43 protein-coding genes and 1 pseudogene (1 of these 44 running past the window's edge) are annotated in these 57,671 nt (G+C 36.0%); 26 read left to right on the forward strand and 18 right to left on the reverse strand.

Translation table 11 applies throughout. The annotated features are described in order from the left end of the window. Positions 1–120: 120 nt before the first annotated feature. The 3 genes from J0871_RS09930 to J0871_RS09940 form a co-directional block, all read right to left on the reverse strand. On the reverse strand, positions 121–1,152 hold the full coding sequence (locus tag J0871_RS09930; RefSeq protein WP_208225080.1) for a formylglycine-generating enzyme family protein: 1,032 nt from the start codon (positions 1,150–1,152) through the stop codon (positions 121–123). Between the two features lie 76 nt (positions 1,153–1,228). After that, complete coding sequence (locus J0871_RS09935) at positions 1,229–1,852, reverse strand: CPBP family glutamic-type intramembrane protease (RefSeq protein ID WP_208225081.1); 624 nt, start codon at positions 1,850–1,852, stop codon at positions 1,229–1,231. Positions 1,853–2,152: 300 nt separating this feature from the next. Then, positions 2,153–3,586 carry an L-serine ammonia-lyase gene (locus J0871_RS09940; protein ID WP_208225082.1) on the reverse strand — a complete coding sequence of 478 codons (1,434 nt, stop codon included), beginning with the start codon at positions 3,584–3,586 and terminating at the stop codon, positions 2,153–2,155. Positions 3,587–3,805: 219 nt separating this feature from the next. On the opposite strand from J0871_RS09940, the gene dnaK reads away from it, so the two are divergent. Then, on the forward strand, positions 3,806–5,734 hold the full coding sequence (gene dnaK, locus J0871_RS09945; protein ID WP_208225083.1) for a molecular chaperone DnaK: 1,929 nt from the start codon (positions 3,806–3,808) through the stop codon (positions 5,732–5,734). Positions 5,735–5,936: 202 nt separating this feature from the next. Then, entirely contained in the window at positions 5,937–6,326 is a 390-nt protein-coding gene (locus J0871_RS09950; RefSeq protein ID WP_208225084.1) for a hypothetical protein, read from the forward strand. A 42-nt stretch (positions 6,327–6,368) separates the two neighbouring features. On the opposite strand, the gene J0871_RS09955 is transcribed toward J0871_RS09950, so the two are convergent. Next, positions 6,369–7,640: a divalent metal cation transporter gene (locus J0871_RS09955; protein ID WP_208225085.1), complete on the reverse strand. Its 1,272-nt coding sequence runs from the start codon at positions 7,638–7,640 to the stop codon at positions 6,369–6,371. A 53-nt stretch (positions 7,641–7,693) separates the two neighbouring features. Beyond that, on the reverse strand, positions 7,694–8,329 hold the full coding sequence (locus J0871_RS09960) for an esterase (protein ID WP_208225086.1): 636 nt from the start codon (positions 8,327–8,329) through the stop codon (positions 7,694–7,696). 1,130 nt (positions 8,330–9,459) lie between these two features. Here J0871_RS09960 and J0871_RS17310 point away from each other — a divergent pair. From J0871_RS17310 to J0871_RS09990, 6 genes and pseudogenes are all read left to right on the forward strand, one after another. Then, a pseudogene (locus J0871_RS17310) lies at positions 9,460–9,618 on the forward strand (thrombospondin type 3 repeat-containing protein); the annotation flags it as partial. A gap of 957 nt (positions 9,619–10,575) precedes the next feature. Further along, positions 10,576–10,998, forward strand: coding sequence for a hotdog fold thioesterase (locus J0871_RS09970; protein WP_208225088.1), 423 nt, complete (start codon positions 10,576–10,578; stop codon positions 10,996–10,998). 3 nt (positions 10,999–11,001) lie between these two features. Further along, positions 11,002–12,147 (forward strand): chorismate-binding protein, encoded by a 1,146-nt coding sequence (locus J0871_RS09975; RefSeq protein ID WP_208225089.1) that lies wholly within the window; start codon positions 11,002–11,004, stop codon positions 12,145–12,147. A gap of 209 nt (positions 12,148–12,356) precedes the next feature. Continuing rightward, positions 12,357–14,090 (forward strand): 2-succinyl-5-enolpyruvyl-6-hydroxy-3-cyclohexene-1-carboxylic-acid synthase, encoded by a 1,734-nt coding sequence (menD, locus tag J0871_RS09980; protein WP_208225090.1) that lies wholly within the window; start codon positions 12,357–12,359, stop codon positions 14,088–14,090. A 68-nt stretch (positions 14,091–14,158) separates the two neighbouring features. Beyond that, entirely contained in the window at positions 14,159–14,503 is a 345-nt protein-coding gene (locus J0871_RS09985) for a DUF2853 family protein (protein ID WP_075326466.1), read from the forward strand. A gap of 113 nt (positions 14,504–14,616) precedes the next feature. Further along, complete coding sequence (locus J0871_RS09990; protein WP_075326468.1) at positions 14,617–15,453, forward strand: S1-like domain-containing RNA-binding protein; 837 nt, start codon at positions 14,617–14,619, stop codon at positions 15,451–15,453. Here the strand turns inward: J0871_RS09990 and J0871_RS09995 are convergent. Then, positions 15,450–15,941 (reverse strand): hypothetical protein, encoded by a 492-nt coding sequence (locus J0871_RS09995; RefSeq protein WP_075326470.1) that lies wholly within the window; start codon positions 15,939–15,941, stop codon positions 15,450–15,452. The genes J0871_RS09990 and J0871_RS09995 overlap by 4 nt on opposite strands. A gap of 106 nt (positions 15,942–16,047) precedes the next feature. On the opposite strand from J0871_RS09995, the gene J0871_RS10000 reads away from it, so the two are divergent. The 4 genes from J0871_RS10000 (at position 16,048) to J0871_RS10015 (ending at position 19,561) form a co-directional block, all read left to right on the forward strand. Next, a complete protein-coding gene (locus tag J0871_RS10000) occupies positions 16,048–16,887 on the forward strand; it encodes a 1,4-dihydroxy-2-naphthoyl-CoA synthase (RefSeq protein WP_093302224.1) in 840 nt (279 codons plus the stop codon). After that, positions 16,875–17,402, forward strand: a complete 528-nt coding sequence (locus J0871_RS10005; RefSeq protein ID WP_208225091.1) for a PH domain-containing protein — start codon at positions 16,875–16,877, stop codon at positions 17,400–17,402. The genes J0871_RS10000 and J0871_RS10005 overlap by 13 nt, the downstream gene beginning before the upstream one ends. Then, positions 17,389–18,915: a PH domain-containing protein gene (locus J0871_RS10010; RefSeq protein WP_208225092.1), complete on the forward strand. Its 1,527-nt coding sequence runs from the start codon at positions 17,389–17,391 to the stop codon at positions 18,913–18,915. Before J0871_RS10005 ends, J0871_RS10010 begins: the two co-directional genes overlap by 14 nt. 97 nt (positions 18,916–19,012) lie before the next feature. Then, entirely contained in the window at positions 19,013–19,561 is a 549-nt protein-coding gene (locus J0871_RS10015; RefSeq protein WP_208225093.1) for a hypothetical protein, read from the forward strand. A 98-nt stretch (positions 19,562–19,659) separates the two neighbouring features. Here J0871_RS10015 and J0871_RS10020 read toward each other — a convergent pair whose 3' ends face one another. From J0871_RS10020 to uvrA, 4 genes are all read right to left on the reverse strand, one after another. Continuing rightward, positions 19,660–22,062 (reverse strand): alpha-ketoacid dehydrogenase subunit alpha/beta, encoded by a 2,403-nt coding sequence (locus J0871_RS10020; protein ID WP_208225094.1) that lies wholly within the window; start codon positions 22,060–22,062, stop codon positions 19,660–19,662. A 204-nt stretch (positions 22,063–22,266) separates the two neighbouring features. After that, entirely contained in the window at positions 22,267–25,080 is a 2,814-nt protein-coding gene (locus tag J0871_RS10025) for a metalloprotease (RefSeq protein ID WP_243870456.1), read from the reverse strand. Positions 25,081–25,153: 73 nt separating this feature from the next. Beyond that, positions 25,154–25,843: a TIGR00730 family Rossman fold protein gene (locus J0871_RS10030; RefSeq protein WP_075326482.1), complete on the reverse strand. Its 690-nt coding sequence runs from the start codon at positions 25,841–25,843 to the stop codon at positions 25,154–25,156. A gap of 16 nt (positions 25,844–25,859) precedes the next feature. Beyond that, positions 25,860–28,691 (reverse strand): excinuclease ABC subunit UvrA, encoded by a 2,832-nt coding sequence (uvrA, locus tag J0871_RS10035; RefSeq protein ID WP_208225095.1) that lies wholly within the window; start codon positions 28,689–28,691, stop codon positions 25,860–25,862. Positions 28,692–29,187: 496 nt separating this feature from the next. On the opposite strand from uvrA, the gene J0871_RS10040 reads away from it, so the two are divergent. From J0871_RS10040 to J0871_RS10070, 7 genes are all read left to right on the forward strand, one after another. Then, positions 29,188–30,204, forward strand: a complete 1,017-nt coding sequence (locus tag J0871_RS10040) for a LuxR C-terminal-related transcriptional regulator (protein ID WP_208225096.1) — start codon at positions 29,188–29,190, stop codon at positions 30,202–30,204. 235 nt (positions 30,205–30,439) lie between these two features. Further along, positions 30,440–31,789, forward strand: coding sequence for a hypothetical protein (locus J0871_RS10045; RefSeq protein ID WP_208225097.1), 1,350 nt, complete (start codon positions 30,440–30,442; stop codon positions 31,787–31,789). A gap of 64 nt (positions 31,790–31,853) precedes the next feature. Continuing rightward, positions 31,854–33,527, forward strand: coding sequence for a hypothetical protein (locus J0871_RS10050; RefSeq protein ID WP_208225098.1), 1,674 nt, complete (start codon positions 31,854–31,856; stop codon positions 33,525–33,527). Positions 33,528–33,611: 84 nt separating this feature from the next. Beyond that, on the forward strand, positions 33,612–35,246 hold the full coding sequence (locus tag J0871_RS10055) for a thrombospondin type 3 repeat-containing protein (protein WP_208225099.1): 1,635 nt from the start codon (positions 33,612–33,614) through the stop codon (positions 35,244–35,246). Positions 35,247–35,671: 425 nt separating this feature from the next. Next, complete coding sequence (locus J0871_RS10060) at positions 35,672–36,700, forward strand: M12 family metallopeptidase (protein ID WP_208225100.1); 1,029 nt, start codon at positions 35,672–35,674, stop codon at positions 36,698–36,700. Between the two features lie 594 nt (positions 36,701–37,294). Continuing rightward, complete coding sequence (locus tag J0871_RS10065) at positions 37,295–38,749, forward strand: hypothetical protein (RefSeq protein ID WP_208225101.1); 1,455 nt, start codon at positions 37,295–37,297, stop codon at positions 38,747–38,749. 93 nt (positions 38,750–38,842) lie between these two features. Continuing rightward, on the forward strand, positions 38,843–40,552 hold the full coding sequence (locus J0871_RS10070; RefSeq protein ID WP_208225102.1) for a hypothetical protein: 1,710 nt from the start codon (positions 38,843–38,845) through the stop codon (positions 40,550–40,552). A gap of 52 nt (positions 40,553–40,604) precedes the next feature. Here the strand turns inward: J0871_RS10070 and J0871_RS10075 are convergent, their stop codons facing one another. Further along, positions 40,605–41,186, reverse strand: a complete 582-nt coding sequence (locus J0871_RS10075; RefSeq protein WP_208225103.1) for an acyl carrier protein phosphodiesterase — start codon at positions 41,184–41,186, stop codon at positions 40,605–40,607. Between the two features lie 186 nt (positions 41,187–41,372). On the opposite strand from J0871_RS10075, the gene glmM reads away from it, so the two are divergent. Beyond that, positions 41,373–42,758 (forward strand): phosphoglucosamine mutase, encoded by a 1,386-nt coding sequence (glmM, locus tag J0871_RS10080; RefSeq protein WP_208225104.1) that lies wholly within the window; start codon positions 41,373–41,375, stop codon positions 42,756–42,758. On the opposite strand, the gene J0871_RS10085 is transcribed toward glmM, so the two are convergent. Beyond that, positions 42,755–43,657 carry a lysophospholipid acyltransferase family protein gene (locus tag J0871_RS10085; RefSeq protein ID WP_208225105.1) on the reverse strand — a complete coding sequence of 301 codons (903 nt, stop codon included), beginning with the start codon at positions 43,655–43,657 and terminating at the stop codon, positions 42,755–42,757. The genes glmM and J0871_RS10085 overlap by 4 nt on opposite strands. Before the next feature lie 52 nt (positions 43,658–43,709). Here J0871_RS10085 and J0871_RS10090 point away from each other — a divergent pair, with 52 nt between their 5' ends. Both J0871_RS10090 and J0871_RS10095 read left to right on the forward strand, forming a co-directional pair. After that, complete coding sequence (locus tag J0871_RS10090) at positions 43,710–44,357, forward strand: rhomboid family intramembrane serine protease (protein WP_208225106.1); 648 nt, start codon at positions 43,710–43,712, stop codon at positions 44,355–44,357. 48 nt (positions 44,358–44,405) lie between these two features. After that, positions 44,406–45,095 carry an SIMPL domain-containing protein gene (locus J0871_RS10095; protein WP_208225107.1) on the forward strand — a complete coding sequence of 230 codons (690 nt, stop codon included), beginning with the start codon at positions 44,406–44,408 and terminating at the stop codon, positions 45,093–45,095. Between the two features lie 70 nt (positions 45,096–45,165). On the opposite strand, the gene J0871_RS10100 is transcribed toward J0871_RS10095, so the two are convergent. Next, entirely contained in the window at positions 45,166–46,287 is a 1,122-nt protein-coding gene (locus J0871_RS10100; RefSeq protein WP_208225108.1) for a TlpA disulfide reductase family protein, read from the reverse strand. A gap of 138 nt (positions 46,288–46,425) precedes the next feature. Between J0871_RS10100 and J0871_RS10105 the strand changes: the two genes are divergently transcribed. Continuing rightward, complete coding sequence (locus tag J0871_RS10105) at positions 46,426–48,795, forward strand: GAF domain-containing protein (RefSeq protein ID WP_208225109.1); 2,370 nt, start codon at positions 46,426–46,428, stop codon at positions 48,793–48,795. On the opposite strand, the gene J0871_RS10110 is transcribed toward J0871_RS10105, so the two are convergent. Next, on the reverse strand, positions 48,787–49,971 hold the full coding sequence (locus tag J0871_RS10110; protein ID WP_208225110.1) for a Pycsar system effector family protein: 1,185 nt from the start codon (positions 49,969–49,971) through the stop codon (positions 48,787–48,789). The genes J0871_RS10105 and J0871_RS10110 overlap by 9 nt on opposite strands. 54 nt (positions 49,972–50,025) lie before the next feature. Here J0871_RS10110 and J0871_RS10115 point away from each other — a divergent pair, with 54 nt between their 5' ends. Further along, on the forward strand, positions 50,026–53,745 hold the full coding sequence (locus J0871_RS10115) for a metallophosphoesterase (RefSeq protein WP_208225111.1): 3,720 nt from the start codon (positions 50,026–50,028) through the stop codon (positions 53,743–53,745). Positions 53,746–54,050: 305 nt separating this feature from the next. On the opposite strand, the gene J0871_RS10120 is transcribed toward J0871_RS10115, so the two are convergent. The 4 genes from J0871_RS10120 to J0871_RS10135 all read right to left on the reverse strand — a co-directional run bounded on the left by J0871_RS10120 (position 54,051) and on the right by J0871_RS10135 (position 56,162). Next, on the reverse strand, positions 54,051–54,932 hold the full coding sequence (locus tag J0871_RS10120) for a mechanosensitive ion channel family protein (RefSeq protein ID WP_208225112.1): 882 nt from the start codon (positions 54,930–54,932) through the stop codon (positions 54,051–54,053). Positions 54,933–54,939: 7 nt separating this feature from the next. Continuing rightward, complete coding sequence (locus J0871_RS10125) at positions 54,940–55,434, reverse strand: Dps family protein (RefSeq protein WP_208225113.1); 495 nt, start codon at positions 55,432–55,434, stop codon at positions 54,940–54,942. Positions 55,435–55,532: 98 nt separating this feature from the next. Further along, complete coding sequence (locus tag J0871_RS10130; protein ID WP_075326524.1) at positions 55,533–55,853, reverse strand: phosphoribosylpyrophosphate synthetase; 321 nt, start codon at positions 55,851–55,853, stop codon at positions 55,533–55,535. 159 nt (positions 55,854–56,012) lie between these two features. Next, on the reverse strand, positions 56,013–56,162 hold the full coding sequence (locus J0871_RS10135) for a hypothetical protein (RefSeq protein WP_208225114.1): 150 nt from the start codon (positions 56,160–56,162) through the stop codon (positions 56,013–56,015). 229 nt (positions 56,163–56,391) lie between these two features. Here J0871_RS10135 and J0871_RS10140 point away from each other — a divergent pair, with 229 nt between their 5' ends. After that, the gene (locus J0871_RS10140) at positions 56,392–57,399 is read left to right on the forward strand and encodes a LacI family DNA-binding transcriptional regulator (RefSeq protein WP_208225115.1); all 1,008 of its coding nucleotides are present in this window, start codon (positions 56,392–56,394) and stop codon (positions 57,397–57,399) included. A 128-nt stretch (positions 57,400–57,527) separates the two neighbouring features. Next, positions 57,528–57,671: the start of a dTDP-glucose 4,6-dehydratase gene (gene rfbB, locus J0871_RS10145; protein ID WP_243870457.1), read on the forward strand. The gene runs 906 nt beyond the window's last position; only the first 144 of its 1,050 coding nucleotides appear in the window; the start codon lies at positions 57,528–57,530; its stop codon lies off the right edge, out of view.

A 57,671-nucleotide genomic window follows, 5' to 3' on the forward strand; every position in this document is an offset into this window, starting at 1 on the left:
ATAAATATTCTCCCCACTATAATTTAATACTTTGCTTGTACTTTCCATAACTTGAGTCTTTTAAGTTTTGATCAGGTAATTTAATAACTGTTCTTGACTTATGGATTACAAACATAAGGGCTATTCAACATCTTTTACACACCTAAAACCTAAATGTTCCAATCCGCTCTCGGGAGTAGAGCTCATTCTTGCCGCATTCCGGTAACCGGTGCAATAAGATTCGCTGCATAAAAAAGAACCTCCCCGAATAACTTTTTGTTGTTCGGGATTAAAATATTCTTTAAAGAAGCCATCTGTGCGCTGTTCTAATTTTGAATACGCATTTGGATAATAGGTATCCAAAACCCATTCCCAGGCATTTCCAGAAATTTCGTAGAGCCCGAAAGAATTGGGAGGAAAACTCTTTACCGGGGCGGTTTTTTCAAAACTGTCCTTTATCTCATTAGAAACCGGAAAATCTCCCTGGTGGAAATTCACATAATCGATAGCTTTTTCAAAGTCATTTCCCCAGTGGTAGATCTCATTTTCTTTCCCGCCCCTGGCCAGGTATTCAAATTCTGCTTCGGTAGGTAAACGTTTTCCGGCCCATTTTGCATACGCCATAGCATCATACCAGGAAACCTGTACTACGGGATGATTTTCTTTGTTTTCAATAGAACTTTCTGAACCTTGCGGATGTTTCCAGTTGGCACCTTCTTTAAACTTCCACCAGGCCTGCGGATTTTTAGCATCAAAAACCATGGCACCGGGAGGAAAAGTTTTACCGTTAATTTCAAAACTACGTTCGGCGGTAGTAACGTAACCCGTTTCTTCTACAAATTCTCTGAATTCAGCATTAGTAACCTCAGTTTCATCTACCCACAATGCTTTAATAGTTTCTTTATGCTGCGGAAATTCATCTCGCCGGGCTTGTGGCGAATTTCCACCCATCATATATTCCCCTCCTTCAATCTTTAGCATTCCAGAGGTTGAAACCGAATCGCGTTTTTTTATTTCGGCAATTTCTTCCAGATATTTTTCATGGTAGGATTTTTCGGTTTTCTGAATATTTTCTTTAGAAGATTCAGCAGGTTCATTTTCTTCATTTTTACAACTAAAAAATGAACAGAAAAGACAAAGGAGAACGAAGTATTTTAGAAAGGAGAAACGCATTAACTGATTTTCGGCTAAAGATAAACAAGTGTGGTAAATACTTAAAATTAATTGAAGCTGCTAAGGCTGGTTTTATTTATTGTAAAAGCTTTGGAAGCAAAAAGAATACTACAATCCCGTTGTTCATGGCGTGCATGGTTATGGGCCAGAGCAGGCTTCCGTTTTCGACTTTTATTTTTCCGAAGAAATACCCGGCGATAATTCTTGGGAAAATTAAAAGGAATAAAATCAGGTCAAATTGCCAACCTTCAACGTAATTCCAGATATGAACCAAACCGAAAAGAGCAGCGGTTAGTAGCCATATAAACTTATAATTTCGGTAAAGAATTATACGAAATATTCTAAGAAATCTTGAAGGTTTTAGAGATTGTAAGAACAGAAAAATGATAATAGCCGATAATATTACCAGGCCATATTTAAGTAAAGAATGCGCTTCCTGCGGAATAAAACCCAGGCCTACAAAAGCAAGCACCGCACAAATAAAAATATAGATTTCTGTAAAAGACGGTTTAATGAGGGTTCTAAACATACTTTCTTCCAAAAGGGGCGCTATAATAACCGCCATAAGAATAAATGCCAGCGGACTCTCATCCATTAGATTGAAAAGTTCAGTTTGCTGGTATTTCTCGAGGTCTAATTCTGGTAAAAATGTATTTAAAAATCCCAATAAAAAGAAAAACAGAAAATAAGTCCCAATCATGAACCAGTAATTGCGAAAAAGATTGCTGACTTTTGGTGGGATGTTTAGGAACTGCAAAGTCTTAGATTTGATTATTGCTGCAATTTAATACTGTATGATATTTTAAGCCACGAATTCATGAATTTTTTCTTTTTGAATTACAGGCAATCCAAAACGGAGAACTAAAACCGAGAACCGATTAAGAAAAGATTACCACGTCGGCTATCGCCTCCTCGTAATGACGTTAGTTTTTTTTCAAAAGTTTCAACCATAAACTACAAGCTGAAAACCAACAACCGATAACCCATAACTGACAACAGTTTAGCAATCGCTTAAATTCACTTTAACTGCAAGTCCGCCTTCTGAGGTTTCTTTGTATTTTGAATTCATATCTTTTGCGGTGTCCCACATTGTTTCAATCACTTTATCCAATGGAACTTTTGCCTTGGTAGCGTCGCTTTCCAGGGCTATTTCAGCTGCGTTAATGGCTTTTATGGCGCCCATTGCGTTTCTTTCAATACAAGGTACCTGAACTAAACCTGCAATAGGATCGCAGGTCAATCCAAGATGATGTTCCATTGCGATTTCTGCGGCCATAAGCACCTGTTCCGGAGTTCCGCCAAGTAATTCTGTTAATCCGCCGGCAGCCATTGCCGAGGATACGCCAATTTCTGCCTGGCAACCACCCATCGCGGCAGAAATCGTGGCGCCTTTTTTAAAAAGACTGCCAATTTCACCGGCAACTAGCATAAAGCGTTTCATATCTTCAAAAGTGGCTTCGTGATTTTCTATCACCATATAATACATCATTACTGAAGGTACGGTGCCGGCACTGCCATTAGTTGGCGCGGTTACTACACGACCCAAAGATGCATTTACTTCGTTTACGCTAATGGCAAAACAACTTACCCATTTAAGGATTTGTCTGAATTTTACCTCAGTTCTTCTAATAGCGGTTATCCAATCTTCGGGAGAATCATATTTTTCTTCACCAATAAGGCGCTGGTGCATTTCAAAAGAACGGCGTTTTACGTTGAGTCCGCCGGGAAGTGTTCCTTCGGTATGGCAGCCAATGAACATCGATTCCAGCATCACATCCCAAATTTGTTTTAAGCCGGCATTTATTTCTTCTTCAGTTCTAAGGGATTTTTCATTTTCCAGAACTATTTCAGAAATAGGTTTGTTTTCAGCTTTGCAATAGGCTAGGAGTTCTGTAGCTTTTTCAATAGGAAAAGGAAATTTTAAAAAGCTTTTCATCTTATTACTAGCGTTTTTACGCTCTTTCTTTACAACGAAACCACCGCCGATAGAATAAAAAGAAGAAGAGGTTTTTTTACCGTTTTTCAGTTTAGCCCGAAATGTCATTCCGTTGGGATGAAACTCAAGGAATTTCTTGTTAAACTTTACATCCTCTGCAATGCTAAAATCGATCTCTTTTTCGCCGTTAAATTGAAGTTTTTTTGTTTCTCTAATCTTTTGAATTTCAGTATCAATTATAGAAATATCCATAGTTACAGGATCGTGACCACAAAGTCCTAGAACAGTGGCAATATCTGTAGCGTGACCTATTCCGGTAAGGGATAGAGAGCCATAGAGATCTATATGTATATGTTCTACGTCATCAAAAGTGTCTTTTTGCTTTAATTCTGCAATCCAGCGTTGTGATGCCCGCCAGGGACCTAAAGTATGAGAACTGGAAGGGCCTACGCCCACCTTCAACATATCAAAAACACTAATACATTCAATTTTTCGCATTGTATAACTCCTATTTTACTGCAAAAATAAGGATTTGTTAGTATGAAGTAGAATGAATTGAAGAAATATTAAAACGATTTCGTAATCTTCGAAGCGCAGATTTGGCAAGTACTTTTAGGAAAAAATGACAACCTGTCATAAGTTTTCTGCTGGCATAATGATTGACTTTAACACCTCGAAGAATTGAAATCAATAATATAAAATTCAACCTATAAAGTTATGAGTAAAATAATTGGAATTGACTTAGGTACTACCAACTCTTGCGTTGCCGTAATGGAAGGTAACGAGCCTACGGTAATACCTAATGCCGAAGGAAAAAGAACTACACCTTCTGTAATCGCATTTGTAGAAGGTGGCGAAATAAAAGTTGGTGACCCGGCTAAGCGTCAGGCAGTAACTAACCCAGAAAAAACTATTTCGTCTATTAAACGTTTTATGGGGAACAAATATTCTGAATCTTCTAGAGAAGCAGGAAGGGTTCCTTATAAAGTAGTAAAAGGTGATAATGATACTCCACGTGTAGATGTGGATGGAAGAAAATATACTCCGCAGGAACTTTCTGCAATGGTACTTCAAAAAATGAAGAAAACCGCAGAAGATTATCTTGGACAGGATGTAACAGAGGCGGTAATTACCGTACCTGCATACTTTAACGATTCTCAGCGTCAGGCTACAAAAGAAGCTGGTGAGATCGCAGGATTGAAAGTAAGTCGTATTATAAACGAGCCTACTGCAGCTGCATTGGCTTACGGACTTGATAAAAAATCTCAGGATCAAAAAATCGCTGTATATGACCTTGGTGGTGGTACATTTGATATCTCTATCCTTGAATTAGGTGATGGTGTATTTGAAGTATTATCAACAAATGGTGACACGCACTTAGGTGGTGACGATTTTGATGAAGTTCTAATCGATTATCTTGCAGATACTTTCCAGAAAGCTGAAGATATTGATCTAAGAAAAGACCCAATGGCACTTCAGCGTTTAAAAGAAGCTGCTGAGAAAGCTAAAATTGAGTTGTCTTCTTCAAGTCAAACTGAAATTAATTTACCTTATGTAACGGCAACTTCAAGCGGACCAAAACACCTTGTAGAAACTATTAGCCGTTCTAAATTTGAGCAGTTAGCTTCAGAATTAGTTACTCGTTCTATGGAGCCTGTTAAAAAAGCACTTAGCGATGCAGGTCTTTCAAAAAGTGATATCGATGAGGTAATTCTTGTTGGTGGTTCTACCCGTATTCCTAAAATTCAGGAAGAAGTAGAGGCATTCTTTGGTAAGAAACCTTCTAAAGGTGTAAACCCAGATGAGGTTGTAGCAATTGGTGCTGCTATCCAGGGTGGTGTATTAACAGGAGATGTAAAAGATGTATTGTTACTTGATGTTACTCCACTTTCTTTAGGTATTGAAACTATGGGAGGAGTTAACACTAAATTAATTGAATCTAACACTACGATTCCAACCAAGAAATCACAAACATTCTCTACCGCGGCCGATAATCAGCCTTCTGTAGAAATTCACGTGTTGCAGGGTGAGCGTCCAATGGCGGCAGATAACAAAACAATTGGTAGATTCCACTTAGACGGAATTCCACCAGCGCCAAGAGGAACTCCTCAAATTGAAGTGACTTTTGATATTGATGCCAATGGTATCATTAAAGTAAGCGCTACCGATAAAGCAACCGGAAAATCTCAGGATATCCGTATCGAAGCTTCTTCAGGATTAACAGAAGAAGAAATCGAAAAAATGAAGAAAGAAGCTGAAGCAAATGCTGATGCCGATAAGCAAGCCAAAGAAAAAGTAGATAAGCTTAATGAAGCTGATGCTATGATTTTCCAAACTGAAAAGCAGTTAAAAGAATTTGGCGATAAGATTTCTGAAGATAAGAAAAAGCCAGTAGAAGAAGCTTTAGAAGAATTGAAGAAAGCTTACGAAACTAAAGAGCTGGATAAAATTACTCCTGCTTTAGACAAATTGAACGAAGCCTGGAAAACAGCTTCTGAAGAAATGTATAAAGCACAAGCTGAAGCACAAGGCGGACAAGGTGGACCACAACAAGGTGCTACCGGAGCCGAAGGCGGCCAGCAAGCTGGAGGAGACTCTAAAAGCGGAGACGACGTAGAAGATGTAGATTTTGAGGAAGTGAAGTAAGAAGAGAGCCATTTTTCATAGCGCTTTGCGCTAGAGAAAAATGTGCGAATCGCTTATCCCGAACTCGCTTCGGGATCTTAAAAACTCAAACTCACATCTGAGCAATAAAAAAAAGCGCAATCATTAATTTGATTGCGCTTTTTTCTTTTTTGCACGCAACCATTTGGTAATTTTTGCATCTACTATATAAATACTAATAATTATGAAGAAATTGATTCTATTAACATTATTCTTTTCAGCAACGATAATTTCTTGTACCAATAATGATGATGAAGTAATTGCAGATTCACAACTAGAAGTTCAAAACGCTTGCACTGCAGAAAACCCATTAGATTTAGAATGGATGCAGGATTTAATTACCGAGTTAAATTGTGGAGAATATGCCTGTAAGGTTGCTATTTTAAAAAGTGAATATGAAGGTGAAACAGTTTTTTATACTCTAGTAAACGACCCGAGGTGTAATTCTGTAGGCGTTAGGCACCTTTATAACTGTTTTGGCAAAAAGGTAAAAGAGTTTACAGACGAAGAAAGCCGGGCGTTTTCAAATAACGTAGAACGCGAAGTTGAGGAAATCTTTAGTTGTAATGGATAGATGATTAAATCTTAAGAAACCCAAATTTGCAAGAATTGTGTTTTAACTCAAAAATGTATAATACAAATACACGAAATTAAACACCACTAAAAGAGCAAAACAAATCAAGCTGAAAACTCTATAATTCTTTCCCGGGCAGTGTTTTTCAGGCATTTGCTTTCCTGTAACTAATTTATAATTAAACCAGGCTAGAAATGGTGCAGATAGAAATGAAAGTCCGGCGGCGAAATCTACCAAAATGGTAAAAGAACCAGAAAGAAAATACAAAATAGAAAGCGAAAGAACCGGGATAATGAAAATGGAAATTCGGTAAATTTTCCATTTCTCTTTTTTGTCTTCAGGTTTTTCTTTTTCTGGGTTTTTTAATTCAGAAATTACTCTCGGGTAAGCATCAGTAACTGTTAGAACGGTACTTAACATGGTAACAAAAGCTGCTACAGAGATCAAAGGCTTGCTCCATTCCCCAAGGGTTTTTCCATAAAGTTCTACCAACTGGCTCGAGAATTCCACGCTGTTGCTGGAAAACGAAGTACCACTGCCAAACATGACTAAAACGCCTAGCAAAAAGAATAATAATCCAATAAAAGCAGCCGAAAGGTAGCCCACATTAAAATCGGCGAACGCACCTTTTACAGAAATTTTCTGTTTATTCTGCACCGCCTTTTCTTTGGTCCAGATGGAGTGCCAAACCGAAGCATCTAATGGAATAGGCATCCAGCCCATAAAAGCAATCATAAAGCCCAAACTGGCAATAGTCCATAGCGAAGGCGGTTCGGTATTAACTGCATCATTCACTGTACCGGCGCCAAAAGCCATAATTACAGCAGCAAGAGTGGCAAAGGTCAATAAGGTGACGATCACCTTCATACTTTTATCCAGGCCGGGATATTTTCCTATTAAAAGTAAAGCGATACACGCAATAAGAATAATACCACTCCAAAGAAAAGGCGACCAGCCAAAATTGAACAGTCGCTCGGCTAAACCTGCGGTAACAATAGTCACCGCAGCCTGTATAATAAACATACTGCCTGCGGTGATCAAAATATAGATCCAGTAAGGAAATTTACCGAGTTTTTTATAGCCGGTAATTAAATGCTGTCCTGTACCTGCGGCAAACCTGGGGCCAAATTCAAGAAACGGATATTTTGAAATGCAGGCTATAATCAACACCCAAATTAAAATAAACCCATAATCTGCACCTGCTCGAGTGGCTTGTACTAAATGAGAAACTCCAATAGCCGCTCCCGCCAATAAAAAGCCGGGACCAATACTTTTTAAAATAGATGTTTTGGAATAATTAGTTTTTTGCTTCATTAAATAGCTTTATTGGTCCTTAATATACTATTTAAGGTAATCGAGAAGTGAATTTAAGCAAATTCCGCAATAAGTTCTGTATTTACTTCGTGTCCGCCTTTATAGGTTTTGATCTCAAGGTTTCCAGGGAATAGTTCTTTCAATCGTGTTTCTTCAACTTTAATAATACCTTCCTTTAGGTATTCATCTTCAATCCCGTAAATAAAAGTAAAGTCTGTGTTTTTTAGAAACTGAAAATCCTCAGTCTTTAATTCCGTAGGAACTTTTCCGGAATGCATAATTAATTCGTCGCAATTTATCTTTCGTTTCGCAATCCAACGTGTTGCCACCGATACCCCCTGGGAATAGCCTAAAATTATCAACCTTGGCGCATCTTTAAGATCTTCAGCCTTATAAACTTCGTCCAGATAGTTAAGCACATTTTCTGTTTCGGCTTCAGTACGCTCTTTGGTTAGCCAGGAGGCACCCACATGTTTGTACTCGTTTTTGAGGTAATATTTAGATTGCGCCTGCGGAGCGATAATATAATTTTCTTCTGAATTTAAATGCTGAAAATGCCTTAAGAAATACCTACTCAAATAACCAATTCCGTGGCAAACGATCCAAACCGTTTTCGTGTTTTCAGTAAAATCATTTAGAACACTGTAAGTATTGGTGATTTGATAAGAAAGCTGCTTTTCGGTACTCATTATTTTATGTGATTTTTAATGGGAAACCCTCAGTGGAATAGCGAGATTTTCTCATTAAATTTGAAATATCTTCGAAGATAATATTCTTAACCCCCTGTGACCTTTTCTTATTGCAATACACCCTCATGTAATGCAATAAATTTCACCCCGGCAATTTGTATTCACAAAACTAATTAATACTAATTATTATGGAAATTTTTATAAGAAGATTATTCTTATCGTTCCTCCTATGCGTTATTTGTTTTTCGTGTAGTGAAGAGGAAGGTGTCCAGGAAGTTTCAGAAAAAGCTACGCTATCTTTTAGTCCTATTCTTAATGATCTGCTACGAAACCAGCAAAATAAACAGGAAGCTACCGAGCTTCCAGCGTGTTCTGATGATACCCCTTCCTATGTAGAAATTATTTTATTGCGAGGTGAAGAAGAAGTCGTAGGTACTTCTGGAGATCCTTTTGCAATTGATTTGGTTTCTGATGAAAATTATACTGAATATAGTCCTGAGCTTGAACTTGAACCGGGAACGTATACTTTAGATCATTTTGCCGTGTATAATTCTGAAGGAGGTCTTATTTGGCTTGCTCCAAAAGGAGGTGCAATTGGAGATTTATTACAGAACACTTTACCTTTAGACATTAATCTTCGTAGTGGAGTTAAAAAATATGTAGATGTAACGGTGGTTTGTTTTGATGATAGAATTGTGAATGAATATGGTTATTTATTTTTTGATCTTATTCCCACCGAAATATTTGAATTCTGCTTCTTCGCAAATTACTGCAATGAAGCCGGAAGACATTATACCGCAGCTTATAGCGTAGATATCTGGTTAGGAACAGACGATAGTGGAACTCCGCTTTATACCGATGTAGAAAATGCAAAATCTGCTGAAGATGAAGATCCCTGGGCCGATCCATTATGTTTCGATTTACCTAATTTACAGGATTACGACGATGAGGAACCATATCTATATTATGAGGTTACTCTTAAGGGATGGCCAGATGTATATGGCGAAGTTTCAGAGATAATTATTGATGGTACGTTGAGTAGAGCCAATATTCAGGCCAATTTTGACGGGGATGATAATGTAGAATACGAGCATTTATTTTTTGGTTGTGGAGATGATGACGAACCATTAGACTCCGATCAGGATGGAATTCCCAATAGTGAAGATAATTGTCCAAATGTACCAAACCCAGACCAGGCAGACGAAGATGAAAATGGTGTAGGTGATGCCTGTGAAAGTGGATCAGATGATGATGGCGATGGTATCCCTAATGATATTGATCAATGTCCAGATACAGATCCCGGAGTAGAAGTAGATGAAGTTGGATGTGAAAGTATCCGGGTTCCCGGCAGAGATGTGGTTGTATTAAACGATATAAATATATTTGATAATACCGCTCTGGAAGATCCCGATAATGTGAGATTTGTTCAAAACCTCGTTAATTATACCACTACGGGAGTAAGGAACGGTGGAGATGTAGTTTGGATAGATCGCGGGCGCAATGCAAGATGCTACAGCAATGGCGAATGTACTGAAACCGGATGGGCTACCACCGAATCTGTTATTGAAGATGAAGGTTTTACCGTAGAGAGTATTTTCTCAACGGTAGGCTCTTTAACAAGCATTCCTTCAGATGTTAAAATAGTGATGCTGGTCATGCCAACTTCTCAATATACGGTAGACGAAATCAATACTTTAAAGCAATTCGCGGCCGATGGTGGAAGAATAATTTTTGTTGGTGAGTATGATTCCTTTTATGCAAATATTGAAGTCGAAAATCAATTCCTTGCAAATATGGGCGCCGTTTTATTCAATAGTGGAGGACGAGTTGATTGTGATTATACCATATTACCTTCAACATCCAATAGAGATCACCCTATTATGGCAGGTATAGAAGACCTAACCATTGCTTGCGCTTCTGTAATAGAACCTGGAGATGGAGACTTCGCCCTGTTCTATGACACTACAAATACTTTAGTTCTTGGGGGAGTAGCAAAAATTGATACAACACCAATAACTGAACTTAAGCAGGTAGCAAGATCGAAACTTAGAGCAAAAACCACACGTATATCTAATCAATCTTCGTCTACAGGATATTAATAACTAAAATTTTAAACAAATAAAAAGCCGCTCTATAGCGGCTTTTTTTTATGTAAGATTAAAAATTTGTTTTAGCATCTTAGGTCTTTCTCAATGCTTATTTTTATTTCAGGGTTTCGTACTTTTACGATATAATCAATAATTTGAATGATGACTAATGAAGAAATTCTGGAGCTTTCCAAAAAGGTGTGTAAAAATACGCTTATGGAAACCCTGGAAATTGAATTTACTGAAGTTGGGGAAGATTATTTAATTGCAAAAATGCCGGTTAACTCAAAAGTGCACCAGCCCGATGGCGTGCTGCACGGTGGTGCCAGTGTAGCTTTGGCTGAAAGCGTTGGCAGTATGGCCAGTTATGTTTTTTTAGATACTGAGGAGTTTTTTATTCGCGGTATTGAAATTTCTGCCAATCATTTAAAAAGTATTGCTGAAGGTTTTGTGTTTGCCAGGGCTTCTTTTATCCATAAAGGCCGAACAACGCAGTTGTGCGAAATAAAAATTACTGACGAAGCCGATAACCTGATTTCTATCGTAAAACTTACTACCATAGCATTGCCAAAAAAGAAATAGAAAATGAACAACGAAGAGTTTTTTATAAAATTGGAAGAACAAATTCAAAGCGGAAATCCTTTTGTAGCCTATAGAAACCCCGGATCTAAAAACGAATTGACCAAAGCTTTGCTTCAGGATTCAGCTGAAACATATAAAACCGACGATTTTACCGAAAATGGATTTGTTTTTGCTCGCTTTGAAAATACTGAAAACGCATTTCTAATCCCTTCAGAAAATGCCGAAATAATCACTACAGAATATTCGGCTGAAAGCTCTGAAGAAGTAGAAAAAGAAAATCAGGAATTTCCCCCTGCTTATACTAATTCCGAAGCCAGAATTAAACACGAAGAATTGGTGGAAAAGGGAATTGAAGCCATAAAAAAAGGAGAAATGAAAAAGGTGGTTTTGTCACGTAAGGAAGACGTGCAAACCCAACTTAAAGCGATGGAGATTTTTAAGAATTTGCTTAAAAAATATAAAACTGCTTTTGTGTATTTCTGGTTTCATCCTCAAACCGGGATTTGGTTGGGTGCCACGCCAGAAACTCTTTTAAACGTAGAACGAGAAAAATTTAAAACTATGGCCCTGGCCGGAACCCAGGCCTTTGAAGGAACTTCATCTGTAAACTGGGAAGAAAAGGAAATTGAGGAACAACAAATTGTTACCGATTCGATTTTGGAGAATCTGGAACATAAAGTTTCGGGGAGTATTCATAAATCTGAGCCCTATACTTCCAAAGCTGGGAATTTGCTGCATTTACAGACCGATATTACAGGAATGTTAGATCCTGAAAAATCCAGTCTTAAAAGCTTGATTTTTGCTTTACACCCAACTCCGGCTGTATGCGGACTTCCGAAGAAAAAAGCCCAACAATTTATTTTAGAGCATGAAGCTTATGATCGCGAATTTTATTCAGGCTTTTTGGGAGAATTGAATATGAAAAAGGAGGTAAAGCGAAATAACAATCGCAGAAACCAGGAAAATCAAGCTTATGGAAGCATCCTAAAACAAACTTCCCTTTTTGTGAATTTACGTTGCATGAAATTGGAAGGCGGAAAAGCCAGGTTATTTATTGGTGGTGGGATTACCAAAGATTCCAGTCCTGCAGATGAATGGCAGGAAACCGTAAATAAATCGCATACCATAAAATCTGTACTTGTTAAATAAGGTCAAAACCTGCTCCCAAAATGTTTTTGAAATTGTAATTTTGGGTGAAATTAAATTGCCTGTCGTCATTCTGAACTGGTTTCAGAATATAGGTTTTTAATTAGCTTAGAACCTGAAACAAGTTCAGGTTGACCTTATATCAAAATTATAGACTTCACAGGTTTTTAAAACCTGTGAAGTCTGGGATTCAACTCTACAAAATAAACTTTGTGAAATACTCCAAAATACCAGTTGCCAGATCTATTGTAGCCCTTTGTGTGGCTAAAAATATAAATCACGTGGTGATTTCTCCAGGTTCAAGAAATGCGCCTCTAACCATAGGTTTTACCCACCATCCCGAAATTAAACCTTACAGTATTGTAGATGAACGCTGTGCGGCTTTTTATGCGTTAGGAATGGCGCAGCAATTACAAAAACCGGTGGCGCTGGTTTGTACCTCTGGCTCTGCATTGTTAAATTATTATCCTGCGATTGCCGAAGCTTTTTATAGTGATATTCCTTTAGTGATTATTTCTGCAGATAGACCTATTGAACGTATAGATATTGGCGACGGACAAACAATTAGACAAAAAAACGTATTTGAAAACCATATTTTATATTCCGCAAATTTACATTCAGAATTAGTTTTAGATTCTGAAGCAACCGATAAAAAGCTTCAGCAAAAACAATTTGAATCGCAGAAACATAATGAGCGGGAAGTCAATTTGGCGCTAAATAAAGCGATAGAAGAGAAGGGGCCGGTTCATATAAATGTGCCATTTTACGAGCCTTTGTACGATTTGGTAGAAAATGTTGAGGTAAATCCTATCCAGATTTTGCCAGAAATTAAAGAACGAACCTATACCGAAAGTCAATTAGGCGGTTATGCCGAACTTTGGAACAAAGCAAAGCGAAAAATGGTGATTGTTGGCGTTGCGCAGCCCAATATTGTTGAACAGCAATATTTGGAAAAACTGGCCAAAGACGATTCCGTTATTGTATTGACGGAAACTACTTCTAATTTAAATCATCCCGAATTTTTTACTAGAATTGATACCCTTATTGGTCCTATTGAGAAAGATGAAAACAGGGAAGAATTATTCAAAACGCTTCAGCCGGAAATTTTACTCACTTTTGGCGGAATGATCGTTTCTAAAAAAATAAAAGCATTTTTAAGAAATAACCAGCCACAGCAACACTGGCATATTGATCCCAAAAAAGCTTATAACACATTTTTTTGCTTAAATAAACATTTTGAAACCACTGTAAACTCATTTTTCACCCATTTCTTTCCGCTAACTAAACAGGTTGAAAGTGATTATGGTAGATTTTGGAAACAAGTAAAGAGCAAACGCCAGGTTCGGCACGAGGAGTATATGGATGAGATTCCGTATTCAGATCTTAAAGCGATGCAGGAAATTGTGCCAACTATTCCCGAAAATTATATTGTTCATCTTGGCAATAGCTCTACGATTCGTTATGCGCAATTATTTAAATGGAAAGAAAGCTTGCGTATTTTTTGCAATCGAGGTACCAGCGGGATAGACGGCAGTATTTCTACCGCGGTTGGGGCTGCTTGTTTAAATGCTGAGCCCACCTTAATGATTGCAGGCGATTTGAGTTTTTTCTACGATAGCAATGCGCTGTGGAATAATTATATACCGAAGAATTTTAGGATAATTATTCTAAATAATAACGGCGGCGGAATTTTTAGGATACTCCCCGGAAATAAGAATACAGAGAATTTTGAGACTTATTTTGAAACCACCCACCAGCTTCAGGCAAAATCTCTAAGTGAAATGTATGGTTTTGAATATGCTGTTGCTAAAACTTCCGAAGAAATAAATAAGCAATTGACTGGATTTTTCAGCAATTCAGATAAGCCAAAAATCCTGGAAATTTTTACGCCAAGAAAAATTAACGATGAAGTACTGCTGGAATACTTCAATTTTATGAAATCTTAAGAATATAAATTGGTAGATAAACACTCATTTAAGTAACTTGTTGAAAAATAAACCAAAAATTCTTAATTATGAGTACAAAAACCGATGAAAAAGTAGGTAAATACATCCAGGATGTAAAAGACAAAACGGGCGATGAACCCGATGTTGGTTTGCTTAGAAAAGTTACCGAATCTTGTGGCCCCAGTATTTTTAGAAGTGATGCAGAAACTGTTTCCAGTTCTTCAGAATCTGAAATGGAAACCGTAAAACGCAACTTCCTTATTAAAAAATTAGGACTTAAAGATGACGAAAAACTGGATGTAGGTTTAAATGCCGTAATGGAAAAATATGGGAAATCTAACAGAAATAAATATCGTGCAGTAGTCTATTATTTACTTACAAAACACTTTAAAAAAGAAAGCGTTTTTAAATAAAATAAATGGTCTAAAACTTATAAAATCCGTTTTTCAAAGGGGAAAAACGGATTTTCCTGTTTTATAGAAAAGCCGTAAAATATAAAGTATCTTTGCACTTCAAAATATAGATTATGCTTAGAATTGGCGAAAATCATACGCTTAATATTGTAAGAGAAACCGAACCGGGACTTTTCTTAACAGATGCTGAAGGAAATGAAGTTTTACTTCCAAATAAATATATACCCGAAACCTTTGAAATAGGTGAAGAGATAGAGGTTTTTGTTTACCTGGATCACGAAGAAAGACCAGTTGCCACTACGATAGAGCCATTGGTAAAGCTTGATGAGTTCGCATTTTTAAAATGTGTAGAAACCACCGAATTTGGAGCTTTTTTAGACTGGGGACTGGAAAAACACTTATTTGTTCCGTTTAAAGAACAGGCATATCCAATGAAAAAAGGTGGCCGGTATCTTATTTTTTGCTATTTAGATGAAGAAACCGATCGTTTGGTAGCTTCAAGTAAAGTACATGCTTTTTTAGATAATTCAGAATTAACCATAGAGCCTTTTGAAGAGGTAGATCTTATAATTAGTAATAAAAGTGATTTAGGCTATAATGTAATTATTAATCAGTTGCATTTAGGTTTGATCTATCACGACGATGTTTTCCAGGAAATAAATGTTGGTGATGAAATGCGCGGATTTATCACTAAAACCCGTCCCGATGGGAAAATTGATGTGAGTTTACAAAGACCGGGTTATAGAAGTATTGAACCAAATGCTGAGTTAATCCTTGATAAATTAAAGAAAAATGAAGGTTATCTAAACCTTACCGATAAATCTTCTCCTGAAGCTATTCACAGTCAGTTAGGCATTAGCAAAAAGAGTTTTAAACGTGCTGCCGGAAACCTTTATAAACAAAGAAAAATAGATATTAAAGACGACGGCCTTTACTTAAAACAAGATTAGTAAAAGTAGCGGCCCCTGGGTGAGTAATATGGAGAACCATAAAACATTCTTCGCTGGGTTTGTCTGTGAAGTGCGTTTTGATAAATTCGCTGATTTTGGTAATAAGGATTCGAATTCAGTGCATCATTGTAAACTTCGTCATTATCCCTAATTCGGTAATTATTAGAAATTTCAAAAGCTTTTTTCTTTTGATTTGTTGTAGGTAAGGGAGTGCCAATATCTACAGTACGTTTTTTCATATTTCGTTGGCTTTCAAGAATACCAACCATATCTACACTGGCGCGTTTTCCATCATCTACATTTAAAAATTCGCCGCTGGGAAGATCAAAATCTCCTTTAAAGAATTGTTGTCCAAAACTAAGGTCACTCCAGGAAGGTTCTATACTGTAATTGCTAATTTCAAAATCGGCAACATCCCAATATTCCTGGGCGGAAACCGAAGTTATGTTGAATAAAAATAGACTAAGAAATAGCAAGCGAAATTTCATTTTTAGGGCTTTTGTCTTTAATATAGCAAAAACAATGCAAATCTATTTGCAGCGCAAATATATTAAGATAAATTGAAAAGCTTATTTTTGAATAAAATAAAGACCTATGAGTGAAATCAACTGGAAAACTGTAAAAGAATACGAAGATATAACTTATAAAAAATCGGGTGGCGTGGCGCGAATAGCCTTTAACCGACCTGATGTTCGCAATGCGTTTAGACCTAAAACTACCTCAGAACTTTTAGATGCCTTTCACAATGCACACGAAGATACTGAAATTGGCTGCGTTTTACTTTCGGCCGAAGGTCCTTCTACTAAAGATGGGAAATGGGCATTTTGTAGCGGTGGCGATCAAAAAGCCCGTGGGCACCAGGGTTATGTAGGTGAAGATGGCTACCATAGATTGAATATTTTGGAAGTACAACGTCTAATCCGGTTTATGCCAAAGGCTGTAATTTGTGTAGTTCCCGGCTGGGCAGTAGGTGGCGGGCATAGTTTGCACGTAGTTTGCGATTTAACGCTTGCAAGTAAAGAACACGCTATTTTTAAACAAACCGATGCCGATGTAACGAGTTTTGATGCCGGTTATGGTTCAGCTTATTTAGCAAAAATGGTAGGGCAGAAGAAGGCACGGGAAATCTTTTTCCTCGGAAGAAATTATTCGGCACAGGAAGCTTACGAAATGGGAATGGTGAATGCGGTTATTCCGCACGATGAGCTGGAAGATACTGCTTACGAATGGGCGCAGGAAATTATGGCAAAATCACCAACTTCCATTAAAATGCTGAAATTCGCCATGAACATGACCGATGACGGAATGGTGGGCCAACAGGTTTTTGCAGGAGAAGTTACCAGACTTGCCTATATGACAGATGAAGCTAAAGAAGGCCGTGATGCTTTTCTGGAAAAAAGAAAACCAAATTTTGACAAAAAATGGATCCCGTAATCAAAGACTTTAGTAACGAACAAATAGATTTAGCTTCCCTGCCCAAATATGAGCAGGTAGCTTTTTCTTCAGTTTCGTCTAAATATCTTATAAAAATGAATATTCAGACGGGCATTTTTATGCTCGTTCTAACTATTGCGCTAGGAGTTTTTTGGTTTTTTCAGCTAAATTATATGCAATCGGGGATTATATTTGGCTTTGTATTGGTAGCATTTATCTTTAGATTTTGGAATAATTATAAGTTGCTTCAGAGTTTGGGATATGCTGTTAGGGAAAAAGATATTATTTATAAAAGAGGATTCATTTTTAATAAAACCACGGTAATTCCATTTAACAGGGTGCAGCACGCATCGATTTCACGAGGAATTTGGGATAAGCTTTTAGGAATTTCCAGCCTTAATATTTTTACTGCAGGTGGAGGCGCAAGTGATATTTCTATTCCCGGTTTAGAACCCGAAATGGCTGTGCAATTAAAAGAAGCTATTGCGGTAAAGATTTCTCATGATGAATCCTGAAGCCTACAGCAATCCTCAGCGCCAATCTATAGCCGGTATTCTTCTTATTTTTATTTCCAGCATTTATAAATTATTTAGATCTTTCTGGGCGGTGGGTGCGTATTTGTTGGTTAGTGGCCCCAGTAGAACGACTTTAATTTATATTGGTCTTGCATTGCTTTTAATTGGGTTCTTAGCCCTTATCTATAGCTACCTGTACTATCGCAAATTTATTTTTTATATAGATTATAAGCAGGAGGAATTTGTATTAGAAAAAGGGATTTTTTCTACCGAAAATACTGCGATTCCTTTTGATAAAATCCAGCAGGTTTATTTTAAACGTTCTATCCTGCAACGTATAATCAAGGTTTACAGCCTGGTAATAGAAACCGCCGGGAGTAATCTTAAAGAAGTTGAAATAAAAGCGGTTTCTGAAGAAGATGCCAATAAACTTTCCAAAATCTTATTAAAAGCGAAAGCTGAAAAAACCGAAGAGACTTCATTAGAAGAAGAATCTGAAAAAACAGAGGAAAACAAAGAGGTTTTTTGGACTCACAAAGTAGGATTTTTCACGCTCCTTAAAATTGGGATTAGTACTAATTATTTACGCGGGCTTTCGTTAGTTTTTGCCTTTGTAATGACTATTTATAATAGGGTAAATACCTATTTTAAAGATCAGGTAGAAGATGTAGAGGTTTATTTTGATCAGTTTTCTGGTGTTTTACAATCTATTGGATTTTTAACAATTCTTTTTGTGTTACTTCTGCTTTTAAGTATAAGTATTACGATCATTGAAGTATTTATTAAATATTATGGCTTAACAATTCAGCAGAATAAGGATAAAATGGAGGTGGAGATGGGCTTAAAAACCAATACCAAAGTTTCCCTTCAACCAAGACGGCTTCAGTTAATGCGAATTAAAACAAACCCGGTCCAAGAGTGTTTAAATCTTTATGAAGCCCAAATTTCTTTATCAAGCAGTGAAAATGAACTTCAGAAGAATAAAATAAAGATTCCAGGTCTTGGAAAAGAAATCGTAGAAAAGATAAAATATTTTTTATATCCGGAATCTTCTAAATCCAGTTTCAGCACAACCTTTAGACCAGATAAATTATTATTATTTAGAAAAATTTCCCTGGCAATGTTACCGGTAGTTATTTTTCTTGCCTTCTGGTATTTTTTAGACTTTATAAACCTTAAATTAGGAGCTATACTAAGCATTTCGAGCTTATATATTATTGCTGCTTTAATTTTACAAGTACTTGCCTTTAAAGCCCGAAAACTAATTTTTACCGAAGAATTTCTTCAGAAAAAAACTGGCTTCTGGAATAAAACCGATGAAACCCTGGAATTATTTAAAATCCAATCTATAAGCGTAAAACAGCCTATTTGGTATCGCAGAAAAAACCTGGTAAATGTAGTTTTTCATACCGCGGGAGGTGATCTTAAATTTTATGCGGTGAATACTGGTATAATTCAGTACGTAAATTATGTATTATATAAGGCAGAGGTTAGTTCGAAACATTGGATGTAAAAGTCGAATTAAAACTTAATTCTCAAAAAGGTTGTAAATGGCACGCAACCAAATGTAATTTTCTGCATCTTACATATAGTGATTCAAAACTGATACTATGAAAATTTCAAATTGTTTTATCCTCTTTTTATTTTTTATTACTCTTTTATCCTGCTCCACGAACGATAATGATAGAGGCGAAATCACCGGAGAAAGTGGTATTAGTTACAACGATAGTAAAACAATATGGGAGGAGCTAAAAGTACAGAATATTGAAACCTACAGCTACACTGTGAGTTTTATTTCCTGGACGGGGGTTGGCAGTAGAACTACTATTACTGTAAAGGATGGTGTGGTTAGCAAAAGAGAATATCTTTATTTTGAACAGATACTTAACGAGGAGAGCCAACTGGTAGAAAAAGAAATTGAATCTTATACAGAAACCGGGGTGGAAATTGGTAGTCACTCTGAAGGTTTTGATCCTTTGCTTATAGATGAATTATATCAAACCTGTTTATCTGATTATTTAAATATTAATAAAGCAGATAACGAGATTTACTTTAATACAGATGAAGCTGGAATAATCTCCAATTGCGGTTTTGTTGAAAAAGGCTGTGTAGATGATTGTTTCAGTGGCTTTAGAATTAGCGAATTTAATTGGATATAAACTTAAAGGCTTCTGCTTTAATTAGAAATAACTGCAAATAAAAAATCCCCGGGCTAATTTTTAGACCGGGGATTTCCACTTTAAACAATTAACAAGATTTATCTTATCGCCGGATATTTTTCGGGGTTTACTTCATTAAAAATCGAATAAACCTTTTCAAAAATATCTTCTGCTGAAGGTTTACTAAAATAATCCCCATCGGTGCCATAAGCCGGGCGGTGTTCCTTAGCGGTTAGGGTTTGCGGTTTACTGTCCAGGTATCTCCAGGCGTTTTGTTCATTTAAAACCTTATCTAAAATAAATGCTGAAGCTCCTCCCGGAACATCCTCGTCTATAACCAGAAGTCTATTGGTTTTTTCTACACTTTTTACAATGTCGTGATCTAAATCAAAAGGTAGAAGAGACTGGGCATCTATAACTTCTGCATTAATTCCATATTCGCTTAATTCTTCAGCAGTTTGGCAAACTATTCTTAATGTAGAGCCATAAGAAATTAAAGTGATATCACTACCTTCTCTTACCGTTTCAACTTTTCCAATTGGCGTTCTAAGTTCAGGCAGGTTACTTGGCTTTTTCTCTTTTAAACGATAACCGTTTAAACATTCTACTAATAATGCAGGGGTATCCTGTTCCAGTAAAGTATTATAAAAACCTGCAGCCTTAGTCATATTTCTTGGTACTAAAACATACATACCGCGAACCAGGTTTAAAATTCCACCCATTTGTGAACCACTGTGCCAAATTCCTTCTAAACGGTGACCACGGGTTCTTATAATTAGTGGAGCTTTTTGTTTTCCTTTGGTACGATATTGTAGGGTTGCCAGATCATCACTCATTCCCTGTAAGGCGTACATAACGTAGTCCAGGTATTGAATTTCGGCAATTGGTCTTAGACCTCTCATTGCCATTCCTATGCCCTGGCCAAGAATAGTGGCTTCGCGAATACCAACATCGGCAACGCGTAGTTTTCCATATTTTTTTTGAAGACCTTCCAGTCCCTGGTTTACATCGCCAATTTCACCCGCATCTTCCCCAAAAATTAATGTTTCAGGAATATTACCAAAAATCTGGTCGAAGTTATCTCTTAAAATAATTCTTCCATCAACTTCAGCTGAATCCTCATCATATTCCGGTAAAACTTCAGAAAGAACTCCTTTATTTTCGATATATAAATGACTGTTATAATCATTTGCCATATCTTTCTCAAAATCTGTGAACCAATCTATTAATTGGGATTTCTCTTCTGAATTTTCTTTTCTAACAGCTCTTAAAGTTTTTCTTGCAGCAACCGCAAGATCTTTTTTAAGCGGTTCTTTATTTGAGTTAAGCTCTTTTGCCAGTTTAACTACACTCTCTTTTTCTTCGGTATTCTTTGCTAGTTTAGATAGTACTGCGAGTAACTCTTTTTGCTTTTCTTTTGTAGGCTGTAAATAGTTATTCCAGGCTTTTTTCTTGCCTTCTCTTACCTTGCGCTTAATTTCTTTCTCAATATTTTGCAGTTCTTCATCTGTGCTAATATTGTTTTCAAGAATCCATTCTCTAAACTTAACATTACAATCGTATTCACGTTCCCAGGAAAGGCGTTGTTCATTTTTGTAACGCTCGTGAGAACCAGAGGTAGAATGCCCTTGCGGCTGTGTAAGTTCTACCACGTGAATAAGCACCGGGCAGTGTTCTTTTCTGGCTATTTTTTCGGCTTTTTCGTAGGCTTCAATAAGCGCTACATAATCCCAGCCATTAACTACGATTATTTCGTAGCCTTTTTCATCTTCATTTCTTTGGAAACCTTTTACGATTTCAGAAATATTTTCTTTTGTTGTTTGATGTTTCGCGTGTACCGAAATTCCATATTCGTCGTCCCATACGCTTAAAACCATAGGCACCTGCATAACGCCGGCTGCGTTTAAGGTTTCCCAAAAATGACCTTCACTGGTACTGGCGTTTCCAATAGTACCCCAGGCAATTTCATTTCCATTTTCTGAAAATTTTTCAGATGGAATACCTGCTACGTTTCTATATATTTTTGAAGCCTGTGCGAGTCCCAAAAGTCTTGGCATTTGACCGGCGGTAGGAGAAATATCTGCACTGGAGTTTTTTTGTTCCATCAGGTTTTTCCAGCTACCGTCTTCATTAAGGCTGTGGGTGGTAAAGTGTCCTCCCATTTGTCTTCCGCCAGACATTGGTTCATTCTCCAGGTTAGAATCGGCATACAAACCGGAAAAGAATTGTTCTATGCTAAATTGATTAATGGCCATCATAAAAGTTTGATCACGATAGTAACCAGACCTAAAATCACCATTTTTAAAAGCCTTTGCCATAGCAAGCTGTGGCACTTCTTTTCCATCGCCAAAGATCCCGAATTTAGCCTTTCCGGTAAGCACTTCACGTCTTCCCAAAAGGCTGCATTCCCGGCTGGTAACGGCTATGTTGTAATCTGCCAGCACCTCGGCCTTGAAATCTTCAAATGAAATTGAATCTTTAGTTTTTGTTTCGCTTTGCATGAACGTAATTTATGAATAATAACAAATGTAACGAAAACTTAGATTGTACACAATTCATTAAAATCAAAATATTTTAAGAAAAGTGTATTTTAAAGGATTTTTATTGTGTTTACTGAAATGAAATATCAGTTTTAATAGTAAATACTGATTAATATGTAATTGAATTGAAGAATGCTAAGAATTACCTAAGCATTTAAATATTTGTTAATACCAGCGCCGGGTAAATAATCTAATTAATGTATTTATATCTAAGGAAACAATAAATCTTATTTTTTGATCATAATTTTCCTGGGCCACTTCCCAGCCTAAATTGGAATAAACAGGAAAGAAAACTTCAAAATAATCGTCTACTAAACTCAAGCGTACCCCAGAGTCGTATAAAAACCGCGCATTTTGGTGCTGATTTTTAACCAAACCTACATCGCCATATATAAAAAACCACTTGTATAGGTTAGTGCTGGCATTTAAAGTAGTTAGCCATTGGTTAGCATATTCGGGCTGTAGTTGAGATTTGAACCCGCCTTCTGCAACAATAATTTGCTGACTGAAGAGACCGGAGCCCTGACTTCTTCCGTAGTAATTGTAATCGAAAAGATAATCTGTAGGGCGATCTAAAGCAAAACTAAAATAATCGGTTTCCATATTATCGCTGTACAAAAATGTTCCGGTAAATAAGCGAAGATTTATTTGCCTGTTATTTCTAAACAATTTTCGATACTCCAGGCTCATAGAAATTTTACTGAACTTTTCTGCCAGTTGAAAATCAAAAGAAGCACTGTAATAATCTACTAAATGAGGCTTACTGTACCTGTAATTAATGTTGAAAACATTGTAATTGGGTTCGTCTAAAGTTTTATCAGGATCGCTATCCCGTCTTACATTTACATTTCTAATCAACAGATTTTGACGCTCATTATCCCGTAAATATTTATCTCTAAAAGAAAAACTTAAAAATGGAGTATATTTTTCATAAAAGAGATCGTAGCCATACGAATAGCGCGTCCCTCCAATACCGTAAGAAATTTTGTAGAGTTCTTTATTTTCAAACTGGTGGGTATTGCTAAAAGAAGCCGAGCCAACTATGGTTTCACTATTAAAACCATATTTAGGTGAAATATTAAAATTAAAGGTTTTTGAAAGTACTGTTTTATTATACAATTTGGGCCCAATAGAAATACCATCGTAAAGGTTATAATTAAATTCTGGCATAAAAAACAACTGGTTATACCGGGGATCTTCTATATCCTGGAGTAATCTAAACTGAAGCGGTTTATTAAAAAGTTTAGTCACCGCTTTATAATTATCCCGTTGGTTAAATTCCGGAATGTTTTGTTCGTAATTTAATGCGAGCCGGTCTACACCCTGCCGTGGGATTTCAACTGTTTTGGTTTTATCTATATTATCTACCCATTTTTTAAAGATTACTTCTCCATCTTTTAAACCATATAAAGAAATAGGAAAATTGGTGTTTCTTTTATTTTTAATGGTTACCCGCAGCGAATCTTTTGTTTTATTTAGTCTTTGAATGGTAAAATCTATTTTTTTATTAGAGTCTACATAATCCTGAAAAAACCACGAAATATCTTTTGTTGCATGGCTTTTTAAGCTCTGCTCAAAATCTTTTGCAGTAGTGGGGCGCATATTATTTTCCTGGTAGAAATCTTTAACTGCATCTTTAACTTTATCGTTTTCCAGGTAATCTTCAAGATATTTTAAGCCGACTCCGGCTTTATAGGCATTGGCAATATTTTTATTGAATTTAACCAGGGAATCCTGCGCGGTTCTAAGCGGTTGGTCTAAATTCATTCTTGCCATATTCATATAAAGAAACTGGTACTGGTCGTTAAATTCAAGGTCTGCTGCGTGAAACCATCGTATACCAATAATATTACTGAGGTTTCCTAAAAGTTTCATATTAGGATAATACTCATTTACATAATCTATCATTAAAGAAACCAGGATGGCATCATGAACCCATTGTTCTTTTCGCGGATTAATGTGCACCGAATTTTTCAGCAAATAATTGGTAATGGTTTTAAACTGCTTAATATCGTACTGAAAACCATCTGGAAAAGGACGAATAAAGCCCGGTAATTGGTTTAAACCATAAATAGGGCTTATTAAATAATCGTCCCGTGTTACAAAAATGTTTTGATGAGGATATTCCCCAAGTCTTTTATTATAGTATTTTAAAATACGATTTAATAAAATTCTTTTTATTTCAGGCTGAAGTTCATCATCATCTACATTTGTAAATATTTCGTGATCTTCGGTTCTAATAGACTCAAAAATGAAAGAGTTGGTTAGGTATAATTTAGTGTCTAATTGATCTTTCCCTGAAAGTTTTACGGTTTTTGAGCCATTAGTAGTACTAACACTTTCAAAGTCCAGCGCCGAACCTACATAGTATTTAGGTGGAGTAGTAAGGGTAATTTCAACATCATGCATTGCATTATATTGATCGCCTAAATCTTTATGGCTATAAACTTCCCAATTCCCGTTTTTATAAATGCCGGGAGTAATATACCAATACCGCAGTTTATAATTATTATTTGAATCTACCCCGTAACGCGTAAATTTATCTATAGGAATCTTTACCTGGTAATCTAAATTAATGGTGATGCTATTACCGGGTAGTAAAGGTTTATAAAGTTTAACTCTAATAAGGTCCTGGGCCAGGAATGGGCGTTCCCAAATTAAGGCTTCATTTTCGGTATTGGTAAGTTTATTAATATAGGTAGAACCTCGCTCTTCATTTTTAGCAAACCTGAAGCGTCTCGCAAATTCTTCGGCAAAACGTTTGGCAAGGGGAGTGTCTTTTGCACTAAAGGCATTTGCCCAATCGTTTAGATAAATTTGGGTAAGAGTATCGTTACTGGAGTTGGTATACACCAATTCCTGCTCTATAGTAAAAGTATGTGTACTATCGTTTAAGTGAGCTTGTAAGGAGATGGAGTTTTGTGCAAAACTCCATCCAATTCCCACAAAAAAAAATAAATAAAACAGATAAAATCTCAATGGGAATATATTTAACGTAACACTGAATTCGAGCTAAATATAATCAAAGTTTTTTTTCCTTCTTAAGATTTGATTAAAAGTTAGGGCTAAGATTATATTCCCCGTAGAATTCGTTTAGAATTTCAATAACCTCATCTTCGGTATCTACAACCTGAACTAGATCCATATCTGGAGCGCTAATGTTTTGAAAGGTATCTAAAAGTGTTTTTTGAACCCAGTCTACAAGACCTCCCCAAAAATCTCTTCCCACTAAAATAATAGGGAATTTATCAATTTTATGGGTTTGAATAAGGGTAATGGCTTCAAAAAGTTCGTCTAAAGTTCCAAAACCGCCTGGCATAACTACAAATCCTTGCGAATATTTTACAAACATTACTTTTCTAACAAAAAAGTAATCAAAATCCAGGCTTTTATCATTATCAATATATGGGTTGTCGTGTTGCTCGAAAGGTAAATCTATATTTAATCCTACAGAGGTTCCGCCGCCAAGATGGGCACCTTTGTTACCGGCCTCCATTATTCCAGGCCCACCGCCGGTAATTACGCCGTAGCCGTTTTCAACAATTTTTTTAGAGATTTTTTCAGCTAGTTTATAATATTTTTGATCTGGTTTGGTTCTGGCTGAACCAAAAATTGAAACACAGGGGCCAATTTGACTTAGCTTTTCGTAGCCATTTACAAATTCGCCCATTATTTTAAATATGGCCCATGAATCGTTTGTTTTAATTTCGTTCCAGGCTTTATTTTTAAGATTTTTATTCATATTATAATTAGTATAGTTAGTGTAATTCTTTTTTAAGGAAACTGGCAGTATAACTCTTCTTTGATTTGGCCACTTCTTCTGGGGTGCCTTTAGTGATAACTTTTCCGCCATTTTTACCCCCTTCGGGACCAATATCAATTATATAATCGGCCATTTTTATTACATCCATATTATGTTCTATAATAAGAACCGTGTTTCCTTTATTTGTTAATTCGTTTAAAACATCCATTAATACCCGAATATCTTCGAAATGCAAACCGGTGGTTGGCTCGTCTAAAATATAAAAAGTATTTCCCGTATCACGTTTTGAAAGTTCTGTAGCAAGTTTAATTCGCTGGGCTTCCCCTCCAGATAGCGTGGTACTTTGTTGGCCAAGCGTGATATACCCTAAACCAACATCTTTTATGGTTTTTAGTTTTCTATATATCTTCGGAATAGCTTCGAAAAAAGTTGTTGCTTCATTAATTGTCATTTCCAGAACATCAGCAATAGACTTTCCTTTATATCTAATTTCAAGAGTTTCACGGTTGAAGCGTTTTCCCTGGCAGGTTTCACATTCTACGTAAACATCTGGGAGAAAATTCATTTCTATAACTCTAAGTCCGCCCCCTCTACAGGTTTCACATCTCCCGCCTTTTACGTTAAAGCTGAATCTTCCGGGTTTATAACCACGAATTAGCGACTCAGGGGTTTTAGCAAAAAGACTCCTAATTTCTGAAAATACGCCGGTATACGTAGCCGGGTTAGATCTTGGAGTTCTACCAATTGGTGTCTGGTTAATATCAATTACCTTATCGGCATTATCCAGTCCTTTAATTGTTTTGTACGGTTTTGGCTCTTTTACGCCATTAAAATAATGGGCATTCATAATAGGATAAAGCGTCTCGTTGATCAGCGTGGATTTTCCACTTCCGGAAACACCCGTAACCGCAATCATTTGTCCTAAAGGAATTTTAATAGAAACATTTTTAAGGTTGTTTCCGGTTGCTCCTTTTAGTTCTATATGCTTTCCATTTCCCTTTCTTCTTTCTTTAGGAATTGAAATTTCTTTAGTTCCGTTTAAATAGGAAGCAGTAAGCGTATCGTGTTTTAATAATTCTGAAGGCGGGCCTTCACTTATAATTTCACCACCGTGTTTTCCGGCTCTCGGACCAATATCAATCACATAATCGGCGCGTTCTATCATATCCTTATCGTGTTCTACCACAATCACAGAATTGCCAATATCCCTTAGAGAAATAAGTGAATTAATAAGTTTTTCGTTATCACGCTGATGTAAACCAATACTTGGTTCATCTAAAATATAAAGAACCCCTACTAATTGGGAACCAATTTGTGTAGCCAATCTAATTCTTTGTGCTTCACCACCAGAAAGCGATTTAGAACCCCGGTTAAGGGAAAGATAGGTAAGCCCAACGTCTACCAGGAAACCAATTCTTGTTCTAATTTCTTTAATAACTTCAGCAGCAATTTGGTTTTGTTTTTCGCTTAGCTTTTTCTCTAACCCAACAAACCATTTAGCCAAATCTTCAATATCCATTAAAGAAAGTTCGGCTATATTTTTATCGTTAATTCTAAAATAAAGCGATTCTTTTTTAAGTCGGCTGCCTTCACAAACGGGACATTCAACCTTATCCATATATTCTTTGGCCCAGCGTCTTAAAGAAGTAGAATCGTTATTATTAAAAGTAGTTTCAATAAAAGTTGCTACGCCTTCAAAATTAATCTTAAACTCGCGGTTTACACCAAGGCTTTTAGATTCTTTGGTAAAAGTTTCTTTGCCTCCGTAAAGTATAAACTTCATGGCAGCATCTGGTATTTTAGAAACAGGATCTGTAAGTTTAAAGTCCCAGCGTTCAGCAATTAATTCCAGCTGAGAAAAAACCCAGTTCTTTTTTTGCGGACCGTGAGGAGCCAGTGCTCCATTTTTGATCGACTTAGAATTATCTGGAATAATTTTATCAATATTCACCTGGTATAAAGTGCCAATCCCGTTACAGCTTGGACAGGCACCTTTAGGCGAATTAAAAGAAAAAGTATTGGGCTCAGGATTAGGATAAGAAATTCCCGTGGTGGGGCACATTAAATTCCTGCTAAAATACCGAACATTTTCAGTTTCCTGGTCTAAAATAATTAGCGTATCACTACCATGATACATTGCGGTTTTTATACTTTCATCCAGGCGCTTTTGCGCATCGGTCTTATCATCAATTTTTAAGCGATCTATTACAATCTCTATATCGTGGGTTTTGTACCGGTCCAGTTTCATTCCTTTTACAAGGTCCCTAACTTCCCCATTTACCCTTGCTTTAAGAAATCCCTGCTTGGCTATTTGCTCAAATAATTCACGGTAATGCCCTTTTCTGGATTTTACCACGGGAGCCAAAACACTTACTTTTTTTCCTTTAAAATCTTTTAAAATGAGGTCTTTTATTTGGCTATCGGTATAGCTAACCATTTTCTCCCCGGTCTTATAACTATAAGCTTCACCGGCACGTGCATAAAGTAGGCGTAAGAAATCGTAAATCTCTGTAATAGTCCCAACCGTACTTCGCGGATTTTTACTGGTGGTTTTTTGCTCTATGGCAATAACAGGAGAGAGACCTTCAATTTTATCTACATCTGGTCTCTCCAGGCCTCCTAAAAACTGCCTTGCATAGGCCGAAAATGTTTCTATATAACGGCGCTGTCCTTCGGCATAAATAGTATCAAATGCCAGGGATGATTTTCCTGAACCTGAGAGACCGGTAATTACCACCAGTTTTTCTCTTGGAATATTAACATCTATATTTTTAAGATTATGGACGCGAGCCCCTAATACTTCTATAAATTCTTCGGTTTTAGCCATATTTTTTATCAAGGGGGCAAAGGTACTTAAAGTGTTGCTAACTAAAAAGAAAGGAAGTTTCTGGTAGTGTTAATTATGGTTTAAAGTTTTTGAAAGAGGAATTAGCAATAAAATTTTAGAGTAGTTAAGGTGGTGAAAAAACAAATTTTTAAAAACATAGAATTTATCGGCTATAATGTTCCTTTTATCCTTTGTTTATTCTGTTGATTGTCAGTATAATATTACTTTATTTTTTTGCATAAAATAAGGTTAATCCCCTATATTTGAGATACCAAATCTTCATGAAATTTTTTTCATCCCCCCAGAAAAGTATTAAACCTACAAGTAGGTAGTTTTTAGCCCCATCAGTTTTGCCCCTTTATTTTTAACCCCCCACGTAAGATTTAAAACATCCAGACCCTTCTATTGTTATGTTTTAAATCTATCAATTTAATTTTTTGTGGACCTACTCCACAGTTTTTACTAACTGGCTAAATAGCCGCAAAATTGATGTATTATGATAACAGAAAAAAAGCAGTTGTTGCTTATTACCAACAAACAAAGTATGGTAGACTGTGTTCAGGAGGGTGTTAGTATGCAATTTGAAGTAGCTCACGCAAACTCTTTGCATACTGGCTTTAACATGGCACTTAATTTATTACCCGATATAATCTTATTAGATTATTCTTCTTTTAGATCGGGTAGGAATTTTAAGAATATCGCCAATTTTAAATCAAATCATTTTCTTACTAAAGCCTGGCTGGTTGTTTATGCCGAAGAACGATATAGGGCCGAAGCTGAAAGTAGATTTAGAAAAGTAGTAGACGAGTTTATATACTCTCCTACTATAAAGGCACTTTGCGGGAAGATTGTAAAACTGGTATATAGCAACCGTTCACTTTCCAATTATTGGAAAGACGCTTTTATGGGAATGTTTAATATTATTTCCCAACCGGTAGTGCTACTGGATCAAAATGAAATTGTAGCCATGAACGATGCTTTTAAGCAAAGTTTTGATGTGAAAGAGAAAAAGGGTTTAAAACTTACCGATTTCGTGAAATGCGAAAATGTACAAAAGGTTAAAGATAGTTTAAGAAATTTTGCCCGCGGTAAACATATAAAAGCAGCCACTAAGACGGCCTTACTATTAAGGAATGATAAGGTGAGAAATGCCCGTATTAATTTTTCTAAGTTAAACAGGAATTTTGGGCATCAATTTGTCATGTTTATTGATCTTATGGAAGAAAGCGAAGTGATTAATGACCGAATAGGCACTGCTTCTGAAGAAGTAGAAAATTGCTTCAAACAAAATAGCCAGCTAACCGATTTTAAATTCACTAATAGAGAGAAGGAAATTATTGAATTACTTATAAAAGGCTATAAAACCAAAGATATATCTGAAGCGCTGTTTATCTCCCCAAAAACAATAGAGAAACATCGTTCTAATATTATAAAAAGAACTAACTCTGATACTATCCTGGAGAGCATCATATATGCGATAAATCATAAGCTTATAGATTATCAAAAAGTCTAAAAATTAGACTTTTTGGTAAAATAGGGGAGAAAACCCCTATAGCATGATAGGAAAGAATTAGACTACATTTATCATATGAATTACTAGTCACCCCACTTCACTAGTATTTACCTCAGCCTATTTATTTTAAGCCCCCAACAAGTAGTATTGATATATCAAGATGCTCTTTACAGAGTCATATTTATATATATTGTTTTAACCATTCTAAATATTTATTAACCAAAACTTTAGTGTTATGAAAAACCTAAAAAATTACCTTTCAAGCGTCGTGATTATCGCGATGTTATTTGCATCTTGTAGTAAAGATGAACCCACAAACAATGTGGGAACCGATGGAGAAATGGCGAGCATTTCCCTGGGAGCAGTTTTAAACGACCTGGATAGACAGGGATTATTAAAACAGTCTATTCCTGAATGTTCCGATGATGCTCCCATGTATGTAAGAGTTATTCTAACCCATGATTTGGGGGAAGAAGACGTAGTTGTTCCTGTAAATTTTGATGGAACCACTTATTTTACAGATTATGATGAAGATCTGGCAATTCCAATCCCTGCCGGGGAAACTACTACTTCTGTTAGTGTAACAGATTTCTGGGTGTACTCCGAAGAACCGGGTGAAAGTACATTGCCAATTTGGGTTACTCCAAAAGAAGGTAGTGAGTATGAAAACTTTGTAAACGATCCGCTTCCAATTAATTTTGAACTTAGAGCCGGCTCAAAGAAATATGTTGATGTAGAAGTTTTATGTTTCGATGATAGAGAAGTAAACTTATACGGATATCAATTCTTTGACCTTGTACCAATTCCGCTGATTAAATTCTGTTTATTCGGAAACTTCTGTCCTTCAGAAGATGGTAGACACTACGTAGCCGGTTATACAGTTAATGTATGGATGGGCTCAGAAGCAGTTGGAGATCCAATTTACACTGAATCTAATACTGTAGATGAAGATGACACTACTGGTGACTATTATTCAGATCCATTATGTTTCTGGTTACCTGATACAGCTGAAACTGATACTTACTACTTTGAAATTACATTAGATAATACCGATGAGTATAGTTCAGACGATGCAGGAGAAGTAATTCTTGCTGGTCCTATCACTGATGAAGAAATTAGAATGTTCTATAGTGAAGACGACGATTCAACAATGGATTATTACCACTTTAATTATGGATGTGGTGGCGATAACCCTCCACCATTTGATGACCCAAGAACAGAAGCTAAACGTTACAAAGCCTGTTTAAAGAATTTAGGTGATTCAAATGCTGTAGGATTTGCATACCTGAAGTTACAGGGGAATCAATTAACTGCTACTACAGCAGCTACTGAACTTACTCCAGGAGATGTACCACAACATATCCATGAAAATGCAAGTTGTGATGCTTTTGGTTCGCCAATTTGGGATCTTGATTATACAGGAGATGTATGGCCTGTAGCTGACGGAGCTGGAAACTTATTCTACACCAGGACTTTTACTTTAACTCCTGCTCAGGTAGCAGCTGCTAATCTAGCTAATAGAACAGCTGTGTTACATGAGTCTGATATGACACCACTGGCTTGTGGAGAATTTGAAGAGTACTAAAAACTCTTAAAAGGTGTCCCAGTTTTTGGGACACCTTTTTAATTCCTTTTAAAACATAGAAACAATGAAGAATTTAAAATTAATGCTGGCCATTTTCGTGGCTACGGGGATGCTATTTTCGTCCTGTAGTAAAGAAGAGACCAATGAGCCCTCTGTAAACGAGGAAATGGGTAGTATCTCTATAGGTGCTATTTTGAATGATCTTGTGAATGATAATCGTCAGACTATTTCAGATGAAATCCCGGAATGTTCTGATGATACACCAATGTATGCCTGGATAGTACTTACCCACGAATTGGGAACTGAAGATGTAGTTGTACCTATTCTCTTTGATGGTGACACTTATTTCACTGATTACGAAGAAGATCTGGAAATTCCAATTCCGGCTAACGAAACTACAACCGCAGTAAGCCTTACCACTTTTATGGTGTATGCTGAAGAACCAGGAGAAGGTGTTTCACCCATATGGGTAGCACCAACTGACGAAGGTGAATATAAGAACTTTGTGAATGATGCTTTACCTATCAATTTTGATTTAAGAGCAGGATCTAAAAAATATTTGGATGTTGAAGTCTTATGTTTTGACGATAGAGATGTAAATCTATATGGATACCAATTCTTTGATCTTATTCCAATAGAATTATACGAGTTCTGTGTATTTGCTAACTACTGTACCGATAATGGTAAACATTATACTGCAAATTATAATATTGATATAGATTATATAAGAGAAGGAGAGGATGATATTAACTTATATACCAATAGATCTCCTGAAACCGGAAATACCGAAGATGATAATTCGGGTGACTGGTATGCTGAACCACTATGTTTAGCAATTCCGGCTCCTATGTATGACGAGTTAGACACTGAGGCATACTTAAGAGTAACCGTTACTTTGGCTAGTTGGGCTGACAATTACGGAACACCTGGTGCTGAAGACCCTGAAATCATCTATTTAAGCTGGAACGATGTACAATCATATTTTGGTGATAATGACACTATAGATTATGAACATATTTTCTTTAACTGTGGAGATGACCCTATACTTGATTGTCCAATAACTGAAGAGGATACCGATGGTGACTGCGTACCTAATGAAGATGATTTATGTGAAGGCTATGATGATGATGAAGACATGGATGAAGATGGTATTCCAGATGGGTGTGATCAATGTCCAGAAGAAGCCGGTGATCCATTAGATGGTGGTTGTCCTATTGATGATTGTGCTGGAGATGCTGATAGTGATGGATTAAATGATTGTGAAGATGAATGTCCTTACCAGGCAGGTCCAGAATCTAATAATGGATGTCCTGAAGAAGGTGGGGATACCTGCGAAACCGCCTATATGGAAGGGGATACTGCTCTTAATACCTTAGCAAATGCTAATCGATGGGGTTGGGCAGAACACTACCAAACAGGTATAGATGGAAGTAGTAATACTTTCGATATTTGGGCAGGTGCTGCACAGAATAATACTTCTAAAGGCGAACATATAGCTACAGCTGAGATTTCTGTAAATGGTGATGATATTACTTTGGAAATCACACTGGAACCCGGAGTGAGCTTAAGTGAACTTCATATTAATTTAAGTGAAGTTGCACCATCAGGAAATGATGTTTTTGCACCTGGACAGTATAACCTTAATGATGAAGTTGATGCAAATACTCTTACCTATACCTGGACAAGAGACTATAGTAATGACTTCTATATTATTGTTCATGCCGTAGCTTGCTATTAAAATGAAAAGCTAACTACCAGGAGGATATGAAACCTTCTGGTAGTTTATTAACCATTCTAAATATTTAATCCAAAAACTTTAATTATGATACTTCTAAGAAAATATCTGGCCATTGTGGCCGTTTTTTCCCTCTTTTTTACCTCGTGTACAAAAGATGAGGAAGGAACCTTAAACAACGATCCAGGTTCAGAGAGTTTTGCTGAATTAAGTCTGGGGGCAACCCTTAATGACTTTGTAAACCGTGCAGCGGTCAAGCAAAGTATTCCCGACTGTTCATCTGACGCTCCAGCCTATGCGCATATAGAATTAACACATAATGCAGGTACAGACCTGGAAGGTGTTATTAATGTAAATGTTCCTATTTTAAGCGAAGATGGAAGCTTTTTCACTGATTATGACGAAGATTTAAAAATTCCTGTAGCAAATGCTGATGATAAAACAGCTACGGTTTCAGTCACTACCTTCCTGGTATATGATGGTGATCCAGATGATGCAGGATCTACCGTCATTTGGGCTGCACCGGCAACTACCAGTGAATATGGAGCTTTTGTGAATCAGGGTCTTCCATATAACTTTCCAATAAGAGCAGGTTCAAAAAAATATGTGGATATTGAAGTACTGTGCTTTGATGACCGTGAGGTAAATTTATATGGTTACCAATTCTTTGATCTGGTACCTGAGGTACTTCACGAAGTGTGTATTTTTGCAAACTATTGTGATGATGATGGAAGACACTATACTGCCAATTACAGCCTTGAGGTTATATATACCGGTGGAGACGAAGATAGAACTTTGTATACAAGCATGGATCTACCAGAAGATAGCTATGGATTTGATGAAGATACCGGTGATTATTATGCTGATCCTTTCTGCTTCGCAGTTCCAGCGCCTATGTTTGATGAAACCAGTACTACAGAATATATAAGAATAATTGCAACTTTATCAAATTGGGAAGGAAATTATCCAACTCCTGCTGAGGAAGAAATTGTTCTTAATCTTACCTGGTCACAAATAATGGAGAGTGTTCGTGAAGATGGCACTATTGATTATTTCCATATCCTATTCTGTGATGAGGATGATGATCCAGGAAATGGGAATGGAGAAGAGTGTGATCCTCAGGATCCTGCTGCTGATTGTGATAACGATACAATACCTAACGGACAGGATAATTGTCCAGCTACTCCCAATACAGATCAAGCCGATCTGGATGAAGATGGAATAGGAGACGTTTGTGACTCAGACATTGATGGAGACGAAATCTTAAATGAAAATGAGAATCCTGGGTGTGTAAGAGATCCCGATCCAACATGTGGTGATTCAGTTGCAGAGTGTCCTACTTTACCATCAGCTGGCGACTGTGAAAGAGTTTACGTGGCCGGAACTGATGTAACTGATCTTACCGAGTGGATAGCAATAACAGATTCAGAACCATTACCAATTTTCATAGGTAATAATACAACCGTAGCATTAGGCTTGATTTCTTTTGATGCTGACGGAGATATGTTACTTATAAATACAAATACCAGTTTTTATCTGAAAGATTATAGGTTGGAAATTGTAGATGAATTGGGTGATGCAATTACATGTGTATACGAAGATGATCTAACGGCACCAGAGGATACGAATGAAGCTGATGTGGATGTAGAAGTTGCAGGAGATTTCTCTGGAACTGTCTATGTTCGTTTTTCTGCTAACGTTTGTTCAAGATCTGATACCTAGAATAAAATTACCCAGTAAATTTATAACCGGGGGGTGACTAATTCACTGGGTTTTTGTAATCCTCACTCTTGAAGATTACAAAAGAGGCTGTGCGAAAATTTCGCACAGCTTTTTTGTTAAAAAAATTAACAGAGTGGAAATAAGTCTGTATGTTGGCCAAAAGTTTCTGAGAATTTGCAGTTCACTTTTAATTAAAAACTGACTGAAATAATAGCAAAAACAGTCCTTTAGGAAGAGGTGGAAAAGTATTTTTATTAAGTTTTATAAATTCCCAAATTGTTTTAAAACTGAAAAACACTCATCCTTGTAGGAATCTGACTATTAAAATTTTAGAGTTGTAAAAGCCGGTTTTTTTTTGGAATGACCTTTGTAAATCCAGAATGAAATTTATATTAATTAAATCATAAAAAAAGTAAACCCTACTTATGAAAAAAAGCAAATTTTTGTTACTACCTGTTCTAGCGATTCTGGCATGTAGTAAAGATCCAATTTCAGAAAATCAAGAAGCAGAAACGCAACTCAAACCAGAAGAAATCTCAGATCAACAATCAGAAATGGCCTTTCCTAACGATCTGGGCCCTGTTTCCCAAATTTATTATGCCGGTCAAAAAATGCCCGTAGAAGATCATGGTGATGATTATGTTTACCAGGGTGATATTTTGATTCCTAAAGGTCAATCAAGTAAATCCCCACAATCTATTGTTTATAAAAACAAAGAGGCTATTCCGCAGGAAAAGAGTACAGGACGTACTTCGGGAATGTGGCCAGATAATACCGTTTATTATTCTATAAATTCCAGTCTACCCGATAAAAACAGGGTTCACGATGCAATACGTCACTGGGAGAATAATACCCCGTTAAAGTTTGTTGAAAGGTCAGGACAATCTAACTACATATACTTTACTACCGGCTCCGGCTGTTCTTCCTATGTAGGGATGATTGGCGGTAGACAGAATATAACACTATCAGATTACTGTAGCACCGGGAATACCATTCACGAAATTGGTCATGCCGTAGGACTTTGGCACGAACAAAGCCGTGTAGATAGGAATAATTATATTACGGTACACCTGGATAATGTGAGAAGCGGTACAGAGCATAATTTTCATACTTACGAAGCCAGTGGTTTGGATGGTGATGAATATACCACAAGCCTGGATTTTGAATCTATAATGATGTATGGCGCTTATTCTTTTTCTAAGAATGGTGAGCCCACTATAACCAGGACAAATGGTAACACCTACCAGGTGCAACGTTCCGCACTTTCTTCAGGAGATATTTCTGGCATTAAAAGTATGTATACAGATGATGGGTCAGAACCCAAATATGTAAATGGAGAATATTATACTCTTAACGGATTAACGGTACTCAGAAATTATGGCAGATGGTATTATAATTCTAAATGGGGCTGGAAAGAAGTAGAAATTAAATATGGTTACTGGTTTTTTGTATAATTAGAAAGAAAACAGCCATCAATAAAAACCCGGGGGAAAACCTCCGGGTTTTTTATTTCTAAAATTTTATGGCCTCTAAACTGTAGATTTAATTTCCACACCCTTTGTGGTTAAATTCCACAATTATTAGAATCAATGTAAATCAAATTGAAAGCCTACAAATTTATTTATTTTATTTTTATAAATTAAGTCGTGCACAATTTCCTGTTGTTTCAAATGTTCGATGAGCATTTTAAGAATGTTTATTTAATGTTTTGATTTTCTGCGTTTTCCGGGAGAATATAAATAATTTAAGTTTATCGAGATTAATGGTATTTCATCTGGATTTTCTTTTAGATTTTGCAAAAAAGTTAGTTGATCTTTTATGTTTTTTATATCTCTGTAAGAAAAAGACTAATAATTATATAAAATGAATTTGGTTAATCTTACAGGGTTTTCCCCATACACTAGTTGCATTCCTCATCATAAATTAGTGTTAAGATTTAAAGGCAATATCCTACCAGCCTGAAAATTCCCCCCACTCAATTTACCCCTACACTGTGTATTGAAATACACCTGATTTAGTTCAGGTTAAATAATTAAACTATTTAGGCAATGAAAAAAATTATACGTTTTAGCCTGGGAATAATTCTAATATTGTTTTGTGTTGTTTCCTGTACAAAGGAAGAAGTAGGTAAGGAATTAGAAGAATCTCATGCTGTAGGAAAACTTTCTTTTGGAAGTGTACTAAGCGACCTGGCCAACCGTAACCAGTTAAATAAGCAAACTTCCTCTGATTCTTATGATATTCCACAATGTTCAAATGAGAATCCTCTGTTTGTTAGAGTTGCTATTAAGGTAAAAGATGAAAGTGATAATTGGGTTTGGTATAAAAATTCTCATCAGGATAAGATTGAAATTCAAGTTAATCCAAACGGAACCGATTTGGATAATGATGGGAATTCGGATGCCTGGTTCACCCAGGAGTCAGCAGATCTGGAACTTGAAGAAGGAGAGTATAGCATAGAGTATTTTGCGGTAGCCACTGCAGCCGGCAATGATGAGGCTGACATTATTTATATGGCTCCCAGGATTCCTGATGGAGATTTAGATTATACCCAAAGTATTCAATATCACAATTTCGTAGATAATCCATTACCAATACAAGTTAAGATACGTCCCGGGGTAAAATATTACCAACCGGTAGAAGTATTATGTTATGAAGAGCACTATGCTTTTGCCTTTGGTTATCTATTCTTCGATTTTAATACAACTAATTTAATTTACCTATGTACTTACGGCAATGTATGTGATGAAGATCAAAAACATATGCCTGCGCAATTTAAAATGAAAGTATGGAAAGACTCTAATGAGGCTGACCTACTTGTTGTGGCCCAAAATGAAAGAAAGACCTTTAGTGATGAAAACGGCACACATTATTATACTGATGCACTCTGTTTTCCACTTCCCGAAATAGAAGAATATTATGCAAAAATATGGATCGTAGAGGATGAAACAGAAATCTTAATAAGGGAAGGAAGTTTTAATGCTGAAGATCTAGCTAATATATACCAGGAAGAACAGCAACATTATTATTACCATTTTAGGGAAGCTTGTTGCGATGAAGCAGATAATTTCGATTTATTAGATGATTTAACCGAAAACGAAGGAGAATGTGAAGAAGAACCCCAGGATCCGGAAGAACCGGAAGACTGTGTACCTTGTGATAACGATGAGGGTGGGAAAATAAAGGAGCTAACGGTTAAATATTTAGGTGACGATGCAATTAATTTGGTGGTAACTCATAACGGTCCAGACTCTCCTTACGAAATATTTAACGGAGATGTAAATAAAGATGAAGAAATACTGTTGCCAGGGGAGGCAACAAATGGAGGACATCCTATTCCTTCAATATGGACAGAATTGAAATTTACAATTTCAGATATATCATATAATCTACATACAAGTTGTTCAGAACCATTTTATCCGGGCCAGATTTTCGGAAATGGTCTTTTTGAAGTGATTTCAGCAATTAACGTAGATAATCAATCAATATGCGAAATAGAATAAATTTAAATATTAAACTCATAGGCCTGTCATTGGGTGGTTCTTTTTACAGGCTTATTAATCAAACCTTTTATTAATTAATCTAAATTTTTTATTATGAAAAACTTTAAAATTTATTTGGCTTACGTCGCTCTTTTAGCGATGGTAATGACTTCCTGTAGCAAGGAAGACAATCCAGACAGTCCCGATGGACCAGATGGAGAAGTTTCTACTCTCTCTTTTGAGGTGTTCTTAGAAGACTTCGAAGATCAGCGAGCTGCTCAAACTAAAGAACATATCTTAGAGGATGGTGTAGTGCCAAGTTGCGAAAATGATGACACTGAACCTAGTTTTATTCGGGCTGTAATTATGAATGAAACAACAAACAGCTATGTGAGTGATGACGATCTAACTAATGCTGAGGCTGTGGACATCGATATCATCCCTGTTGATGATAATGATAATGATGGGGATACTATGCCAAACTGGTTAACGTACGAGGAAAGTTTTCTTGAATTGGAAAGCGGTGAATACACAATTATTTATTTTGATGTAAGAAATGCTGCTGGAGATATACTTTATATGGCTCCATCGTCCGATGATACTTATGGTCCGGCGAACTTTGAAAATTTTGTAGACTATCCTCTTCCACAAAGCGTGCAGTTAGATAATGGTACTAAAACCTATGTAGAGTTAGAAGTACTTTGCTATGATGAAGTGTATGCAGAAGCATATGGCTATCTTTTCTTTGATTTTGAAATGTTACCCTTACAGTATATTTGCATATTTGGAAACGAATGTGATATAAATGGTCGTCACTACCCATCTAATTTTAGAGTTAAGATTTGGGAGTATCCTTCTCAAGCCGATTTATCCACATTATCTTTTGATGATGAAGATGCCTTGGTAAATAGTACAAATGATGCTGAATGGGACGGTGATATAGTAACACAGGCAGATCCATTGTGTATTCCATTACCAGATAGAGAAGGACAAAGGTTCTACGGTGAAGTTTGGACTATAGATAGTGATGGAGAGGAAACTCTTATAAGAAGAGGGGACTTTGATGCTGAACAAGTGGATGAACTATACGATGAAGTATCTGATACTTATAACTACTGGCACTTTAGAGAAGGAGATTACTGTGGTGAGGATTCAGATCCATGTCTTCTAAGTAGCTTTACTGATTCGGAAGAAGAAGCAACTGTTACATTTGGAACAGATTTAAATGATATTGTAGAACTTGAGGGGTTAGAAACTGATTATATTGATGTAGATACAGATAATGACGGTTTGTACTATCAAGATAATGATCAACCTGCAGTAGGGGCACCTGCTCCATTTGGAGGATACTTAATTACAAATAACCCTAAGAATTACTATGGTCCATTTGTGGGTGCTGAAGCAGGAGATGATGGTAACATGATAGTATTTGACGGTGCTCCTAATTCTAATGATAAAGTACTTTATACTTTGAGAACTCCACAATTATGTGAAGGTGACACCTATTACTTAAAAATGCGTGTTAAAGATATTAGTGAACCGGATGTTAATAATGCTAGACTACATGTAGTATATAGATCTGGAGATCCAGAATCTGCAACTACAGCTGGAAATTTTGCAATAGATCCTTTAGATACTGATGACGATTCTGTTTGGAAGACAGTAGGTTTTATAATGACTGCTACTGAAGATGGGTCAATGTTAATTAGAATCAGAGATCGTGAAGATGATAATTCAGGCAACGATTTCGCTATGGATGATATAATTTTATCAAACGATCCTACAATTTTAAATGGGGTAAATAATATAAATCCTTTTAACTAAATTGTGATTATTTAACAAATCTAAGAAGAGCCCAACTCGGGCTCTTCTTTTTTTATGTGTTAATTTCAGATTTCACATAAGTCCTTAGCTCTTCAAAAAACATCCTAAATTCATTTCCAAATTCTTCATAAAACTCTCTTAGTTCTTCTACTGCCAGGTGCATTTTAGCTCGATATTTAATCCTTCGGTTCATTTGAAAAAGAATTTTTTCTATTCCTTCTATTTCTCGGTAATTGTAAAGCCAGTTATCGGCCACCATATATGGAAGAAAATTTTGAACCGTTTTTGGTAAAACTTCAAAATTTTCCTCTAAAAGTTTATAAAAATCTTCGGTATATTCTTTCAGCGGAATCTCACAATATTCTTTCCAGTTTGCGGCTAGAAAATGATCATATAATATATCTACAATAACCCGACTGTAATGGCCGTAACGATCAAATAAACGCTCTACACTTTTACTTACAATAGGATGGGTATCTGTAAAAGTATCAATTGCACGGTGGAGGACGATTCCTTTTTGAATTTCCAGCGGAAAATCTAAATACTGTTTACCTTTCACCGAATCTGCAATAAAATTACCGATTTTTAGTTGTGTATTATCGCCCGAAAGATATATGTGTGCTAAGAAATTCATCTTTGAAAGTTACGTAAATCCCGTAGTTTCCTGTTTAATTTTTGTTAAGTTTTGGCGCTACCTGTCTGTGCCTTGTATATTTGTTAAAATTTTACTCGATAATAGAGATTTATTTATCTAGAAATAAAACACTTTGAGCTCGTCCCTGGCGGTTCACTATTAAAAAACATTTAATAAAATAAACTTATGAGTTTAATAAAATCAATTTCAGGAATACGTGGTACAATAGGCGGAAGAACCGGAGATAATCTAACTCCTATAGATACCGTAAAATTTGCCGCTGCTTACGGAACCTGGCTAAAGAATAATTCAGAAGATAAAAAATTAAAAGTAGTTGTAGGTCGGGACGCCAGGATCTCAGGGAAAATGGTGCAGGATTTAACAATGAATACTCTTACCGGTTTAGGAATAGACGTGATAGATATAGACCTTTCAACAACGCCAACCGTAGAAATAGCCGTGCCTTTAGAAAATGCAGACGGAGGAATTATCTTAACAGCAAGCCATAATCCCAAACAATGGAACGCCCTTAAATTATTAAATAGTAAAGGAGAATTTCTGGATGGGGCAGAGGGTGCTAAAATTCTGGAATACGCCGAGCAGGATAATTTTAATTTTTCTGAAGTTGATGATCTTGGTTCCATCACCCGGAAAGATAATTATATGGATATCCATATAGAAGAGGTGTTGAAACTTAAACTTGTGGATGCCGAAAAAATTAAAAAAGCCGATTTTAAAGTGGTAGTTGATGGAGTGAATTCTAGTGGAGGAATCGTTATCCCACAGCTTTTAAAGAAAATGGGTGTTGAGGTAGTAGAACTTTATTGTGAGCCAAACGGGCATTTTCCGCATAATCCAGAGCCTTTAAAAGAACACCTTGCCGATATTTGTGACTTGGTGAAAAAAGAAAAAGCCGATTTTGGAATTGTGGTAGATCCAGATGTAGATAGGCTTGCTTTTATTGATGAAAATGGCGAAATGTTTGGCGAAGAGTATACGTTGGTAGCTTGTGCCGATTATGTTTTATCTAAAACACCGGGGAATACCGTAAGTAATTTATCATCGTCTCGGGCGCTTAGCGATGTGACTAAAAAACACGGTGGGGAATATAAAGCCAGTGCCGTGGGAGAAGTGAACGTTGTTAAACTAATGAAAGATTCTAATGCAGTAATTGGCGGGGAAGGAAATGGTGGAATTATCTATCCTGAATCTCATTATGGCCGTGATAGCCTTGTTGGAGTTGGATTGTTTTTAACCCATTTAGCCGAAAAAAATATAAGTGTTTCTGAATTGCGCAAGGAATATACCGCTTATTTTATGAGCAAAAATAAAATTCAGTTGACACCAGAAATTGATGTGGACAGTATTTTAAAGACTATGGAAGAAAAGTATAAAAATGAAGAAGTTTCAACCGTAGACGGAGTAAAAATAGATTTTCCTGAAAACTGGGTACATTTAAGAAAATCGAACACAGAGCCAATTATAAGAATTTATACCGAAGCAAAATCTCAGGCGAAAGCTGATGCACTAGCTGAGGATATGATTAAAGAAATCGAGAAAATTATAGCTTAGCGAACAACAGCATTTTCGGGAATTTCTTTTCCCACATGTTTCCAACGCTTGTGCGTCCAGAGATAGAACTCTGGTTTTTCCCGAATTTGTTTTTCCAAATGCTGAATGTAATCTAAGGTTATTTGATTGTTTTTAGTTTCAGCAGGATTATCAGAAATATTAATTAAAGAGGCCTTATAATGGCCTCTTTTTACTTTTTCTACATGGAGATATAATACCACCATATCAAATTCTGTGGCTATTCTTTCAGAACCTGTATAAAAAGGAACTTTTTTTCCCATAAAATCTGTCCAGAATTTATAACTGGATGTTCTGGGAGATTGATCGGCTATCATAGCATAAGCCCCTCGAATACCTTCTTTTTGATTATTTGCTATTCGCAAACTTGCTTTAGAATTTTGTATTAGTTCGGCGCCAAACCGTCTTCTTATATCATTAATCAGTTTGTCAAAACCGGGATTTCTAATTTTTTTATAAATGCCAAATGCGCTGTGTTTAAGATCGTGCAGTTGTAGTGCAAAAAGCCACTCAAAACTGGCATAGTGCCCACACATAAGCATAATACTTTTGTCTAGTTTTTCTATTCGCCTAAGCTCTTCAAGATTGGTGTAAACAAATCGTTTTTTTAATTCCTCTTCAGAGATAGAAATACTTTTTATCATTTCCAGAAACATATCACACATATGTGAATAGAATTTCTTTCTTATTTTAATGATTTCTTCAGTAGATTTTTCAGGCAAAACAAGTTTTAAATTATTAGTTACCGTTTTTTTACGGTATCCTATTAGGTAATAAACAATAAAGTAAACCACATCTGAAACCAGGTAGAAAAGAGGAAAAGGAAGAATAGAAATTAGCCAAAGTAGCGGGTAAGCCAACCAAAAAACTACAGCCTGCATAAAATAATTTTCAGCAAATATATGGTATATTTGGCACTAAACTAAAGCTACTATGGGAGAATTAAACCTGGTTACCCTTATAATTATTGGTGTAAATGTGTTGGTTTCATTCAAAGGATTTAAAGACGATTCTTTTTTTCAGAAATATAAATTTAATATTGCCGATATTAATCGCGGCGCCAAATATCAAATTCTTACTTCAGGTTTTTTGCATGTAAATACTACACACCTTTTGGTGAATATGCTAACCTTGTATTTTTTTGCCAATTCGGTTATCTTTTTTCTGGGAACAGGAGGTTTTATAATTGTTTACCTTGCCAGTTTGGTTTTAGGGAATTTACTTTCATATTATTTTCATAAAAAAGATATGCATTATACGGCTGTTGGCGCAAGTGGCGCGGTGATGGGCGTCTTGTATTCAGCTATTCTCTTAAGGCCAGATATGATGCTGGGCTTATTTTTTATTATTCCTATCCCGGCATATATTTTTGGAATAGGCTATTTGTTTTATACCATTTACGGGATGAAGCGCCAGGTTGGTAATATTGGTCACGATGCCCATTTTGGCGGTGCTGTAGGCGGATATTTATTAACTCTTTTGCTAGCCAGTTGGGTTTTTGAAGAACATTTACTAATGGTATTATTGCTTGCGCTTCCCATTGTTTTCTTATTTGTGATGCAAAAAATGGGAAAAATATAATTTGGTACTCTTATTGTATTAGCCCTTTCAACTAATAATAAATCACCTATGAAAAAAATAATCTTACTTATGGCCGTAATTACCGGCTTTGGAATGCAAGCTCAAAATGATACAAATCCCGGAATTCATGTTACCGGCGAAGGAGTCGTAAAAGTAGCACCCGATAAGGTAACTATAAAATCCCAAATTGAACACGAAGGCCAAAGTGCTACTTCAGTAAAATCTCAAAATGATGAAGTGGTGAATAAAGTAATTAAATACCTAAAATCTGAAGGAATTGCCGAAAAAAATATCAATACTAATTATATGAATTTAAATAAGCGCTATAATTACAATGATAAAACCTATACCTATGTAGCTAATCAGGCAATTTCAATTACTTTGGAAGATATTAGCAAATATGAATCTATAATGAAAGGTTTGCTGGAGAATGGCCTTAACGGAATTAATGGAATTGAATTTGAATCTTCAGAGATTGAAAAACATAAGGCTGAAGCCAGAAGAAAAGCGGTATTAAATGCTAAGGAGAAAGCTGAAGCACTTGCAAAACCTTTGGGCCAAACCGTAGGAAAAGCTTATAAGATTAGTGAGGGGAGTAGTAATAATTACCAGCCGGTTTATGGTGCTATGAGAATAAAAGGTTCTGCAGATGAAGCTTCTAACCAGGAAACGATGGCACCCGGTGAAATGGAAATAAGCATAGATGTAAATGTTTCTTTTCAGTTACTTATGGAATAGAATCTCAATAACTGCTAAATAAAAAAAGCGCCACTACGGCGCTTTTTTTTATCTGTTGAAAACTGAAATACTATCCTTTGTTAAGTAATTCTCCAATTTTATTATCTAAATCGTCACCTCTAAGGTCACGGGCAACAATAGTACCTTCTTCATCTAAAACAAAAGCTGCGGGAATTGCTTTAATCCCATAAAGTTGAGCAACAGGATCCTGCCAGAACTGAAGATTAGAAACCTGGTGCCATGGCAATCCATCTTCTTCAATAGCTTTTATCCAACGGTCTTTTTGGCCAGGACGATCTAAAGAAACACCAATAACACTAAGGCCATCATCTTTATATTTATTATAAGTTCTTACAAGGTTAGGATTTTCTACACGGCAGGGTTTACACCAGGCCGCCCAAAAATCTATTACCGTTACTTTTCCCATCGCGTCTTTTAAAGAAAGTTCGTCACCACCTGGAGTTGGAGCTGTGAAATTAGGAGCTTTGCTACCAACCGCAACTTTACTTTCTTTTTCAAGATTTTGACCAATTTGTTTTCCAATGGCAGTATTTTGAATTTCTTCAGAAAGGCCATCAAACATTTCTTTTATTTCGTTTGTTGGGTACGATTTCATTCTAAGCATATCGCTAATCACCATTATTGAAACAAATGAATCGGGATTTTCCTGAACCACCTTTTTCTTATAAACCTTATCGTTATCTATAATTTCAGTTTCAGTTTCCTGTAAGGTTGCAAGTTTAGTACTGTCTTGCTCCTGGAAAGCTGTTCGCATGGCGTTACGACCTTTAGTTACTTTTTCGTTTATATTCTTAAGATGCCCTAAATACTCATACAATAAACGGTTTTCTTTTCCACCATTTACTTCAGAAGCTCTTATGCTATCTTTATAAACTTTGAAGTTTATTTTTTCATTTTCAGCAATAAATATCACATTGCCTTGTATACCTTCAAATTCAAGAAAGCTTAAATTTGGAGTTTCTGGATCTTCAAGATCTAATTCAAATTCGCCATTTTCCAGAGAGGTAGAATCAATTCTTTTGGGACGATTGGTGTTTTCGTCAATTTCAGAAACATAAATCATCTTTCCGTTTTCCATTTCTGGAGCGCTTCCAGAAATAAAATATCCTTTATCTTCCTGGCAAGAGGCAAATACGGTTGCAACCGCCAGCATTACTATAATTTTACGCATAAAAATTGGTTTATTTTAAAGCAAAAATAAGCATCTGTCATGGCAATACCTTCCAAATTTTATAAAAAATTGTTAATTTAAACTCTGTAGATTTGTAAGCCTTGCGGAATATGTAATTTTAACAGATATTACTTATTTATGAAAGAACAGAAACAAAATTTACCTTTTGAGATTCAAATTAGTTTTCATAAAGTTGTTGAGCAGTATAAAAAACAGCTCGAGTTTGAAGAAAATGAGATTTCCCGGAATTATATAAAAAGTATTCTTGAGCATGTGGAGGCTTTTCCTGCTTTAACCGAAGGGATTAAAGATTTTGAAGAGCTAAAAAATTACAAAGAGCCGGTAAGGGTATTGTTGGACGATCTTTTTCCAAATGTACTTACCAATAACGAAATTAAAGCGGCTTCTATTCCATTTCAAAATTTCTTATTTAACAGGTCTAAGCGATTAAAGAAAATAATGGAGGATACTCCAGACGATTTTGAACTTGAAATAAGAAATCTGGATAACAAAAGTGTATATGTGCAGGAATGCATTAACATTTTAAACGATTACTACGGGTATAAAATAGATTATTCCCGCCCCCTATATTTTGATATCCCAGATGAACAGGGTATAACCAGGCGATACCGTATTGCATTAAACGGAGATTTTATTGATATCTACCCCAAAGAAAATGCGAAGAAAATTACAGATGAAGATGTAGACGAACTGCTGCAAAATGTTGAGGATATAGATTTATGGCGTAAAAAATTTCCACCTAATAGTTGGGTATTTAAGGGTTTTACTATCGTAAATCTTACCGATGTTACGATGGATGATGCAATATCTGAATTAAAAACTGCTTTACTTTTTGAAAAATCTTCAGAAAAAGATGAACTTCAGAAATTGGAGGAAATTTTTAGGTCTATCTACAAAATCCCTGATCTTCGGGTAGGTTTTACCGTTTATAATCCGCAAGACGAAATGTTCGAAAAGATGGAATATAAAGAAGCCAACAGTTATATTTTAAATGATGAATTGGTAAGTGAATGTAAGAAAGGCGTTTGCGAAGAAGGTTTCAATAATATTTTTAAAAATCACAGTTTTTTTAGCATTGCTAACGTAGATGAGTATGCCAAAAAAACGAAAAATAATATCCTTTCCAGAAGATTAAAAGAAGGTGACGTAAAAAGTTGTATTCTGGCCCCGGTAGTTAAAAATAATCGATTGCTGGGAATCCTGGAGTTGGTGGCGAAGAAAAAGAACCAGCTTAATAGTATTAATACTATTAAATTAGATGAAATTCTCCCTTATATAGCTACTGCGGTAGATAGAAATCGCAGCGATTTTGAAAATAGGGTAAAGGCTGTGATCCAAAGTGAATGTACTTCTATACACCCAAGTGTGCTTTGGGTTTTTGAAAAAGAAGCCAAAAAATATATTAGAGATTATGATGATGATGGATTGGCTTCCTTTAAAGACATTGTTTTTAAAGATATTTATCCTTTATATGGCCAAATAGACGTGGTGGCTTCTTCTGATGCGCGAAATGATGCCATTCAAAAAGATTTGCTTCATCAATTAAAAATTATTCAGTCTATAATTGATAAAGCTTACAAAATAGAGGAACTTCCTATTTATGAACAGGTTAAATTTAGAATTTCAGATTTTATGGACGAGCTGGAAAGTAGCCTGAATGCTTCCAGTGAACAAAAGGTTTTTAATTTGCTTCAGAAGGAGGTGAATCCTATTATGAGTCATTTAAGTAAGCAATCTTCTGAATTGAAAAAAGCGGTTGAAGAATATCAAAATCAACTTAATCCTGAAACAGGAATAATTTATGATCATCGAAAAAATTACGATGAAACCGTGCAGCAAATTAATCGCACTATGTCACGATTTTTAGACAGAAAACAAATTGCTGCGCAAAAGATTTATCCGCATTATTTTGAACGTTATAAAACCGATGGAGTAGACCACAATATTTATATTGGTGCTTCTATGGTAAAAGAAAGACCTTTTAATAAGGTGTATTTATATAATCTTAGGCTGTGGCAATTGAGCACTATGTGCGAAATGGAAAACCGATTTTACCAGTTGCAGCAAACTACGCCAATTAAGCTTGAAGCCGCTTCATTAATCCTGGTTTATAATTCTACCATGTCTATTAGATACAGGATGGATGAAAAGAAATTTGATGTAGATGGCACCTACAATGCGCGCTATGAAATTATTAAAAAACGAATAGATAAATCTTTTATAAAAGGAACCGAAGAGCGCATAACCCAAAAAGGAAAAATTGCAATTGTATATAGCCAGCGAGGCGATGAAAAGGAATATTTAAGATATATAAAATACCTGCAAACCAAGAATTATTTGGGTGAAGACCTGGAACTACTTGAGCTTGAAGATGTGCAGGGAGTAGTAGGGCTCAAAGCTATTAGGATAAATGTTTTATATACCCCAGATAGCAATGAACCTGATAGAACGATTACTTATGAAAATTTAATGGAAGAATTACATTAGGTAAAAAGCGCTCACAAAAGCGATTACCGAAACGATAATCCCTATCATAAATACGGTATAAGTTATTCTTAGAATTTTATACTTTCTATGTAAGACTTTACCCAGCAGGTGAAGGTCTAACATTAAAGATTCGTAGACATAATTTTTATCTTTAATAATTTCCTTCATACCCCATTTAAACTGTTCAAAAGGCATTTTATGGCTATTCCCAAAGAAGAGAAGGTTTACTTCCCTGTTTTTAACCTGTTCTTTGGTAAATTCTCCACTGGTTACCTGCGGCCGGGTAGATAATACCGAAAGTATTATTGATGCCACACTAAACAAAATAAGGATTAAGGTTGGTATAAGTAGGTGTTTATTACTGGCCGCGTCTAATTTAGGAATCATATTAGCAAGCGCCAGGGAAATAATTATCGCATTTACCGAAAGTAAGATGTTGGCTTTAGTATCGGCAATATCACTTAATTTTATGTGGTTTCTAAGCGTTACCCTAAAAAGCGTTTGGATACTCCTTTCAGGATTATCATTTTTATAACGCGCCTTCATACGCGCTTTAGCTTCTTCTTTCTTTAATTTCTTTTCTTGCTTATTCTTATCGGCAATGAGCTCCAGGAGGTTTTCTTCCTTTTTTGGGCCCCATTCTTCAATAGCATAATTGGTATAAAATTGGTGCTTTTCAGTGAACATTCGTATGTTCTCCTGTATCCATTCACCGGTAGTAAAATTCTTAATATTATGAAGTTCTAATTCCTGCCTTAGCAGTTCGCTGGTTTCTTCAAAATACTCTTTAGCAAAATGAGACGAGTCTGCATCCCTTATAATTTTCTCGGGGAGAGTTTCCGGTTTAGATTCAAATTTTGTGGCATTAATATATTGTAGAACGTCTTTTATGAGCTCTGGTGTAGCATTATTTTGCTTCAAAAAGTCTTCAGCAATTTTTATACTTTCATCTTCATGACCCTTAAAAGTGCGGGTGTAGCCGGTATCGTGTAACCAGGCTGCAAGCAACAACGCCTCCTCTTGTTTAACATTAATTTCAGAATTGGCAATTAATTCTTTAGTACTTTTAACCACCCGTTCTGTATGCTTGTAATTATGGTATATATACGTGTTCGGTAATTTTTCTTTGAAAAGATTTAAAACAAAATCATCTGCTTTCTCAATGAGATTATTCATATATTTTAGCTTGTTTTTGTTTCGCCAAAGTACAAAAAATGTTCAATACCATTTATGAAAAAAACTAACTTCTTTATGTCACTAACCGCCCTGTTAGTGATTTTTTCGTGTGTTTCATCAGATCCTAAATACCGCGAAGGAGAACCTACTTCCAATTTTGGATATCCTCAAGATAAAGAAATTGAAAAGTCTTTTTATTTATTAGGAGACGGTGGTTACTCGCCAATTGGTGGAAGCTCTAAAGGTCTTATTGCTTTTAAAAGCTACCTGGATTCTGTAAAACAATCAGATAATTATACCATTTTCCTGGGAGATAATATTTATCCTGACGGAATGCCTGAAGAAGGTCACCCCGATAGAGAGGCTGCAGAGTATAGAATAGATGCTCAGTTAGACGCTATTGAAGATTATGATGGGAATGTACTCTTTATTCCCGGTAACCACGATTGGTATAATGAGCGTATTGATGGGCTGGAAAGGGAAGAGGAGTATTTAAAAGAGAAGTTTGGAGAAGACTTAATTTGGAGCCCAAAAGCAGGTTGCGGTCTGGAAATTATGGATATTGGGGACGAAATTACCCTAATAGTTATAGATTCTCAATGGTACCTTGAAGACTGGGATAAAAGCCCAACGATAAATGACGATTGTGCCGAAATTAAAACCCGCGAGGCATTGTTTCTTGAAATAGAAACAGAATTTAAAAAAAGCCAGAATAAGAATATTATTGTAGCGCTTCACCATCCTTTATTCACCAATGGAATTCACGGGGGGCAGTATAATTTTAATCGGCACATTTATCCTTCACAAAAGAAAATTCCTATACCAATTTTAGGTTCTTTGGCTACTTTAATTAGAACCACGGGTGGTGTTTCAATCCAGGATGCTCAAAACGAACGTTATAAATCTTTAGTTAAACGCCTGGAAACCCTTGGCCAAAAGTCTGACAGGTTAATATTTGTGAGTGGCCATGAACACTCTTTACAGTATATAGAACATGGAAAGATTAAACAAATTGTTTCGGGTTCTACTTCAAAAGCAACTTACGCAACTTTAAGTAACGATGGGGTTTTTGCTTATCCTGAACAGGGTTTTGCAGTTTACGATGTGTTTAAGGACGGATCAACCTGGGTTAGTTTTTATGGAAATGAAGAGAACAAACCAAAACTGTTATTTCAGAAAGAAATATTTGAAGCACCTCAAGAGTTTGATATTTCTGAATTTCCGAAAGAATTTGATGACACAGTAACCACCTCGGTTTATCCGGAGAATGAAACCGATAAAGGCTCTGTTCACAGAACGGTTTGGGGAGAGAGATATCGAGAACTCTACGGTACAGATATTACTTTAGAAGTCGCAGATTTGGAAACCCTTTACGGAGGTTTAACGGCTATGAGAGCCGGTGGTGGTCACCAAACTATTTCTATTAGAATGAAAGATAGTCTGGATAGGGAATATAACTTTAGAAGAATAAAAAAGAAGGCTGTTCAGTTCTTGCAAACGGTTGCCTTTAAAAATACGCCTATTGAGACCCAGTTAGAAAATACAGTAGCCGAGGATATAATTTCAGATTTTTATACTGCGGCGCATCCATATGCATTTTTGGCTATCCCTACTATGGCTGATGCTATTGGAGTACACCATACAAATCCCGAAATTTATTATTTACCTAAGCAACCTAGATTAGGGAAATATAACGAAGAACATGGAGACGCAATTTATATGATAGAGGAGCGTCCTGAAGATCACTGGTTGGGTGCCGAGAGTTTTGGGTCTCCAAATCACGATATTCAAAGTACCGCTGGGATGTTTGATCGGTTGCGTCGGGATGAAAAATACTCTTTAGACGAACCGGCCTATGTAAAAGCCAGGATATTTGATATGCTTATTGGCGATTGGGATAGACACCAGGATCAATGGCGCTGGGCTGAAATTGAAGATGAGGAGGGAAACCGTATATTCAAGCCAATTCCCAGAGATAGAGACCAGGTATTTTCTAATTTTGATGGTGCCTTTTTTGGCACGTTAAGAGCTTTAACCGGCTTTGCTTCGCAATTTGCGGTTTACGGTGAAGATATTAATAATGTAGAATGGTTTAATGTTTCTGCTACAGGTCTAGACCGTTCCCTGCTTCAGAATGTAGGGAAAGAAACCTGGAGAGAGCAAGCTGAATATATTCAGGAAAATATGACCGATGCGGTTATTGAAGAAGCTTTTGCAAAACTTCCGCCTGAAACGTACGATGATACTACCAAAGAACTAATCAAAAAGGTAAAAGCGAGACGGGATAATATTGTAGATATTGCGATGCGTTATTACGATCACTTTGCCGATTTGGCGATTGTTACGGGCACAGATAAAGACGATTTTGTTGATGTTACCCGAATGAAGGATGGAAAAACCCGTATTAAGATTAGTAGAAATAAAGGTGGCGAAAGAGCTGATGTTTTGAGTGATAAGGTTTATGATAAAAAAGATACTGACGAGATTTGGTTATACGCCCTGGATGATGATGATAAAATTCAGGTAGATGGCGAAGGTGATAACTATATTTTCTTAAGGATTATTGGCGGCCAGAATAATGATATTTATACTATAAATAATAACAACCGACTTAAAATTTACGATCATAAATCTAAACCAAATACCATTGAAGAAGACGGTGGCGCAAAGTTTAGGTTTACCGATGATTATGAAATCAATACTTACGACAAGGATAAAAAGAATTTTACCACGGGAGCTATTTTACCCGGTTTTGGATTTAACCCCGATGATGGTTTTAAAATTGGACTTGAAGTTGTAAATACCATTAATGCTTTTAAACGAAACCCATTTACCGCCCAGCATACCTTTGGCGGGGGTTATTATTTTGCAACACAGGGTTTTGATCTTTATTATGAAGGTGAATTTGCTCATATTCTTGGAAATTATAATCTAAAAGTTGGTGCCAATTATACCAGTCCCAATTTTGCCAGGAACTTTTTTGGCTTCGGAAATCAAACGCCGAATTTTGATGATGAATTAGATTTTGACTACAACCGTGTAAAAATAAGTCGATTTGGGGTAAAGGCAGGGTTTGAAAATAAAACACCTTTTGGTAGCTTATTTAGATATATGGCCACTTTTGAAGGAAATAAAGTTGAAGATACAGAAGGAAGATTTATTACTGAAGATTTTGAAACCGATGATCCAGAGTTCTTCGACAGAAAATATTTTGCGGGATTAGATGCTTTATATCGTTACGAAAGTTATGATAATAACCTAAACCCGAGTAGAGGGATGAAATTTGAACTTAATTTGGGTGGTCAAATGAATACTGCAGATCCCGATCAGGTTTATGGATATTTTAAACCTTACTGGGGTTTTTATAACGCGCTTACCACAAACCGCAAACTGGTTTTAAAAACAAGAGTTCAGGCGCATTTAAATATGGGTGACGATTATGAATTCTATCAGGCAGCGCATTTAGGTGGTGAGAGTGGATTAAGAGGATATAGATTACAACGTTTTGCCGGGAAAAGTGCTTTTGCAACCGGTGCAGACCTTAGATATGGTTTTGATCAATTTACCACCAGGTTTTTACCTTTACAAATTGGAGTTTTTGGAGGCTATGATTTAGGTAGGGTTTGGGCCGATTTTGAAGACAGTAACCAATGGCACGACAGTTATGGAGTTGGTTTCTGGGTAAACAGTGCAGACGCTGTTAATGGAACCTTTAGCCTCTTTAGAAGTGACGATGGCTACCGATTCGCTTTTGGTTTCGGATTCCAGTTCTAAAAGCCTGAACAGAATAATAGCAAAAAGCTACCAGGGAATTCCCTGGCAGCTTTTTTTTGTGCTTTAGCGTACTTATATGTCTAAATCAGTTGGACTTCAGGCATTTATGAAATTATGGAGAAATCATATTTTAATGATTTTCAAGTGAATAATTCTGGTTTAGCAAAAATTAATTCAGTTTAGAATTTTCACTTTAAGAAGGGAAGTGGAAATTAAATTATTCCTTTAATTTCCAGGACAATTTGCCTGAAAAATATCTTTGAATAAAGATTGAAAAACGCAGCAACTGATTTCAAAAGTTAAGGTTATTCAGGTTTTTTCATATTCAAAGTATTAGAGAAATCGATAGTTCTAATAGGGAATGGAATATTGATACCATTCTCGTCAAAAGTTTTCTTAATTTCAATAATAGCAATATCGCGGGCAACTAAAATGTCCCGGTTTTTCTTAACATCAGTCCAAAAGCGAACTACAAAATTAATGGAACTATCTCCAAATTCAGTAAACATAAATTCTACCTGCTCATTTCCACGAGAAGGGAAATGTTTAGAGATAGTTTCAATCGTCATTTCTTTTACTTTTTCCAGGTTAGAAGAATAACCCACACCGCAATTCAGCATTACGCGAGAACGGTTGGTTCTGGAAAAATTTTTAAAAGGTTCTTCTACAATTTTAGAATTGGGAATTACCACGTAATTATTATCAGCTTGTTTTACAACTATATTCCTAAGGTTTATTTCGGTTACTTCCCCGGCATAGCTATTAGTTTCAATCCAATCGCCAATTTGAAGTTCGGGTAAAAAACTTAAAATAATTCCCGAAAATGTATTATTTAAGGTTCCCTGTAGCGCCAAACCTATAGCTAAACCAACAACCCCTGCACCGGCAAGCACCGAAGTAAGCACTTTATTGAGGTCTAAAATGCCAAGGGCAATAAAAAAACCGATAAGGATCACAATTGCCTTGCTCACCTTAACGGTTATTTGTCTTATAGAATCTTGTTTAACCCGTTTTCCCAGTAGTTTACTTAATAACTGGCCGGTATATTTAGCCAGGAAAATAAATATTATAAAAACCAGGATTGCAAGTAAGAAGTTGGGTAGATTTAAAATTAAGGCATCAAGCCAACTAACTAACTTTGCGGTGATCCCTTCAAGGGATTCTCTAAGGTTAAATTCGTCTTCCAATCTTTATTTATTTGCTGGATTTATGAGAATCTGTGGTTTTCATTTTCCAGGCATCTAACATCCAGCTGGTTTTTTCCAACTCTCTTATGTAAGCACCAATTAAGTCTATGGTACCTTCGTCTCCTGCTTTATCTGCAGTTTCTACCACAGAGCGCATTTGTTTTAGTAGAGTACCGTGATCTTTAAGCAGGGTCTCAATCATTTCATAATCGGTTAAATCTGCTTTAGATTCCTTTAGGTTAGATGCTTCAAGATAATCGGTTAAATTACTAATTGGCGTATATCTCAGGGTAAGAATACGTTCAGCAATTTCATCTACTTTCAATTTAGCATCATCGTATAATTCTTCAAATTTCTCGTGTAAATCGAAAAAGTTTTTCCCAATTACATTCCAATGAAAATTGCGAAGTTTTTGATAGTATAAATGATAATCTGCAAGAAGAACATTTAATTCCTCTACAGTTTTACTTGTTTTGTCTTTATCGAGTCCTAAATAGCTCATAGTTTTAATTTATGGTTTTTAAAAATTCAATACAAAAATATAATAGTTTGAAGGATCAGCCAATAAAAACGACTGATTTAATAGAAGTTTAACGAGGTTTAATTAATAGGGCGGTTATCTTTTAAATCAAGCTTTGCGATCATTTCTTTAGAAACCTGTCCGCTGGAAATTCCATAGCCGTCAACTAAAACTCCTTTGTAACCTTTAGAGGTGGTTATAGCGTAAAGAATGGCGTTATCATCAGGATTACTCATTCCTTCAAAACGTAATACTTTATCTACGTCAAAATCTTCTACTCCAAAAGTCTCGTCTTTAGATTTAAGCTCTATTTCTTCATCAAGAAGGTTGAAATCGTGTTCGTAACCTTCTTCTAATTTTAATTTGTTTATCGCCTGGGAAAGCGTTCCGTAATCTTTCATCTTAAATTGTTTGATTGATTAATAATGTTAAATTACGTTTACAGGCCCTCATATGCAAATTAAAAATGCTGTTTAGGATAAGTTTAACTCCTTATGAAGCCTTATTTTTAAAGGCTTCAGCGAGAATATTTATTTTTGGTGTGAGAGATTTACCAGCTATCAATTATCTTCTTCATTTTTATTATTTCCGAAGTTGAAAAAGCCTAAAGGAAACACCAATAGAAGAAAAAAATACCACCCAGTGACAAGGCCTACAACGGTAATAATTGCCGCAATTATGTAAAGCCAGTAAGATTTACGGAATTTCATAAATAAAAATTTAAATTAAAAACAAATTTATAAATAGGAAACAATTTTGAATCGGGTTAGTAAGATTTCTATCAACATTTAAAATATTTTTAAAAACCTTTTTATCTTTCAATAAAACTTTTGTGAAGTAGGGGTTTCTTAACTCACGAATTTATTGGATATTTGCAAATTAGCGATTTCGTTAAAATAAAATAAAGGAAAAGCGTTCCATTATTAAGAATTCAGCAAAATGAAAAATAAAATCACTTTAAAGGAACTGGCAAAATTACTTAATGTTTCAGTTTCTACGGTTTCTAAAGCTTTGCACGACAGCCCTGAAATTAGCCCCAAAACAGCAGAACGTGTTAAGGAACTTGCTAAACTTCATAATTATCGCCCCAACCCTGTAGCGGTAAATTTAAAAAGCAGTAAAAGTGGAACTATAGGAGTGATTATTCCCAATATTTCAAATACATTTTTTGCCAATGTACTATTAGGTATTGAGGCCAGGGCCCAGAAAAGTGGATTACAGGTGATTACCTATATCTCTAATGAAAAGCTGGAAAGGGAACAGCAAATTGCAGAAATGCTAACCTCGGGATTTGTAGATGGGGTGCTTATAGCAATTTCAGAAGAAACACAACGTAAAAAGGAGTACGATCATCTTTTTAATCTTGTAGATTATGATATTCCGGTGGTTTTATACGATAGGATTAACCTTGATTTACAGGTAGATAAAATTGGTATAGACGATGAATATAGTTTAGAAGAAGCAACACGTATGCTCCAGTCTCGGGGAATTAAAAAAGTAGGAATTGCTACTTCAATACATCATTTAGGTGTGGGGAAACTAAGAATTACCGGATACCGAAATGCTCTTAAAAACCAGGATGATTTTTATATTGCGAATTCTTCAAAACCTGATTCTTTAAGGGAAAAAACACAGAAACTTCTGGTTGAAGATAAGGTAGAGGCAATTTTATGTACAGATTTTGTGAGTACTATGATGGTCTATAGATTGGCTTATGAGAATAAAATTAGTATCCCAAAAGATTTAAAAGTAATTGGATTTTTAAATGCTGATGTAGCGCGTTTTTTAACGCCATCTATAAGTTATGTAGAGCAATTTCCGGAAGAAATAGGAGAGCAAGCGGTAGATTTATTGGTGAATAGGATAGAAAATCGTATTGCTGGGAAACAACCAATAAATAAAACCATTAATACTAAATTAATTCATTTAGAATCTACAGATTTTTAGGCTTTCTTCGATAATAATTGATTCCAACCTTCGAAGTTTTATTGTCAAAAACAGGTTGAAAGACAGTTTTAAAAGTGCTTAGAAAAACTATCTTTGAGGAGAAATCTATATTTTTTTAAATGAAATCTTTGAAAAGAAATATTCTTATTACCGGTGGTGCCGGTTTTATAGGCTCTCATGTAGTTCGTCTTTTTGTAAATAAATATCCTAATTATCAGATCTTTAATTTAGATGCCTTAACCTATGCCGGCAATCTTGAAAACATTAAAGAT

This window comes from Salegentibacter sp. BDJ18, from assembly GCF_017579965.1.
In the GTDB taxonomy this organism is placed as follows: Bacteria; Bacteroidota; Bacteroidia; order Flavobacteriales; family Flavobacteriaceae; genus Salegentibacter.

Bases quoted from the DNA above. Each gene is read 5' to 3' on its own strand.
- uvrA (WP_208225095.1), bottom strand. From the start codon at position 28,691: ATGGCTAAAACCGAAGAATTTATAGAAGTATTAGGGGCTCGCGTCCAT.
- J0871_RS10090 (WP_208225106.1), top strand. From the start codon at position 43,710: ATGGGAGAATTAAACCTGGTTACCCTTATAATTATTGGTGTAAATGTG.
- J0871_RS10110 (WP_208225110.1), bottom strand. From the start codon at position 49,971: ATGAATAATCTCATTGAGAAAGCAGATGATTTTGTTTTAAATCTTTTC.
- J0871_RS10055 (WP_208225099.1), top strand. From the start codon at position 33,612: ATGATACTTCTAAGAAAATATCTGGCCATTGTGGCCGTTTTTTCCCTC.
- J0871_RS10060 (WP_208225100.1), top strand. From the start codon at position 35,672: ATGAAAAAAAGCAAATTTTTGTTACTACCTGTTCTAGCGATTCTGGCA.
- J0871_RS09950 (WP_208225084.1), top strand. From the start codon at position 5,937: ATGAAGAAATTGATTCTATTAACATTATTCTTTTCAGCAACGATAATT.
- J0871_RS10065 (WP_208225101.1), top strand. From the start codon at position 37,295: ATGAAAAAAATTATACGTTTTAGCCTGGGAATAATTCTAATATTGTTT.
- glmM (WP_208225104.1), top strand. From the start codon at position 41,373: ATGAGTTTAATAAAATCAATTTCAGGAATACGTGGTACAATAGGCGGA.
- J0871_RS10010 (WP_208225092.1), top strand. From the start codon at position 17,389: ATGATGAATCCTGAAGCCTACAGCAATCCTCAGCGCCAATCTATAGCC.
- dnaK (WP_208225083.1), top strand. From the start codon at position 3,806: ATGAGTAAAATAATTGGAATTGACTTAGGTACTACCAACTCTTGCGTT.
- J0871_RS10050 (WP_208225098.1), top strand. From the start codon at position 31,854: ATGAAGAATTTAAAATTAATGCTGGCCATTTTCGTGGCTACGGGGATG.
- J0871_RS09930 (WP_208225080.1), bottom strand. From the start codon at position 1,152: ATGCGTTTCTCCTTTCTAAAATACTTCGTTCTCCTTTGTCTTTTCTGT.
- J0871_RS09990 (WP_075326468.1), top strand. From the start codon at position 14,617: ATGCTTAGAATTGGCGAAAATCATACGCTTAATATTGTAAGAGAAACC.
- J0871_RS10095 (WP_208225107.1), top strand. From the start codon at position 44,406: ATGAAAAAAATAATCTTACTTATGGCCGTAATTACCGGCTTTGGAATG.
- J0871_RS10020 (WP_208225094.1), bottom strand. From the start codon at position 22,062: ATGCAAAGCGAAACAAAAACTAAAGATTCAATTTCATTTGAAGATTTC.
- J0871_RS10100 (WP_208225108.1), bottom strand. From the start codon at position 46,287: ATGCGTAAAATTATAGTAATGCTGGCGGTTGCAACCGTATTTGCCTCT.
- J0871_RS09955 (WP_208225085.1), bottom strand. From the start codon at position 7,640: ATGAAGCAAAAAACTAATTATTCCAAAACATCTATTTTAAAAAGTATT.
- J0871_RS10005 (WP_208225091.1), top strand. From the start codon at position 16,875: ATGGATCCCGTAATCAAAGACTTTAGTAACGAACAAATAGATTTAGCT.
- J0871_RS10030 (WP_075326482.1), bottom strand. From the start codon at position 25,843: ATGAATAAAAATCTTAAAAATAAAGCCTGGAACGAAATTAAAACAAAC.
- J0871_RS09940 (WP_208225082.1), bottom strand. From the start codon at position 3,586: ATGCGAAAAATTGAATGTATTAGTGTTTTTGATATGTTGAAGGTGGGC.
- J0871_RS09935 (WP_208225081.1), bottom strand. From the start codon at position 1,852: ATGATTGGGACTTATTTTCTGTTTTTCTTTTTATTGGGATTTTTAAAT.
- J0871_RS09985 (WP_075326466.1), top strand. From the start codon at position 14,159: ATGAGTACAAAAACCGATGAAAAAGTAGGTAAATACATCCAGGATGTA.
- J0871_RS10075 (WP_208225103.1), bottom strand. From the start codon at position 41,186: ATGAATTTCTTAGCACACATATATCTTTCGGGCGATAATACACAACTA.
- J0871_RS10015 (WP_208225093.1), top strand. From the start codon at position 19,013: ATGAAAATTTCAAATTGTTTTATCCTCTTTTTATTTTTTATTACTCTT.
- J0871_RS10115 (WP_208225111.1), top strand. From the start codon at position 50,026: ATGAAAAAAACTAACTTCTTTATGTCACTAACCGCCCTGTTAGTGATT.
- J0871_RS10070 (WP_208225102.1), top strand. From the start codon at position 38,843: ATGAAAAACTTTAAAATTTATTTGGCTTACGTCGCTCTTTTAGCGATG.
- J0871_RS09995 (WP_075326470.1), bottom strand. From the start codon at position 15,941: ATGAAATTTCGCTTGCTATTTCTTAGTCTATTTTTATTCAACATAACT.
- J0871_RS09975 (WP_208225089.1), top strand. From the start codon at position 11,002: ATGAACAACGAAGAGTTTTTTATAAAATTGGAAGAACAAATTCAAAGC.
- J0871_RS10140 (WP_208225115.1), top strand. From the start codon at position 56,392: ATGAAAAATAAAATCACTTTAAAGGAACTGGCAAAATTACTTAATGTT.
- J0871_RS10105 (WP_208225109.1), top strand. From the start codon at position 46,426: ATGAAAGAACAGAAACAAAATTTACCTTTTGAGATTCAAATTAGTTTT.
- J0871_RS10045 (WP_208225097.1), top strand. From the start codon at position 30,440: ATGAAAAACCTAAAAAATTACCTTTCAAGCGTCGTGATTATCGCGATG.
- J0871_RS10040 (WP_208225096.1), top strand. From the start codon at position 29,188: ATGATAACAGAAAAAAAGCAGTTGTTGCTTATTACCAACAAACAAAGT.
- J0871_RS10135 (WP_208225114.1), bottom strand. From the start codon at position 56,162: ATGAAATTCCGTAAATCTTACTGGCTTTACATAATTGCGGCAATTATT.
- J0871_RS10000 (WP_093302224.1), top strand. From the start codon at position 16,048: ATGAGTGAAATCAACTGGAAAACTGTAAAAGAATACGAAGATATAACT.
- J0871_RS10125 (WP_208225113.1), bottom strand. From the start codon at position 55,434: ATGAGCTATTTAGGACTCGATAAAGACAAAACAAGTAAAACTGTAGAG.
- J0871_RS09970 (WP_208225088.1), top strand. From the start codon at position 10,576: ATGATGACTAATGAAGAAATTCTGGAGCTTTCCAAAAAGGTGTGTAAA.
- J0871_RS10085 (WP_208225105.1), bottom strand. From the start codon at position 43,657: ATGCAGGCTGTAGTTTTTTGGTTGGCTTACCCGCTACTTTGGCTAATT.
- J0871_RS09960 (WP_208225086.1), bottom strand. From the start codon at position 8,329: ATGAGTACCGAAAAGCAGCTTTCTTATCAAATCACCAATACTTACAGT.
- J0871_RS10130 (WP_075326524.1), bottom strand. From the start codon at position 55,853: ATGAAAGATTACGGAACGCTTTCCCAGGCGATAAACAAATTAAAATTA.